This is a genomic window from Lentzea sp. NPDC036949 (assembly GCF_055608075.1).
Window position 1 is genome coordinate 566593 of the sequence record NZ_JBVJRA010000003.1, and the last position, 56732, is coordinate 623324.

A 56732-nucleotide genomic window follows, 5' to 3' on the forward strand; every position below is an offset into this window, starting at 1 on the left:
ACGCCCGCGCCGCGCGTGCCGGCGACTGAGTCGTCCACCACCACGCGGATCGCGCCGGCCGGGGGAGTGGGTCCGGCCAGGTCGGGCGTGCCCGGCACGAGGTCCACCACGAGCTTGCCGCGGGGACCCGCCGCCGACGTCACCACCGCGACACGCCCGAGCTCGCCGGCGTCTTCGAGCACCAGCGGTGACCGCGCCCGCAGGACCGCCGTGCCCTCGCCGCACGGCATGTCGACCACGAGCCGGCCCGAGCCCAGCGAGGGGTTCACGCAGCCGCGCTGGCCGCTGAGGTGGAAGTGCCGCTCCACCCGCGGGTCGTCGAACTCCTCCAGGAACCCGGACACCCGCTGCCGCCACGCCCCGTCGTCCCCCGCGCGTTCCTCGGCGCGGACCGGCGCCGACCGCCGGCCGTGCGCGTCGACCGCCCGCACCTCCGGTGTGCCACCGCCGGCGACCTCGGGTGACGCGACCAGCCTGCCCGACACCTCGTAGCCCGCGGCGCCCGCCACGGGAGACCATTGCACCCGCCCGTCGTTGCTCCAGACGGAGGACGGTGCCGAAATCGAGCCTGAACGGGGCGGTGGCTTGACATAGTCGGCCGTGTAGCTCGTCAGCTGCACAGGTTCCGAGCTGGGGTTTTGCGGGTCCGGGCCGGGGTCGCGCAGCACCAGGACCGCCGAGGTCAGCACCCCGGCGGCAGCGATGACTGCGACCAAACGACGACGCGGAGTCATACGCCCAGGCTATGGCAGCAGTCCAAAGAGTGAACGAAGGTTACTGACGGTGACTTTCCTTAAACAAAACATAACGCCGAGTTGCGTTATGGTCACGAGCCCATTGGCGTTGATGACTGGGGTCACAATCAGCGCCTAGGGTCCGGCCATCCCTCAGCAGAGGGGCGTGGAGCGGTGCGCGGAGATCTCGCCATCGCAGTGAGCACGGATAGAGGAGGGACTCACGTGCGTAAGCACCTTGTGAAGTCCGCAGCGATCGTCGGCGCCACGCTGCTCGTCGTCGCGGCCTGTGGCACGAATGACAAGACCGAAGCGGGCGGCACCGGGGGCAGCTGCGACACGTCGAAGGGCACGCTGACCGTCGGCGTTGTCGCTCCGCTGTCCGGAAACCTGTCGGCGCTCGGCATCGGCATCAAGCAGTCCGCTGAGCTCGCCGTGGACGAGGCCAACAAGAAGTGCACCGTCAAGGGCTACAAGCTCCAGGTGTCGGCCCAGGACGACGAGGCGAACCCGGCCAAGGGCGCCCAGGCGGCCACCAAGCTGTCGACCGACCCGAACGTCGTCGGCGTCGTCGGCACGCTGAACTCGTCGGTCGCCCAGACGGTGCAGCCGATCCTGCGCGACAAGAAGATCCCGCAGGTGTCGCCCGCGAACACCAACCCGTCGCTGACCAGGGGCAACGACTTCCTGACGGCGCCGAAGCGGCAGTTCGACAACTACTTCCGCGTCTGCGCGACCGACGACCTGCAGGGCCCGTTCGCGGCCAACTACATGGTCGAGAAGGCCGGCAAGAAGAAGATCGCGATCATCACGGACGGCAAGACCTACGGCAAGGGTCTGGCGGACGAGTTCGCGAAGCAGGTCGCCAAGAAGGGCGGCACGATCGTCGGCACCGAGACCGTCGGTGAGAAGGACACGGACTTCTCCGGCGTCGTGTCGAAGATCAAGGGCCTCGCGCCCGAGGCCGTCTACTACGGCGGTGAGTACCCGGCCGCCGGTCCGCTGTCCAAGCAGATGAAGGACAACGGCCTGAACGTCCCGCTCATGGGCGGCGACGGCATCTACGACCAGAAGTTCATCGACCTCGGCGGCAAGGAGGGCGACCTCGCCACCTCCGTCGGTGCGCCGACCGAGTCGCTGGAGACCGCCAAGGCCTTCGTGACCGCGTACAAGGAGAAGTTCGGCAAGGAGGACTTCGCCGCCTACGGTGCGTTCTCCTACGACGCCGCGAACGCGATCATCGGTGGTCTGGCCAAGACCGTCGAGGGCGGCGAGTGGGGCGACGCCAAGCGCGACGCCATGCTGACCAACGTCGGTGCCTACAGCGGTTCCGGCGCCACCGGTGAGGTCAAGTTCGACCAGTACGGCGACAGCACCAACAAGGTCCTGACCGTCTACCAGGTCACCGGCACCAAGTGGGATGACGTGCAGACCGGCGAGTACACGGGCTGACCGACTGCTGATCGTTAAATGAAGCTGCGGCGGGGGCGGGCGAAGTTTGCTCGCCCCCGCCGTCTACGGAGGTAGTCGTGTCAGTCCTGCTCCAACAGCTGGCGAACGGGGTCGTGCAGGGCGCTTTGATCGCCCTGATCGCCCTCGGGTACACGATGGTGTACGGCATCATCCAGCTGATCAACTTCGCCCACGGTGAAGTCTTCATGGTGTCCTCGTACGGAGGACTCGCCACGTTCACGCTTCTTCCTGACGACCTCAAGAAGTCGCCTGCCGTGGCTCTGCCGCTGATGTTCCTGGGCGGCATCCTCGTCGCGGTCGTCGTGGCCGTGGTCATGGAACGCTTCGCCTACCGGCCGCTGCGCAACGCGCCCCGGCTCGCGCCGCTCATCACGGCGCTCGGCGTCTCGGTGTTCCTCCAGGAGGCCGTGCGCGTCTGGTACCCCGACGCCACGTCCAACCTGCCCTACCCGAAGGTCTTCCCGACGGGAAGCCTCGCCCTCGGCCCCATCAGCGTGCCGTGGACCGGCGTGCTGCTCGTGGTGCTGTCGGTCGGTCTGTCGATCCTGCTGCAGACCTACATCAACCGGTCGCGGATGGGCCGTGCGATGCGGGCCACCGCGCAGGACCCCGACACCGCGAAGCTGATGGGCATCAACCCCGACCGCGTGATCGTGCTGACGTTCGTGTTCGGTGCCGTGCTCGCCGGTGTCGCCGGCGTCATGTTCGGCGGATACCTGAACAACATCAACATCGACATGGGCTTCCAGAACGGCATCTTCGCCTTCACGGCGGCCGTGCTGGGCGGCGTCGGCAGCATCCGCGGTGCGGTCATCGGCGCGTTCATCATCGGTCTGATCAAGACCCTGGCCGGCCAGTACATGCCGGGCGGTACCCAGTACGACTACGTCTGGATCTTCGTCGTGCTGATCCTCGTGCTCGTCTTCCGCCCGCAGGGTCTGTTCGGCGAGCCGGAAAGGGTGCGCGCATGACCACGACCGCTGCTGAGAAGCGCTCCGCTCTCGCGCCACTGGGCAAGCCGTTCGCGGCCGTCGGCGGCGTGCTGTCGATCGTCGCGGCCATGCTGCCGTGGGTCACGTTCCCGCTCAACGACGGGAACTGGCCGGACAAGTCGACGCTGTCGTTCTTCGACGCGCCGTTCGCGCTCACCGGCTTCCGCTGGCACATGCTGGTGCTCGGTGTGCTCGTGCTCGTCGCCGCCTTCGCGCCGACCCCGTCCAAGGGCCGCGTCGTGCGCGCTCTGGGCTGGGGCGTCCTGTCGGTGGCCGCCATCAACGGCATCTACCTCGTCGTCAAGGGCGGCGGGTTCGGTGCCATCACCGCGTACAAGGACGTAGTGGCGTTCGGCAGCATCGCCGGCGTCGTCGCCGGTGTGCTGGTGATCCTCGCCGGCTACGGCATCGGCATCGAGCCGCCCGGCAACTGGCGGATCAAGCTCAGCACGCCGGTGGCGTACCTGGTGCTGCTGGTGTCGTTCGGCGCGGTGCTCTACGCCGTCTCCGCGATGCTGACCACCGGCGGTGTCGGTGCCGGCAACCCGTACGCGGGCGCCATCTTCCTGTCGTTCCTCGGCTTCGCCGGCGGACTGCTGGCGGCGCTCAACGGCATCGGCTACACCAAGTGGATCTCGCACCTGTCCGAGGAACACCGCGTGTTCAGCGTGATCGTGCTCCTGGCGTGCGCGCTGCTGCTGCCGTTCACCGACGCCGGCAACGAGTACTGGATGACGGTCGCGGCGAACATCGGCATCTACGCCGCCACCGCGATCGGCCTGAACATCGTCGTCGGCCTCGCCGGTCTGCTCGACCTCGGGTACGTGGCGTTCATGGGCATCGGCGCGCTCGTCGCGGCGAACTTCTCCGGTGCCGCCGCCGCGAACTTCGGCATCGACCTGCCGTTCCCGGTGGCCGCGGTCATCGCGGCGGTCGTGGCCGGCATCTTCGGCGCCATCGTCGGTTCGCCGACGCTGCGCGTGCGCGGTGACTACCTGGCGATCGTGACGCTGGCGTTCGGTGAGATCTTCACCCGCTCCGCGCAGAACAACATCGGCGGCATGACCAACGGCTCCAACGCCATCCCGGGCGTCCCGCAGCTGTCGCTGTTCGGCACTGAGTTCAACAAGCAGCTGACCCTCGGCTCGGTGAAGCTGCCGGCCGGTGTCCTCTACTACGTGCTCATCGTGCTGCTGGTCGCGGCGACGATGACGGTGTTCGCGAACCTCAAGTTCAGCCGCATCGGCCGTGCCTGGATCGCGATCCGCGAGGACGAGGACGCGGCCCGCGCGATGGGCATCCGCACCGGCAAGATGAAGATCCTCGCGTTCCTCATCGGCGCCATGCTGGCCGGTCTCGCGGGTGCGGTGTTCGCGCACAAGAACGGCACCGTGTCCTACGAGTCGTTCAAGTTCCTCGAGTCGATCACGCTGCTCGCGGCGGTCATCCTCGGCGGCATGGGCTCGATCCCCGGCGCCGTGCTCGGTGCCGCGCTGCTGTTCGTGCTGCCCGAGAAGCTGCGCGACTTCGAGGACTACCGCCTGATGATCTTCGGCCTCGCGCTGGTGCTCATCATGCGGTTCCGCCCGCAGGGCCTGATCCCCGACGCGCACCGGCGCGCGGAGCTGGCCGATGAGAACGTCGACGGCACCCACGTCGACGAGCTGCCGAAGGAGGCGAAGGCGTGACGCCGGTGTTGGAGGCGCGTGACGTCTCGATGGTCTTCGGTGGCCTCAAGGCGCTGAAGAACGTGACGTTGTCGCTCGACGAAGGCAAGATCGTCGGCCTGATCGGCCCGAACGGCGCGGGGAAGACCACGTTCTTCAACTGCCTCACGGGTCTGTACACGCCGACCACCGGCCAGGTGCTGCTCAAGGGCAACGTCCTGCCCGGCGACCCGGCCAAGGTGACCGACGCGGGTCTCGCCCGCACGTTCCAGAACATCCGGCTGTTCCCCAGCATGACCGTGCTGGAGAACGTCATGGTGGGCAGGCACGTGCGGATGAAGCAGGGTCCGCTGGCGTCGCTGTTCCACGGCCCGGCCTACCACCGCGGCGAGAAGGCGGCCCGCGAGCGCTCCCGCGAGCTGCTCGAGTTCGTCGGCCTGCGCGGACCGGACGACGAGCTCGCGCGCAACCTCCCGTACGGCGACCAGCGCCGTCTTGAGATCGCGCGCGCGTTGGCCACCGACCCGTCGGTGCTGCTGCTCGACGAGCCCACCGCGGGCATGAACCCGCAGGAGACGGAAGCGACGCAGCAGCTGATCTTCCGCATCCGCGAGACGGGTGTGTCCGTGGTCGTCATCGAGCACGACATCAAGTTCATCTTCGGGCTGTGCGACTCGGTCTCCGTGCTCGTGCAGGGCGAGCTGCTCGTCGAGGGCAGCCCCGAGGTCGTGCGCGCTGACCCGCGGGTCATCGAGGCCTACCTCGGCAAGCCGCCGGAGGAAGTCGAGCACGACATCGAGGCCGCGAAGGGGGAGCAGGCATGAGCCCGCTGCTCGAAGTCCGCAACCTCTCGGTCGCCTACGGCGCGATCGAGGCCGTCCGCGACATCTCGTTCACCGTCGAGGCCGGTCAGATCGTGTCGCTGATCGGCTCGAACGGTGCGGGCAAGACCACGACCCTGCGCACCATCTCGGGTCTGCTGCGCCCGGTGTCCGGCGAGATCCTGTTCCAGGGCAAGCCGATCCACAGCGAGCCGGCCCACGCCATCCTCGGCATGGGCATCTCGCACTCACCGGAGGGCAGGCGGCTCTTCCCGCGGATGACCGTGGAGGAGAACCTCCAGCTCGGCGCCTACGTCCGCAAGGACGACGGCGTGCAGGCCGACATGGACCGGGTCTACGAGCTGTTCCCCGTCCTGGGCGAGCGCCGGCACAACAAGGCCGGCCTCTTCTCCGGCGGTGAGCAGCAGATGCTCGCCATCGGCCGCGCGATGATGTCCAAGCCGCGCCTGCTCATGCTCGACGAGCCCTCCATGGGCCTCTCGCCGATCATGACCCAGCGCATCTTCGACACCATCAAGGAGCTGCAGTCGCTCGGCACCACCATCCTCCTGGTGGAGCAGAACGCACTGGCCGCCCTCGCGTTGTCGCACCACGGCTACGTGATCGACCTCGGCCGGACCACGCTGAACGGTCCCGGGCACCAGCTGCTGGCCGACCAGCGGGTGCGCGACGCGTACCTGGGCGAGTCGCACTGAGCCGGTAGCACGGCGAACGGGGCGGAGGAACCTTCCTCCGCCCCGTTTCGCTGTTCAGCCCGGCCGTGGTCCACGTTCGGGCGTGACGAGTCGAAAGCGCAGGTGGCTCCCGGCCAGCGCCGCATCCACTGTGGACACCGGGTGGGACCTGCCCCGGTGCTCAGGCCCCCGGTGCCTTGGGGCGGATGATGCACGTGAGGCGCGCGGTGCAGGTCCGCTTGCCCTCCTCGTCGGAGATGGCGATCTCGAACGTCGCCGTGGACCGTCCCAGGTGGAGCGGGCGGCACACGCCCGTCACGATCCCCTCGCGCGCCGCGCGGTGGTGCGTGCAGGACAGCTCCAGCCCGAGGGCGATGGAGCCGAACGACGCCGCGTGCATGGTGGCCGCGACCGAGCCCAGCAGCTCGGCGAGCACCGCGTTCGCGCCGCCGTGCAACAGCCCGAACGGCTGGCGGTTGCCCTTGACCGGCATGGTGCCGACCATCTCCTGGACATCCCATCGGGTGATTTCTATGCCCATGCGGGTGTGCAACTGCTCGTCTGCGTACTCGGTGGGCAGGTCGCCGATCACGTGCGCTCCAGGGCTCAAGCGAAACTGTCAGACCACCACCCTAGACTCGGGCTCGTGACTCCCTCAGACGTGAAGCGGCTCCTGCTCATCGACGGTCACTCGATGGCCTATCGAGCGTTCTACGCCCTGCCCGCCGAGAACTTCCGGACGGCCACCGGGCAGGTCACGAACGCCGTGTACGGGTTCACGTCCATGCTCATCAACATCCTGCGCGACGAGCAGCCCACGCACGTGGCGGTGGCGTTCGACGTCTCCCGCAAGACGTTCCGCTCCGAGCAGTACCCCGAGTACAAGGCCGGTCGCTCCAAGACGCCGGACGAGTTCCGCAGCCAGGTCTCGCTGATCGGCGAGGTCCTCGACGCGCTCCAGATCTGCAAGATGGAGAAGGAGGGCTTCGAGGCCGACGACGTCATCGCCACGCTGACCACGCAGGCGGTGGAGCAGGGCTTCGAGGTGGAGATCGTCACCGGCGACCGGGACGCGTTCCAGCTCGTCAACGACAAGGTGACGGTGCTGTACCCGGTCAAGGGCGTGTCCGAGATGGGCCGGTTCACCCCGGCCTACGTCGAGGAGAAGCACGGCGTGAAGCCCGAGCAGTACGCCGACTACGCGGCGGTGCGCGGCGACTCGTCGGACAACCTGCCGAACACGCCCGGAGTGGGCCCCAAGACGATCATCAAGCTGCTCAACCAGTTCGGCGGGCTCGACGGGCTGGTCGACCGCGTGGACGAGGTGCCGGGCAAGGTCGGCGAGGCGCTGCGCGGCAACCTGAGCAACATCATCATGAACCGCCAGCTCACCGAGCTGGTGCGCGACCTGGAACTGCCGTACCAGATCGACGGTCTGGCGGTGAGGCAGTGGGACCGCGACGCGGTGCACCGGCTGTTCGACGAGCTGGAGTTCCGCGTCCTGCGCGACCGGCTGTTCCAGACCCTGTCGACCGCGGAGCCCGAGGCCGAGGAGGGCTTCGAGGTCTCCGGCGGCGCGATCCCGGCCGGCACGCTGGCCACATGGCTCGACGAGCACGCCCGTGGCGCCCGCGTCGGCGTGGCGCTGCGGATCTCGGGCCAGGACGTCGAGGGCGTCGCCCTGTGCACCGCCTCCGGTGAGGGCGGCTACGTCGCCGTCGAAGGCCTCGACGAGGCCGACGAGCAGGCGCTCGCCGCGTGGCTGGCGGACGAGGGCGTCACCAAGGCGGGCCACGACCTGAAGCTGCCACTGCGCCGGGTCCGCGCCCGCGGCTGGAAGCTGCGCGGCCTGACCTCGGACACGGCGCTCGCGGCGTACCTGGTGCGTCCCGGCCAGCGCTCGTTCGCCCTCGACGACCTGGCGCTGCGCTACCTCAAGCGCGAGCTGCGGGCCGAGGAGTCCGGTGACGGCCAGCTGTCGCTGCTGTCGGACGAGTCGGAGGAGGCCGCCAAGGTCGCCACCGGCGCGATCCTGCGCGCCCGCGCCGTGGCCGAGCTCGCCGACCGCCTCGACGCCGAGCTGGTGACGATCGGCGGCGCCGACCTGCTGGCGAACCTCGAGCTGCCGCTGATGAACGTGCTGGACGAGGTCGAGGCCGTCGGCATCGCGATCGACGTCGACCACCTGTCCGAGCTGGAGGCGCACTTCGCGGCCGGCGTGAAGCAGGCGGCGCAGGACGCGTACTCGGTGATCGGCAAGGAGATCAACCTCGGCAGCCCCAAGCAGCTGCAGGCGGTCCTCTTCGACGAGCTGAACATGCCGAAGACGAAGAAGACCAAGACCGGCTACACCACGGACGCCGACGCGCTGCAGAACCTGTTCGAGCAGACCGAGCACCCGTTCCTGCAGCACCTGCTGTCGCACCGCGACGTCACCCGACTCAAGTCCACTGTGGACGGCCTGCTGAAGTCGGTGGCCGACGACGGCCGCATCCACACGACGTTCCACCAGACGATCGCGGCGACCGGCCGGCTGTCCTCGACGGACCCGAACCTGCAGAACATCCCGATCCGCACCGACGAGGGCCGCCGCATCCGGCAGGCGTTCGTCGTCGGCGAGGGCTATGCCGAGCTGATGACCGCCGACTACAGCCAGATCGAGATGCGGATCATGGCGACGCTGTCCGGCGACGAGGGCCTGATCGCGGCCTTCAACTCCGGCGAGGACCTGCACACCTACGTTGCCTCGCAGGCGTTCTCGATCCCCACCTCCGAGGTGACCGGCGAGATGCGCCGCCGCATCAAGGCCATGTCGTACGGCCTCGCCTACGGCCTGTCCGTCTTCGGCCTGTCGCAGCAGCTGCGCATTCCCACCGAAGAGGCCCGCGAGCAGATGGAGGCGTACTTCTCCCGCTTCGGCGGCGTGCGCGACTACCTCAACGAGATCGTGGAGAAGGCCCGCAAGGACGGCTACACCGAGACCGTGCTGGGCCGCCGCCGCTACCTGCCCGACCTCAACTCGGACAACCGCCAGCGCCGCGAGATGGCCGAGCGCATGGCGCTGAACGCCCCGATCCAGGGCAGCGCCGCGGACATCATCAAGGTCGCGATGCTCGGTGTCTTCCGCGCCCTGGAGTCCTCCGGCCTGCGTTCCCGCATGCTGCTCCAGGTCCACGACGAACTGGTGCTGGAGATCGCCGACGGCGAGCGCGAGGCGGTCGAGGCCCTGGTCCGCGACCAGATGGGCAACGCTTACCAGCTCCAGGTGCCGCTGGAGGTCTCGGTGGGCGTCGGCCGTTCGTGGGACGACGCGGCGCACTAGCGCGACCGATCCGTTCCGCCGCACTGGAAAACTTGCCGTAGAACCTGAACTCTTCCCCTCAATTTGTTGCTCGTCAACGAGTTGAGGGGAAGAGTTCGGCTGTGGCCCCGCTCCCACGCCAGTCGGTGGGAACGCTCCAATGGTGTGTCCGCGCACGTCCGGCCCGCTCATGGCGTACCGAGTCGGCCTTGACATCGGCACCGCGCGCGTAGACCGCGGTCATCGGCCGTGATGCCACCACCCGCGCCCGCCGGCCGGTCAGCCACCGGGCAGGGTGGCCCTGGCGCACCGGCGTCCTGTTCGTGCCGGGGCCGCACGAGGCCGGACAACTCGAACCCGATGTGGTTGAACCGCCGCCGACGTGGGTAGCCCCGGTGCGCGAAGAGGACCGGCCCCGCAGGCGGATCGGCGTTGCGCCGTTCGCCGCCGCCGGGTTGGTCGCGCTCGCAGCGGTCGGAGGGTGCACGGCCCACGAGGTGACGCGGGAACCACCGCGTGTCGTGGCCGAGGGCGCCGAGGTCCCGCCGCCCGGAACGGCACCGCCGCCCGCGCTGCAGCCATAACGGACGTTGATCCCGCCCATTCCGGCATCGAACCACCCCGGTTAACCGCCGTTGACACCGGCTGAACAAAACCAGCAGGCTGTCGGGGCGTCACATTAGGGGCCGATTTCAGTGGGGGATTTTTTCGGCTGCAAACGACCGACCGGGGAGACGGAATTGTCCATCGTCACTTCACTGGATTCGTCCATCGAGGAGCACGTTCACCGCGAGGTGGACAACGAGCAGCTGTGGGCTTCGCGCAAGTCGTTCTACGAAACGGGCTTCGCGCTCGTGTCCTACCTGTTGCCGGCCGACGTGAAAGCCATGGTGGCCGCAGAGGTGAACGACCTGCTCGCCGAGCAGTCGATCCGCAGGGACCTGCACCTCGCGGAGACCAGCAACAGCCCGCGGTACATGCGCAACGTCACGGCGGCCGACATCCGGGCCCACGCGGGTGCGACCGTCGACCTCTACAGCAGCCCCGCCTTCATCAGGGCGCTGAGCAACGTCGCAGGTGAGCAGGTTCTGGAGTGCCCGTACGAGCCGGAGCACTACGTCATCACCCACCTCGAGCGCCCTGGGGACACGCACGGGTGGCACTGGGACGACTACAGCTTCGGGGTCATCTACGTGGTGGACTGCCCGGACGTCGAGTTCGGCGGGTTCGTGCAGACGGTGCCCGGTACGTCCTGGGACAAGAAGAACCCGCAGGTCTTCAAGCAGCTGGTGAACAACCCCATCTATTCGTACGAGCTGCGGCCCGGCGACATCTACCTGCTGCGCACCGACACCACGTTGCACCGCGTGCACCCGGTCGAGGAAGGCGCCACGCGCACGATCATCAACATGGCTTACGCGGCCGAGCGGGATCTGAGCAAGGAAATCTCGCACGAAACCATGGAAGACCTTTTCCGCGTCTGAAATAAAGTATGAGGAGCGTCGTGGTCAACAAAGTGGTTCTTGCCTATTCCGGCGGTTTGGACACCTCGGTCATCCTGGCGTGGTTGAAGGAGACCTACGAGTGCGAGGTGGTCGCGTTCATCGCGGACCTCGGACAAGGTGAGGAGCTGGACAGGGCGAGGGACAAGGCGTACGCCATCGGTGCGGCGGAGGTGTTCGTCGAGGACCTGCGCGAGGAGTTCGCACGGGACTACGTCTTCCCGATGCTGCGGGCCAACGCCGTCTACGAGGACGGTTACCTGCTCGGCTCGGCGATCGGGCGGCCGTTGATCGCGGCCAAGCAGATCGAGATCGCGAAGACCGTCGGCGCGGACGCCGTGGCGCACGGCGCGACCGGCAAGGGCAACGACCAGGTGCGGTTCGAGCTCGCGTACCAGACGCTCAACCCGGACATCAAGATCATCTCACCGTGGCGGGAGTGGGACCTCAACACCCGCTCGCAGCTGCTCAAGTACGCCGCCGACCACGGCATCCAGATCGACAGCACCGGTGCGGCCGAGCGGCCGTACTCGGTCGACCAGAACCTGATGAACACCACCTACGAGGGCGAGGTGCTGGAAGACCCCGGCGCACTGCCCCCGCACGGCGTGTTCTTCCGGGTGCGCGACCTCGCGGAGGCACCGGACGAGCCGGAGCGCGTCACGATCACGTTCGAGGGCGGCGACCCGGTCGCGGTCGACGGCGTTCCGCTGAGCGCGACCGACACGTTCGGCAAGCTCAACGAGCTCGCGACGAAGCACGCGGTCGGCCGGGTCGACATGGTCGAGAACCGGATCATCGGCATCAAGACGCGTGGCGTGTACGAGACCCCCGGCGGTACGGTCCTGCTGACCGCGCGGCGCGCGCTGGAGGCGTTGACGCTCGACGGCGAGGTGGCGCTGCTCAAGGAGGAGCTGATGCCGCGCTACGCCAGGCTCGTCTACCGCGGTCTGTGGTTCGCCCCCGAGCGGGAGATGCTGCAGGCGGCGATCGACCACAGCCAGCAGAACATGTCCGGCGACGTCGAGGTGGCGCTGTACAAGGGGAACGTGAGCGTGCTGCGGCGCACCTCGCCGTTCTCCCGGCACAGCCGCAAGCGCGTGTCGTTCGAGGCGGGCGTGGGCGCGGCCGCCTACGAGCGGCACCACCCGGAGGGCTTCATCCGGATGAACGCGCTGCGCTTCGCGTCGGTCGCCGCGGCGGCCGACCCAGCGCCTGAGGGAGTTTCATGAGGATCGTCTTCTTCGGCTACGGCGAACTCGGCGCGGTGGTGCTCAGCGCGCTCGTCGAACACCACGACGTCGTGCTGGTGCTGACCCACCGCACCGAGTTCACCGGGCTCGGTGAGCCCCACGTGGCCGACCTGGTCGAGCAGCACGGGCTGCGGTCCGTGATCTCGTCGAACGGGCGCGAGCCCGAGCTCCCGGCACAGCTGCGGGAGCTAAGCGCGGACGTGATCGTGTCCACGAACTGGCGCACCCGGCTGCCCGGCGAGCTGCTGACCACCTCGCGGCTGGGCGCGTTGAACGTGCACGACGCGCTGCTGCCGAAGTTCTCCGGGTTCGGTGCCGTCAACTGGGCGGTGCGGGAGCACGAGAGCGAGACCGGCGTGACGGTGCACCTGATGGAACCCGAGCTCGACACGGGGCCCGTCGTGGTGCAGCGGGTCGTGCCGATCGGCGACCACGACACGGCCACTGAGGTCTACGAGCAGGTGACCGCGCAGTACGTGCCGGCGACGCTGGAGGCGCTGCAGAAGCTGGCCGCGGGCGACCGGGGCACCGCGCAGGACGCGTCGAAGCGCACGTTCTGGCACCGGATCACCGAGGACGACACCAGGATCGACTGGACGAGGAGCACCAGGGAGATCTACGACCTGGTCCGCGGCCAGTCCGACCCGTACGTGAACGCCTGGACGATGCTCGACGGCCGCAAGGTCGCGGTGAAGAGGGCCGCGCCGCCGTCGATGGGCTTCTGCGGCACGCCCGGCCGGGTCGTGCGGCAGGCGGACGGCGGTGTCGCGGTCGTGACGGGCACCGAGGGGATCATCCTGCTGGAGGTCCAGGTCGACGGCGAAGAAGCACGTCCGGCGGCTGAGGTGTTCAAGAAGATGGGCGGCCGGCTCACCTGATCGTGGCCATGCGGGAGGATGCGGTGCGTGCGTACCGCATCCTTCACGCCGATCAACACGGCGATCCCCAGTCCCGGTTACGTCCAGGCGGCCAGCGTGCCCGGCGGCAGCAAGCTGCTGTTCGTGAGCGGTCAGATCCCGGTCGACGCCGACGGCAACGTGCCCGACAACTTCGACGACCAGTGCCGCCAGGCGTGGGCGAACGTGTTCGCCGCGCTCGAAGCGGCCGGCATGGACCGCACGAACATCGTCAAGGCGACGACGTTCCTGTCCGACCGCAAGTACCGCGGCGCCAACTCCCGCGTGCGCCAAGAGGTCCTCGGTGACCACGAGCCGGCGGTCACGGTGATCGCCTGCGACATCTACGAGGAGGAGTGGCTCCTGGAGATCGAGGTCGTCGCGGCCACCAGCGGGTGAGCGACCGGATCTCCGCGAGCGTCCGGTCCACCTCCTCCGGTGTGTTCGTGATGGCGGCGCCGATCCGCGCATGGGGCCGCCGGTAGGGCGCGGTGGTGATCTGGATCCGTTTCCGCTCAAGTCGGGCGACGAGCTGGTCACCGGTCTGCCCGGTGACGTCGAAGCACACGAGCCCCGCGGACAGGTCCTGGTCGCGGGGCGTGTGCACGGTGACGCCGGGCAGCTCGGCAAGTCCTTCCTTGAACCGCGTGGCCAGCTCGGTGATCCGGGCGGCCACGCGGTCCCGGCCGAGCCGCCGGTGGAACTCGACCGCGGCCTTCACTGCGTAGAAGTGCTCGAACGCGTGGAACCCGCCCGGTCCCAGCAGGGCTGTGCCGCCGCGGCCGCCCAGGCTCGGCAGCAGTGGCACCACCTGGTCGCTCACCTGCGGGTTCACCCACGTCATGCCGGTGCCGCGCGGCCCGGACAACCACTTGTGCGTGCCCGCGACGAACACGTCCGTGCCGGTCCGCGCGGGGTCCTCGTCCACGGCGGCCAGCCCGTGCACGCCGTCGACGACCAGCAGGCAGCGGTCCTCCTGCGCGCGTCCCCTGTTCGCCTCGGCGACCACTTCGGCGCACGTGCGCACGGGCATGCGCAGGCCCGTGCCGGACTGCACCCGGGTGATGCCGACGGCACGGGTCCGCGGGGTGATCGCGCCGTGGAGCCTGGTCGTGATCTCGTCCTCGCGTCGAGCTTCCGCTTGAACGACTCGACCGCGTCGCGCACCTCGCGCGGGTTCGACGCCAGGTAGAACTGGCCGAAGTTCACCAGATCGGGGTCCAGCCGGAACTCGCGCCGCACGGCGCCCCAGTCCAGTTCCCGCGCGGCCGACGCTGCGCCGGTGCGACGGCGAGCAGTCCGGCCCCGACGAGGAAGTCACGACGATCCACGCCTGTCATGGAACCTCGCGAGCGGGCCCCGTGTCTCCTCCCGCGCGAACGGAACACCGGTGCTGAGCGCTTTCGCACCGATCGCGCACAGCTCGCCGAGCATGCTCACGCCGATCGACAGCTGCGTGGGCGCGTGCCCGCCGATCAGGAACCCCAGCCCGGTGCTCACGCCGATCGACGCCACCCACACGAGCAACGTCCACGGCGTGTACCGCTGCCACAGGTGCCCGTCGCGTTCGTAGAGCCTGGTCGTGATGCCCCGGAGCACGCCGAACGCGAACCCCGCCGCGAGCGGCAACAGGTAGCTCGCGTGGAAGTCCGTCGTCGCCCTGATCCCGAAGAACAGCAGGAACACGGGTGGCGCGAGGAGGTCCCTGGCGTTGAGCGGTTCACCCAGGAACCGGCGCACGAGCACGTACAGGACACCCGCTGCTATCAGCAGATACGTCATGGCTTCCCCCTAAGTAGCATGACCCTGCTACTTAAACTAGCAGGGTCGTGCTACAAAGTGGCCGTGTCTCCCCGAGTCGTCGATCCCGCCGCCCGCCGCAAGCACGTCGCCGAGGCGGTGTTCCGCGTCGTCGTGCGCGACGGCGTCGAGGGCGCCTCGCTGCGCACCGTCGCCCTGGAGGCGGGCCTCGCCATCGGCTCGGTCCGCCACTACTTCGACAGCCACGACGCGATGATCGTCTTCGCGGTCGAGGCGCTGGTGGACTCGATCGGCGCCCGCGTGCTGGCCCACGTCGAGCGGCTGGGCGAGGCCGAGGGCAGGCCGGGTGTGCTCGTCCTGTCGGAGGTGCTGCCGCTGGACGACCGCCGCCGCGACGAAGCCGTCCTGTGGCTGGCCTTCGCGACGGCGGCGCGCACCAGGCCGGCCCTGCTCCCGCACGCCGAACGGCTGTACGACGGGCTGCGGTTCCTCTGCGGGGAGGTCGTGCGGCGGATGGTCGCGGAGGGCACCGCCGCCGCGGACCTCGACGTGCGGGTGGAGGTCGAGCGGCTGGCGGCACTGGTGGACGGGCTCACCGTGGGCGGGGTGCTGCACCCCGATCGGATGACACCGGAACTGGCGGTGGCGTTGCTGCGCCGGCACCTGGAGTCGCTGCGGTAGCACCGGTCGTGGCCCGGAACGCCGAAACGCGTTGCCCCGAACGCCGAGTAGTGCATCCTCGTAGACGCACACGCGTGCTCATCTACTGGGGGATGGGGGTGTGGGCGTGAAAGCGCTCGTACTGGGGCCAGTCGAAGTGTGGGTCGGCGACAGACAGGTGAACCTCGGCGGACCGAAGCCGAGAACCCTGCTCGCCGCGTTGTTGTTGCAACCGAGGCAGGTCGTGCCGGTGGAACGGCTGATCGACCTCATCTGGGACGACCAGCCGCCGCAGACCGCGGTCGCGCTGGTGCACACCTACGTGTCGTCGTTGCGCAGGGCGCTCGACAAAGCGCTGATCACGCGCGCACCGGGGTACGTGCTCGACGTCGACAGCGATGCCGAGATGTTCGCCGGGCACGTCGCCACGGCGCGGCAGGCGGAGCGGGCAGGGGACCTGAGCACCGCCGTCGCGCACTACCGGCAGGCGCTGGCGCTGTGGCGCGGACCGGCGTTGCACGGGGTCGAGGCGCAGTTCGCACGGGGGCACGCGCTCGCACTCGGCGAGCAGCGGCTCAGCGCCGAGGAAGGCCTCGGCAGGTGTGAGCTGCACCAGGGCCGGGAGCAGGACGCGATCAGCAGACTCACTGCGTTGGCCAATGCGCACCCGGCGCGTGAGGAGACACGTGAGCTGCTCATGCGGGCGTATCACCGTGCGGGGCGCACAGCGGACGCGCTCGCGGTGTACCGGGAAGCCCGCGAGTACCTGCTGGACGAGCTGGGGATCGAGCCGGGCGAGAAGCTCAGGGACCTGCAGACCGCGATCCTGAACGGCACGATCGAGGAGTCGCCCGCCAGGGCGGTGCCGGCACCGGTCGTGGTCCGGCCGCAGGTGGTCCCGCACCACCTGCCGCCGGACATCAGCGACTTCACCGGCCGCGAGGAGGCGCTCAAGCAGGTCATGGCGCTGTGCGAGGCGCCGGCGGACAGCACCGCGACGCCGACGGTCGTGGTCTCCGGGTTCGGCGGGGCCGGCAAGTCGGCGCTGGCCGTGCACGCCGCGCACCTGTTGCGCCGCACCTACCCCGACGGTCAGCTGTTCGCCGACCTGCGCGGGGCCGGGCGCGACCTCGAACCGCAGGAGGTGCTCGGGCGGTTCCTCGGCCTGCTCGGCATCCCCGGCAACGACCAGCCGGCCGCACCGGACGAGCGCGTCGAGCTGTACCGGCGCATGGTCGCGGATCGCAGGCTGGTGGTCGTGCTCGACAACGCCAGGAGCGAGGCGCAGGTGAGGCCGCTGCTGCCGGGCAACGCCAACTGCTTCGTGATCATCACCAGCCGCAGCCGGCTCACCGGCCTGGAGGGCGCGGAACCGATCGAGCTGGGGTTCCTCGGCGAGGAGGTCTCCGCGGAGATGCTGAGCCGCATCGTCGGCACCGAGCGCGTCGGCGGTGAACCCGAGGCCGCGCAGCAGATCACGAGGCTGTGCGGCGGGGTTCCGCTGGCGCTGCGGGCAGCGGGCGCGAAGCTGCTCGCCCGGCCGCACTGGCCGCTGCGGACGCTGGCCAGGCGGCTGTCCGACGAACGGCGCCGGCTCGACGAGCTGGAGACGGGCGACCTGGCGATCCGCTCGTCGCTGCGGCTCAACTACGCCGAGCTGGACGCCCGGCACCGCAGGGCCTTCCACCTGCTGTCGCTGCTCGACCTGCCGGACTTCGGCGCGTGGGTCGCGGCGCCGTTGCTGGACATCCCGCCCTACGACGCCGAGGACGTCGTCGAGCACCTGGTGGACCTGCGGCTGGTGGACGTCGCGGGCGTCGACCAGCTCGGCCGGGTGCGCTACCGGTTCCACGACCTGGTGCAGCTCTTCGGCGCCGAGCAGGCGGCGGCGGAACCGGCGGAGGAGGTCGCGGCGGCCGTCGCGCGCACGCTCGCGACGTGGCTCGCGCTCGTGGAGACCGCGGTGCGGGCCTTGCCGCGCGTGACGCTCGGCCTGCGCCCTCCGCTCGCCCCGCCGGTCGAGGTGGACCCGCGGCTGGCCGAGGACGTCGAGGAGGACCCGACCGGCTGGCTGCACGCGGAGACCGGTGCGGTGGTGCGGGTCGTGGAACGCGCGCACGACCTCGGTGTCGACGAGCTGACCACGACCGTCATCGCGTCGCTGCTGTCGTCGCCCTTCGCTGCCCGCAACGAGTTCGGCAACTGGCAGCGCACCCACGAGGTCGCGCTGCGGGCCGCCCGCGACCGCGGCAACCGGCGTGCGGAGGCGGTGCTGCTGGCCGGGCTCGGGCAGCTGCGCTACGAGCAGGACGACTTCGTCGAGGCGTTGCGGAACTTCGAGCAGGCCGCGGAGATCGCGCGGGACATCGGCGAGACCGCGACGCTCGCCGTCGCGTGCGTGGGCATGGGCACGGTCCTGCGCGACCTCGCGGAGTTCGAACCGGCCCGCGAGCTGCTCGGCCAGGCGATCGCGCTGGGGGACGAGGGGGTCGTCGCCGCCGCGAGCTACGGCGTCGGTGCGATCCACCGCGACCACGGCGACCTCACCGAGGCGGTCGCGGCGTTCGAGCGGTGCGTCGAGCTCTACCGGCGGCTCGGCGACCAGCGCGGTGAGGCGCTGGCGTTGCGCGGGCTGAGCCTGTGCCACCGCGCGGAGGGGACGTACGTGCGGGCGGTGGAGCTCAGCCGGGACGCGGAGCGCGTCCTGCGCGCCGCCGGGGACGAGCTCGGTGCCACGTACGCGGTCCAGTCGCTCGCCAAGGCGGCGCTGCGGGCGGGTGAGGCCGCCGGTGTCACCGACGTCGAGGACCTGCTGGCCGGGTGCCTGGAGGTCTGCACCCGCCAGCACGACCGGTTCGGCGTGGCGCTCGTGACGAGGACGCTCGGCGAGGCCGCGCTGGCGCGGGGCAGCGACGACGAGGCCGCCGGCCTGTTGCGGGACGCGCTGGACCGGTGGACCGCGCTGGGGCTGCCGATCTGGCGGGCCCGCACGATGCGCGACCTCGCCGCCGCGACCGGGGACGAGGAGGCCTGGGCCGAGGCCAAGGCGCTCTTCACCGGGCTGCGCGCACGGGAGGCGGGGGAGCTGGCGGGGCTCAGCGCCGTCGAGTGGCGGGCGGCGCACCTGCCCGAGTGAACCACGGCCTCGCCCGGCGCCACCCGCCGGGCGAGGTCACCCGCGCGCCGTCACGTGCACGTCCCGCGCGGTCAGCTCGGCCCCGCAGTCCGCGCACTCGACCTTCGCCCGCACGCCACCGCCGCAGTCGCGGTGCTCCAGCGTGAACGACTCGTCCTCCTGCTCGGTCAACATCCACTTCTCGCCCCACGTCCGCAGCGCCATCAGCACCGGGTAGAGGTCCTTGCCCTTCTCCGTGAGGCGGTACTCGTGCCGTGTGCGCCCATCGGCCTGGTACGGCACGCGCTTGAGCACGCCCTCGTCGAGCAACATGCTCAGCCGGTCGGTCAGCACGCTGCGGGAGATCTCCATCGTCGTCTGGAAGTCCTCGAACCGCCGGGTGCCCAGGAATATTTGGCGGAGCAGCAACAACGTCCAGCGCTCGCCCAGCAGTGCGGCCGGGCGGCCCAGCGTGCACGGCAGGCTGGCGAAGCTCGCGTACGACATGCCCCCAGGATATCCCTTGCGTTCGTTTTTCGAACTCAGCTACAGTTCGGATTCCGAACTCAGGGGGTCTCATGCGCGTCGCCGAACTCGACCGGACCACGGCGCCGGCGGCGGTGGACGCCGTGTTCGCCGGTCTGTCGGCACGAAGCCGCTTCCAGCGCTTCCACTCGCCGACACCGCGCCTCACCGCCGCCGCGCGCCGGGTGCTGGTGGACGTCGACGGCACCCGGCATGCCGCCGTGTGCGCCCGCGTCGGCGATGACCCGATCGGCATCGCCCGCGTCATCCGCACCGGCGAGCGCGGCGCGGAGATCGCCGTCGCCGTCGTCGACCGCTGGCAGCGCCGCGGCGCCGGCCGGCGGTTGCTGGAGGCGCTGACCGAGGTGGCCGCCCGGCTGGGGTTCGCGGAGCTGCACGGCGACGTGCTGCCCGGCAACCACGCGATGCTCGCGCTGGTCCGCAAGGTGCTGCCCGGTGTGCAACTGAGCGAGGAGATCGACACGATCCGGCTGAGCTACCCGCTCGCCTGGGCCACCGCCGAGGTCACCGACGCGGACCTTATAGCGAGTTTGCAGGGCATTTAGAGGTCGGTGCTCGACCATGGCCCCGTGACAACTGCACGCACCGCCGGACGCAGGATCGGCCGCGCCGAGATCGTGGAACGCGCGTGCACGTGGCTGCGCGACTCGGTCCCGTACGGGCAGGCGAAGTACCACGCGAACGAGCACGGCATCTACCGCGCCGACTGCTCCGGGTTCGTGTCGATGGCCTGGGGCCTGCCCGGCAAGCCGGACGACCGCCACGGCGGCCTCGACACCCCCGGTCTCGCCGGTGTCAGCGCGGCGGTCGAGCGCACCGAGCTGCGCGCGGGCGACATCGTCCTGCGCACCGACGGCACCAACCTGACCCGGCACGTCGTGATCTTCGCGGCGTGGGCGGAGGAACGAGACCGGTACTGGGCGTACGAACAGGCGGGCGGGCACCGCACGCGGCTGCGGGTGGTCCGGTACCCGTACGACAGCGCGGAGGAGCTGTACGTGCCGCGGCGGTACCGCGGCGTCCTCGACTGACCGCCGACCGGCCGTTCACGGTTGACCGGCCGGCCGAACTCGGGCCGTTCGACCGGACCAAAACTTCACACCGCCTTGCTACGGTGACCGGCATGAGATCGCTGGGGATGTTGGCGGTCGCCGCGGCGGCCATCACGTTCGGCTCGTCGCTGGCCATGCCCGACGTCGCGGTCGCGGCCGCTGAGGGTGGCGCGCACTGCGGGACGTACGCGGCGAACTCGAAGATCACGCGCAGCGAGGTCCTCGCGCGGTCGCGGACGTGGATCAGCGCGCGGGTGCCCTACAGCCAGAGCGACTGCTTCGGCAACAAGTACGGCGCCTACCGCACCGACTGCTCCGGCTACGTGTCGATGGCGTGGGGCCTGCGCATCTCCTACACCACCCACATCCTCGAACAGGTCGCGCACCGCATCGACTGGGAGGACCTGCGCCCCGGCGACGCGTTGAACGACCGCCTCAACCACGTGGCGCTGTTCATCGGCTGGGCGGACGCCGCCAAGACCCGGCCGATCGTGCGCGAGCAGGCAGGCCCGGACGGGTCCCGTCCCGTGCAGCGGGTGTGGAGCGCCGCGACCGCGAGCCGGTACGTGCCGTTGCGCTACAACGGCCTGGTCGAGTCCGGCGGCGCCGGCGCGGTCACCGGCGACACCCCGGTCACCGACGCGCCGGCCGTGAGCAGCGGCCCGCAGATCTCCAACACCGCCGCGCAGTCGCTCGAGGTCTACGCGCGCGCCGCGGACGGCACGATCATCACGAACTTCCACAAGACGAGCCGCTGGGCCGGCTGGCAGCAGCTGGGCCCCGAGCTCTTCGCCGGCGACCCGGTCGCGCTGCTCAACCCGGCGACGAAGATCGTCGAGCTGTACGCGCGCGGCACCGACGGCCGGGTCTACCACCGCGCCGACGGCAAGTGGCTCGCGCTCGGCGACACGGCCGTGGCCGGCAACCCCGTGCTGCGCTGGAACGACAAGGACAAGGCCGTCGAGGTGCTCGCCCGCGGCGTGGACGGCGCGCTGCTGCGGTTCGCGGCCGGCCGCTGGGACGCGCTGGGTGACCGCAAGGTCGCCGGCGACCCCGCCGTGCTCGACAAGGACGTCTACGCCCGCAGCGACGACGGCAAGCTCGTGAAGTTCGACGGCGAGAAGTGGCAGGACCAGGGCGACGTGCAGATCGTCAGCGACCCGAGCGTCGCCGTCGACCAGGTCTTCGTCCGCAGCGCAGCCGGCAGCGTCGAGCAGTACGCGGCGGGCGTGTGGAAGACCCTCGGCGGCAAGGGCGTCGGTGCCCCGTCGGCGGTCTACAACACGACGACGGGCTCGATCGACGTGCTGCAGCTCGGCGCGGAGGGCCAGGTCGAGCACTCGCGTGCCACCGACAGCGGCTGGACCGCGTGGACCAAGCTCGGCACGACCAAGGTCTCCGGGGCGCCGACCGCGATGTACCACGCGCAGACCAAGACCATCGAGGTCTTCGCCCGCACCGACGACGGCAAGCCGATCCGCCGCTTCTACAAGGAGAAGGCGGGCTGGAGCCAGTGGGCGCTGCTCGGCGACCGCACGGTCGGCTGAGCCGCCGCAGCGGAGAAGGGGTCACGGCGAACCGCCGTGGCCCCTTTCGCGTTCGCGGGTCAGCAGGTCCTGGAGGGCACCCGAACGCACGGGCCGGGCGCCAAGGCGAGGACGGGTGCCTGGCCAACCGCTCGCGCACGCCCTGCTGCCCGCCCGCCGCGACGGTGACCGGATCGTGCTCGACGGAATCGACCGGGAGGTGGTGCGCGCCGCCGAGAAGATCGCTACGTTCGCGGAACTCGGTTGCGGTTTCGGAAGGTAGCCCGTGGACACCTACATCGACCTCAGGGACGTCCGGCTCACCGGTTTCGCGAGCCAGGGCCTGATCGCCCTCGTCGCCGCGGAGTCGGTGTGGGGCGCGGTGAACGACTGGTCCGGCGGCTCGTCGACGTGGAGCTTCCTGGCGCAGGTGCTCTACCTGCCCGCCGCCGTCGCGTTCGTGCTGTGGTTCCGCAACGCCACCCACAACGCCGAGGCCATCGCGCTGCGCGGGGTCCGGACGATCACCGACGTGTGGCGGGCCAGCGACCCGTCGCAGCGCAGCAAGCCGTTCGCCGAGCGCACCACCAGTCCGTTGATCAAGCCGTGGCAGTGCGCGTTCCTCGCGATGGTGCTGACCGACCTGCTGGAGACACTGCTGCTCGACACCGGGGCGTACCTGGTGTTCTCGACGCTGTCCACGGTGGCGGCCGTGGTCGCAGCGGGACTCGCGTGCTTCCTCGTCTGGCGCATCTCGTGGATGCAGCTGCAGTTCGCGGTGCCGCGGCCCCAGCGCCGCTGACCGTGTTGTGATCACGGGGTTCCCGTTAGCCTGACCCGATGCCGTTGCTCGGACCAGCAGACCCGCTGCCGCACGTGCCCCGGCGCATCCTGGTCGCCGGGAACGCCGGCTCCGGCAAGTCGACGCTGTGCCGGCGCATCGCCGCACTGCGCGGTGTCCGCTACGTCGAGCTCGACCGGCTGTACTGGGGTCCACAGTGGACACCGCGGCCGGAGTTCGCCGGCGAGGTCGCCGAGTTCGCGCACCAGGACCGGTGGGTGACGGAGTACCAGTACAAGGAGGTGCGCCGCGAGCTGGCCGCGCGCGCCGACACGGTCGTCTGGCTCGACCACCCGTTCGCGACGGTGATGACCCGGCTCGTGCGCCGGACGGTCCGGCGGCGGGCGGGGCGGGTGGAGTTGTGGAACGGTAACCAGGAGTCGTCGCTGTGGTCGGTGTTCACGGACCCCGAGCACATCCTGCGGTGGGGCTGGAAGTCCTACAGGCGCAACCGGGCCAGGGTGCGGGCGCTGGTGGGCCAGGTCGTCGTGGTGCGGTTGAGCGGGCAGGGGCAGGTGGAGCGGTGGCTGACCGGGCCGCTGGCCGCCGTCGGTGAGGAGCGTGCGCGGTGAGGACGGCACTGGTGCTCGGCGGCAGCGGGATGCTGGCCGGCTGCGCGGGACGGCTGGTGGCACGCGGGTGGCAGGTGGTGCTGCCGTGCCGCACCCGGCCGCTGGCCGCCGACGACGGTCCCGGCCGCGCCGCGCGGGCGTCGGTGTCGCGCGGGCACCGGCCGACCTGGGTCAAGGCGGACTGGGCCAAACCGGCGGAGCTGGCCTCCGAGGTCGGGTACGAGCTGGCCGGCCGCCCGGTGAACCTGCTGGTGGCGTGGGTGCACGCGAGCTACCGGACCGCCGTGCTCACCGCCGTCGCACCGCTGTTGGCCGAGCACGCGCCGGTCGTGGAGGTGCACACGTCCGCACCGGTGCCCGACGCCGTGCTGAGCGCGCACCCCACCCAGCAGGTCCTGCTCGGCCGCTTCGCGCACGACGCCGCCCGGCACGTCGGCCAGGCCGTGCTGGATGCCGTCGTGCGAGCGCTGGAGGGCAAGCCGCCCTCGCTGCACCAGGCCGGTTCCTGAGCGCGGTCAGGGACGGCGGGCCTGTCCCAGCCCCCGCACCAGGAGCATGACCGACTCCCGCACCTCCGCCCGCGACCGCTCCGGCTGGAACACCTGCCAGTCCAGGGCGATCACGAGCAGCGTGCCGAACAACGCCGCCGACGCGGTGCCGACCTCCACGCCCTCCGGCAGACGGCCCGCGTCGGCCAGGCGCTTCATCTGACCGCGCACGATCGACACGATGTCGTCGCGCAGCAACGACAACGTCCCGTGCCACTGGCCCGGCGTCCGCCACAGCTCCGACACCAGCAGCTGGCCGAACGCCGGGTACTCGGCCCAGAAGCCGAGCATCTGGTCGACCAGCGCCTCCAGGGAGTCCTCGGACGACCCGGCCGCCTCCGCCGACCGCAGCCGGCCGGCGAGGATCTCCACCCCGTGGTGCAGCAGCGCCTCGACCAGTGCGTCCTTCGAGGCGAAGTTGTAGTAGATCGTGCCCTTGGCGACACCCGCCTCGGCGGCGATCTCGTCGACCGTCACCGAGGCCGCACCCCGTTCGCCGACCAGCTTCAACGCCGCGTCGAAGAGCTTCTGCTTCGTCGCCGTCGTCCGCGCGCTCACAGCACGAGCTCCGGCTTCAGCTTCGAGGGTGTCCACACCCGCTGCTTGTAGGCCGCCACGGACGACAAGGCTAGGGCCCCGACCAGCCAGGCGAGAAGGATCAGCGCGTCCTGTCCGACGCTGCCCAGGTCACCGCCGTACATCAGGTGCCGCAGGCCGTCGACCGCGTAACCCATCGGCAGGCCGTAGTGCAGCGGGTAGAGCGGCACCGGGATCGTCTGCCACGGGAACGTGCCGCCCGCGCTGACCAGCTGCAGGATCAGCAGGATCAGGCCGAGGAACTTGCCCACGGCGCCGAACGCGGCGTTGAGGGCGTGCAGGATCGCGACGAACGTGAGTGACATCAGCACGAGGAACGCGAACGTGCCGAAGGGGTTCGACGGCTCGATGTCGACCACGAACCGCACGACCGAGAACATCACGAGCACCTGCACGACACCGAGCAACGCACCGGGCAACCATCCGCCCAACGCGACCCGCAACGCCGACTGGCCGGCGGCCAGCGCACGGCGTGACAGCGGGCGCAGCAGCAGGAAGAGCACGAACGCGCCGATCCACGTCGCAAGGCCGAGGAAGAACGGGGCCAGACCGGCGCCGTAGGTGGCCGCCTTCGTCTGGGACAGGCCCTTCACCGCCACCGGGTCGCCGATGGCCTTCGCGATCGCCTCGCGCGTGGGGTCGTCGGTGTCGGGGATCTTGCCCACGCCGCCGGTCAGGCCGTCGCGCAGCTGGGCGGAACCGTCCGCGAGCTGCGCGGCGCCGTCCCTGAGCTGCGGGGTGCCGGTGGCCGCCTTCTGCAGGCCGTCGCGGAGCTGGGCGTTGCCGTCGGCGAGCTTGGTGGCGCCGTCGTCGAGCCGGCCGACACCGCTGACGAGCCCCGGCATCTTCGACGAGAGCTGGGCGGCGCCGTCGGCGACCTGGTCCGCGCCGGTCGCGAGCTTGCGCAGGTTGCCCGCGGCGCCCTGGACCTTGCCGTTGGCGTTGTCGAGGGGCTGGCGGGCCTGGGTGAGGGCGGTCATGACCCGCTGCACCTGCTCCTCGGTGAACCCGAGTGCGCGCAACCGGGTCGCGACGTCGCCGTTGGCCTGGTCGAGCGCGCCGACGAGGGACTGGGCCAGCCGCGCGTACGCCTCGGCCTCGGTCGCGGCGGTCTCGTTGCCGTCCGCGACCTGGCGCGCGCCGTCGGCGATCTTCTGCGCGCCCGCGGGCAGGGCCTGGGTCTGCGACCGGAGCTCGTGCAGGCCGTCGCGCAGCTGGACGGCGCCGGCCGCGGCGGTCACCGAGCCGGTGGACAGCTGCTGCACACCGCCGTCGAGCTCGGTGAGCTTGTCGCGCAGGGTGGCGCTGCCGTCGGCGAGCTTCGCCGCGCCGTCCGCCGCCTTCGTGGTCTCCTGGCGGATCGTGGAGAAGCCCAGCAGCAGCCGGTCGGCGGCCTCGGTGGAGACCTTCTCGGTGACGGCGCGGCGCACCTCGGTGACGACCTGGGTCGCGATCGTGCTGCCGAGGTAGTTGTTGGCGTCGTTGGTCGTGAGCGTCAGCACGCCCTGGCGCGGCTTCATGTCCGCGGGCGAGGTGAGCGCCTCGGAGAAGTCCTCAGGCAGCGTGAGCGCGAAGATGTACTTGCCCTTGCGCACGCCCTCGTCGGCCTCCTCGCCGCTGCCGACGACCTGCCACTTGAACTTCCTGCCGTTGAGCAGCTCGTCGGCGACGTCCTTGCCGGCGTTGAGGTCCTTCGTCCCGCGGTCCTGCACGACGAGCGCGGCCGGGACGTTGTTCAGGTTCGAGTACGGGTCCTTGTTGGCGTACAGGTAGAGCGACGCGTACAGCAGCGGCACCAGTGCCAGTGCGAGGACGGCGAGCCGGGGGAGCGTGCCGGAGGTGATCCGGCGCAGCTCGTTGAAGGCCATGCGAAGGGCGCTCATGCGGAGGTCTCCATCTTGGTGTCGTTGTCCTCACCAAGGCGCGCGTGCGGGAGGTCGAGGATCTGGGCGGAGGAGTTCGAGCACAGGACGACGACGGACCGCTCGGGGGTCACGTGGTCGTGGGCCAGTGCGAACCACTCGCGCGGGTCGGGGTGGTAGCGGTCGGGGCAGTCGAGGACCAGCGCCGTCACGCCGGGGCGGGCGGCGGCCAGGTCGAGCAGCACCGCGCAGCGCGTCCGCGGCGGCACGTGCTCGAAGCGGCTGGCCGCGTGCTCGTCGGCCGCGTGCTCGACGAGCCAGTCGTGCACCGCCTTCTTCCCGGAGGCCATGCCGTTCATCGCGAGCTCCTCGCCGACGACGGCGGCCAGCGTCAGCGCCTCCTCCGGCTCGTTCACCTCGGGGGCGTCGACCAGGACGACGTGCTTGCGCAGCGTCTTCAGCTCGGGCGACACCGTGCCGGTGGAGGGCTTCATGCGACCGGACAGCAGCAGGCCCAGCGCCGTGTGGCCGGTGCCGGGGTCGCCGGCGACGAGGGTCAGCTCGCCCGGCCGCACGGTCAGCGAGGTCGGCCGGAGCAGGGGACCATGGGCCCCGGTGACGCCGGCGCGCTGGGCGTGGATCTCCACGGCTTTACCTTCCGTTTAAACTGACCGGTCAGTGCAAATTCTCGCGCAGACCGGTGCGCGTGGCAACTCGGACATAGGTCACCTGAGGGCGGACGCGGGGCGTACTTCCCAGACGGTCCACAGCGGCCGGTAGCCCTGACGCGGCCAGAAGACGCTGCTCAGCGGGTTCGGCGGGTTGTAGTAGAGGTAGGTGCCGACCGTGCCCAGGCGGTGCAGCTCCTGGTGGACGTGGGCGACGAGCTGCTGGCCGATGCCCGTTCCGCGGGCGCCGGGCAGCACCGAAACGCAGTTCACGTAGCCCCAGCGGCCGCGGGGCAGGCGCTGGGCCGCGGCCGTGCCCGGTTCGGACGCCACGACCGCGCACTCGGCGAGCGCCACCGCGACGCCGTCGCGTTCGGCGAGCCAGATCGGGCTCGCGTTGTTCAGGCGTTCGGCGAGTGCGCGGCGCTTGAGGGCCGGTGCCTCCGGTCGCACGATCGTGGAGCCCACCAGCGACGAGTACCGCAGCTCCGCGAGCGACAGCTCCACGACGCCGTCGAGGTCGCCCGGGGTGGCGCGGCGGATCGCGACCGTGCGCGGGAAGTGCGGGTGCGGGGTGCGCAGCCGGACGCCGAGGACGGACAGCGGCACCATGCCGTGGTCGAGGAACGCGCGCGCCGCGACCGTGTCCCGGCTCGGCCAGTGCACCACGCACGCCGTGTCCTCGCCGATGTCGACCTCGTCGAGGTACCGGCGGAACCGGGTGAGCAGCGCGTCCATCCCCTGCGCGGTGCCGACGAGCGGCACCAGCTCCCAGACCTCGGCCGCCGACCACAGCCGGGTCGTGGAGTGCGGCTCGAACGAGTCGTGGCAGACCACGCCGGCCACGCGGGTGCCGTCGGGCAGCGCGGCGGTGAGGACGTGGCCGTCGCGGGGGAGCTCGGCGGCAGGGGGCAGCAGCGGGTCCAGTGCGGCGAAGCGGGCTGACTGGGCCGCCACGAGTCCGCGTGCCGAGCTCATGGACCGGAGACTACGACGTGAGCCGGGTCCGGAAGATCGCGGTGCCGGGGAAGAGCCTGCCCCGCAGCGGGCTCCACTGCCCCCAGTTGCGGGTGTGCCCCTTCGGCCACTCCGGTTCGACCAGGTCCTCCAGGGCGAAGCCGGTCGCCGTGAGCGCGCGGACGTAGTCGCCGAGCGTGCGGTGGTGCTCGACGTAGGTGGCCCGGCCCTCGGCGTCCACCTCCACGTACGGGGTGCGGTCGAAGTACGACTGGGTGACGGTGAGTCCCATCGGGCCGGGGTCGTCGGGGAAGATCCACCTCATCGGGTGGTTCACCGCGAACACCCACCTCGCGCCGGGCTTGAGGACGCGGGCGACCTCGCTGAAGACCTGCTCGACGTCGGCCACGAACGGCACCGCGCCGAACGCCGAGCAGGCCGCGTCGAAGGTGCCGGACCGGAACGGCAGCTGGTCCGCGCTGGCCTGCACCAGCGGCACGTCGACACCGGTCTCGGCGTTGTGCTCACGCGCGTGGCGGAGCATGCCCTCGGAGATGTCGAGCGCGGTCACGTCGGCACCCCGCACCTTCAGCCAACGAGCGCACGGGGCACTGCCGCTGCCGACCTCCAGGATGCGTTGACCTGCGACTTCACCCAGGAAACCGGCGTCCTCCTCGCGCAGGCCCTCCGGGCACCAGACGAAGTCGGCCGCGCCCAGGAAGTCGCCGTGCGCGTCGTGGTAGGAGTCCGCATCGGCGTCCCACCAGATGCGGTTCGCCACGCGCGACTCGGCGGCGTCCGCCCCGCGCTTGACGATGCCGGCCGTGCCGAGCGCGTGCTCCGCGCTCGTGTGCTGGTTGGACACACTGCTCCTTCACGTGGGGGCTGGTTTGCTTGCGCGTCTGGCAGCCGCGTACGATATCGCGTGCGTAGTGGGTTAGTGCTGCCCATGATCCAGACGGTCGGGGATTCCAGGTCGCTGCGATGCTGCGCGCGCACCACTACCACTCATTAATGCCAATCCGTACCGGAGCCACCTACCTAATGTCCACCGACACCACCACCGCCCCCGTTGCCGCTGCGCCCAAGCAGGTCGCGATCAACGACATCGGGACGGAGGAGGACTTCCTCGCAGCTATCGACGCGACGATCAAGTACTTCAACGATGGCGACATCGTTGAAGGCACGATCGTCAAGGTCGACCGGGACGAGGTCCTGCTCGACATCGGCTACAAGACCGAGGGTGTCATCCCCTCGCGCGAACTGTCGATCAAGCACGACGTCGACCCCAACGAGGTCGTCAAGGTCGGTGACGAGGTCGAGGCGCTTGTTCTCCAGAAGGAGGACAAGGAAGGCCGTCTGATCCTCTCCAAGAAGCGCGCCCAGTACGAGCGCGCGTGGGGCACCATCGAGGCCCTCAAGGAGAAGGACGAGCCCGTCAAGGGCACGGTCATCGAGGTCGTCAAGGGTGGTCTCATCCTCGACATCGGTCTCCGCGGCTTCCTCCCCGCCTCCCTCGTCGAGATGCGTCGCGTCCGCGACCTGCAGCCGTACGTCGGCCGCGAGCTCGAAGCGAAGATCATCGAGCTGGACAAGAACCGCAACAACGTGGTCCTGTCCCGCCGCGCGTGGCTGGAGCAGACCCAGTCCGAGGTCCGCAGCGAGTTCCTCAACCAGCTGCAGAAGGGCCAGGTCCGCAAGGGCGTCGTGTCCTCGATCGTCAACTTCGGTGCCTTCGTGGACCTGGGTGGCGTCGACGGTCTCGTCCACGTCTCGGAGCTGTCCTGGAAGCACATCGACCACCCGTCCGAGGTCGTCGAGGTCGGCCAGGAGGTCACGGTTGAGGTCCTCGACGTCGACATGGAGCGCGAGCGCGTCTCCCTGTCGCTGAAGGCGACCCAGGAAGACCCGTGGCGCCAGTTCGCCCGCACCCACGCGATCGGCCAGATCGTGCCGGGCAAGGTCACGAAGCTGGTTCCGTTCGGTGCGTTCGTCCGCGTGGACGAGGGCATCGAGGGCCTGGTCCACATCTCCGAGCTGGCCGAGCGCCACGTCGAGATCCCGGAGCAGGTCGTGCAGGTCGGCGACGACGTCATGGTCAAGGTCATCGACATCGACCTGGACCGCCGCCGCATCTCGCTGTCGCTCAAGCAGGCCAACGAGGGCTTCACGGTCGACACCGAGTTCGACCCGACCCAGTACGGCATGGCCGCCGAGTACGACGACCAGGGCAACTACATCTACCCCGAGGGCTTCGACCCGGAGACCCAGGAGTGGCAGGACGGCTTCGACAAGCAGCGTGAGGAGTGGGAGCGCCAGTACGCCGAGGCGCACACTCGTTACGAGGCCCACATGAAGCAGATCCGCAAGGCCGCCGAGGCCGAGGAAGAGGCTTCGGCCGAGGGTGCGGGCAACTACACCTCCGGTGGCGACGCCCCGTCCACCTCCGTCGGCGCGCCGGCCCAGTCCGGCGGCACGCTGGCCTCCGACGAGCAGCTCGCGGCGCTCCGCGAGAAGCTGTCGGGCGGCATGTGAGCCACCCCGGCACCTTCGGGTAGCTGACTGACGAAGGCCCCCGCACCTCACGGTGCGGGGGCCTTCGCCGTTGTTGCCGCCGGCATCTGCAAGTACTGCCAACTCAAGATCAACAGGCACCTGACTGCAACCAACTGCTCGACTTGTCCACAGATGGGCGCGGGCGCCTCCGCGACACGGCTCACCTGTGCAGGCTGAGGTCCATGGACGAGTGGATCGACGAGGTCATCGAGCACGACGGTTTGGACGCTGTGTGGGCGGCGGACGACGCGATCCGCCGCGAGCTCGTGACCAGGGAGGAGATCGCGGAATCGTTGGCATCGCGCCCAGGCGGTCGTGGCGATGGCGTTGCGAAGCTGCGGCTGGCGGAAGCGGATGGTCGTGCCGAGTCGATGCTGGAGACCGCCGGGCGGCTCGCGTTGAACGACGGCGGCGTTCCGTTGCCGGTTCTGCTGTGCGGCGTGGCCTCAGGGGGACGGACCGGTTGGGTGCAGTTGGAGGCGGGTCGAGGGCGAGTTGGTAGTACTCGCAGATGCCACAAAGACGGACGGGGCGCCACTCGTTCACTCTGTGGTGAAGGGCTGAGTCCGTTGTGTAGGTTGAGAAACCTATGCGTGGGATACGTTTCTTCATGGCACTCGGCGCGGCGGCGCTCACCGCCGCCTGCTCGTCCGCGGCCCCGCAGTCCTCGGCGCCGCCGCCGCAGATCCCGAAGATCACCCCGCCGACCACGCAGTCGAAGGCACTGGCGATGGTCGACCGGCCCGCGCTGCCCGACGACTGCGACCTCGTGGTCGACGTGGACACGATGAACGCGATCCTCGGCCAGGAGCTGCCGGGGGAGCCGCAGATCATCATCGGCGTCAAGGAGCCGGGCATCGGCCGCACCGGCAAGATCGACTGCTACTACGGCATCCCGCCCAAGCAGGGGCTGCCGGCCGCGAAGATCATCATCGGCCTGTCGACCTACACCGACGAGCTCACCGCCCGCACCCGCGTCGCGGAGAGCGTCGAGGCGGAGCGGCAGGACGGGGCGAAGATCACCGAGGTCGACGTCGGCAAGCAGAAGGGCACGCTCATCGAGGGCAAGGACGAGCAGCTGCTCATCGGGTCGCTGGGCAAGTCGACGTTCGTGGTGCGCTCGCGCAACGGCTTCGTGCCGCCGCAGAACCTCACGAAGATCCTGCCGCCGCTGGCGCAGCAGGCGATGACACCGCCGGTCTAGCGTCGCGGTCCTGCTCGCCCTCGCCGCCCGGCTAACCTGACCGGCATGCTCAGGGTGGGATTGACCGGCGGGATCGGGTCGGGCAAGTCGACGGTCGCGCGGCTGCTCGAAGAACGCGGCGCGACGATCATCGACGCCGACAAGCTGGCGCGCGAGGTGCTGGAACCGGGCACCGACGGCCTCGCGGAGGTCGTGCAGGCGTTCGGTGACGACGTGCTCAACGCCGACGGCACGCTGAACCGGGCCGCGCTGGCGGCCAAGGCGTTCGCGACCGAGGAGGCGCGGCAGACGCTCAACGGCATCACGCACCCCCGCATCGGGCAGCTCACCGCGGAGCGGATGGCGGCGGCGGACGGCATCGTGGTGCACGACATCCCGTTGCTCGTGGAGCGCGATCTGGCTGCCGCCTACCACCTGGTCATCGTCGTGCACGCGGACGCGCAGACCCGGCTGCACCGCCTCGTCACCAGCCGCGGGATGGCCGAGGACGACGCGCGGAACCGGATCGCCGCGCAGGCCACCGAGGAGCAGCGCCGGGCGGCCGCGGACGTGTGGCTCGACAACTCCGGCGAGGTCCCGGACGTGACGGGGCTGTGGGACCGGCTCGTCCGGTTCGAGGAGAACGTGCGGACGCGGACGTACGCGTCGGGGCAGCCGGTCGTGGTGCCCTACGACGAGACGTGGCCGGCGCAGGCCGCGCGGGTCGCGCGGCGGATCGCCCTGGCCGCGGGCGGGCGGCACGTCGAGCACATCGGGTCGACGAGCGTTCCCGGGCTCGCGGCGAAGGACGTGCTGGACTTCCAGCTCGCCGTCGAGGACATGGAGACCGCCGACGGGCTGCGGGAAGTGCTGGCGCAGGCCGGTTTCCCGTACGTGGGACCGTACGAGGACACGCCACGCGGTGAGGACGGCGACTGGGACAAGCGGCTGCACGCGGGTGCGGATCCGGGGCGGCGGGTGAACCTGCACCTGCGGGTCGAGGGCGCGGCCAACTGGCGGTGGGCGGTCGACTTCCGCGACTGGCTGCGGCACGACGCGCAGGCGCGAGAGGAGTACGAGAACGTGAAACTCGAACTGTCACAACGGTTTGCGGGCCACGACAGCGGGTTCGCCTACGGTGACGCGAAGGAGCCGTTCATGGTCGCCGCGGTGGAGCGGATCAAGGCCTACAGGGGCGGCCAGGCGTCGTAGATGCCGTGCCACGTCAGCCACGAGGTGAGGTTGTGGTTGACGTTGCTGAGCTCTTCGAGGGTGCGGTGGACCGTGCGCAGCGCCTGGTCGGCGTCGCCCGGCTGCAGCACGCGGCCCGCGACGGCGGCGGCGAACTCCTCGCTGCGCACGATGCGGGCCGTGGTGCCGCCGGGAACGGCCAGGCCCAGCAGCAGGTCCGTGGTCTGCCAGTGGCGGTGGTCGCGCTCGACGCGCACGGCCGTCAGCACGCTCGGGCCGCTGCGCGCGTGCCGCGACCGCGGGTGGAACGTGGTGAGCCGCACGCCGACGTCGGGCAGCAGCCACGTCACCTCGGAGTCGGAGAACGGGTCCTCCGGTGTGGGGTGCTCGATCCGCAGACCCCAGCGCTCCACGTGGCACGAGCTGAGGTGCCGCATGCCCCCGGATGAATAGCTCCGGACGCCCGAAATGGTGTCGACGGTGTCGACCAGCTGAGGTGTAGTGACCGCTCCCACGACGCCGAGGGTAGTCAAATATGTGCTCGCAGTTACACGGCGGATCGATTTGTTACGTCACGGTCAGATGACGACCACACTCTGTGTATCAACGCCAGGTCGTAGGACAACCCGAATAGGTGAGCCACCGAACCACGTCGTGACCGTGTGCTGAAATTCCGGACAGCGCCGCATAGGTGGTTTCCAATGCCCATTGCGCGCGTTCCGCGGTGATGAAGTTGTGCTGGAGCGCGCTCAGCAGCTCGTCGGTGTCGAGGACCGTGGTGCTGCGGCCCGTCCGGACGAGGAGGTCGAGGTAGAGGTCGGTCGTGCGCCACACGCTGCCGATCGCCGAGATCTCCACGACGTCGACGTAGAAGTCGAAGTCCTGCTCGTGGCCGCGGTGCCAGGACTGGCGGGTGACCCGCAGGTTCAGCTTGGGCAGGAACCAGCTCTCGAAGTGGCTGATCCTCGGGTGCCCGGAGAGCGGGCGGAACATGTAGAGCCCGGCCGGGGTGAGGCGGTACTCGTCGACGCTCCTCAGCTGCCCCTTGGGATCGGTGTTGCTCTTGGCGTCCAGGTCGAAGTACTCGATCTTCGGCGGATGGATGTGTGCCACGTCAGCGATACTGCCATCAGATTCGTCAGCGGCCACTTAGGATCGCGCGCATGTTCGGGATCATCCGCCCCTGCCGCAACAGGTTGGGCGCTGAGCTGCGGTCCGCGTGGCTCGCGCACCTGTGCGGGATGTGCCTCTCGCTGCGCGACGAGCACGGTCATCTGTCACGTCTCGTCACCAACTACGACGGGTTGATGATCTCAGCCGCGGTCGAGGCGCAGACCGGTCTGTCGCGCCGGTCCGCCGGGCCGTGCGCGTTGCGCGGCATGAAGTCCGCGGACGTGGCCGTGGGTGCGGGCGCGCGGCTGGCGGCATCGGTGTCGCTGGTGCTGGCCTCGTTGAAGGTCCACGACCACGTCGACGACGGTGACGGGCTGGCCGGCCGGGTCGGCTGGGCCGGGCGCGCGGTCGCCCAGCGGTGGGCGGCCAAGGGCATCGGAACGGCCGCTGACCTCGGGTTCGACGCGTCGGTGATGATCGACTCGGTGCGCCGGCAGACGCTCGTCGAGGCAGCGGCGGGGCTGGGCAGCTCGGTGCTGGCCGTGACCGAGCCGACGGAGACCGCCACCGGGTTCGCGGTGGCGCAGACGGCGATCATCGCGGGGCGGCCGGCGAACGCGGAGCCGTTGCGCGAGGTCGGGCGGCTGTTCGGGCGGGTCGCGCACCTGATCGACGCGGCGGAGGACCTGGAGGAGGACCGCGCCTCGGGCTCGTGGAACCCGTTGCTGGCCACTGGGACGTCGGTGCAGGAGGCGCACCGGCTGTGCCTGGACGCGGTGGCGGGCATCCGGCTCGCGCTGGCCGAGGTCGAGTTCGTGGACGGGCGGCTGGTGCACAAGCTGCTGGTGCACGAGCTGGAGGAGTCGATCGTCCGGGTGTTCGGCAAGCGGAAGCGCCACCAGCACCCGCCGGACAAGCCGCGCTGGTCGGATCCGGGCAGCGGGCTGTGGGCGTACCCGAAGCTGAACTGGCAGCGGCAGCCGCGCGGGTGCTTCGAGGGCTGCGGGGCGTTCCTCTACATGTGCGGCACGTGCCAGTTCTGCTGCCGCGACCCGTTCCCGGGACCGTGGAGCGACAAGCGGCGCGACGGGTGCGACCCGGGGCCGGACTGCGGCCCGAACTGCGACTGCGACTGCAACTGCTGTCCGTGCGATTAGAGGGCTCTGACCAGGCACAATCTGAAATTGTCAGACCCCCGGCGTAACGTGCTTCCCGTGGCATTCGCAACCGAGCTCCCGCAAGAGGAGAGCACCGTCAAGGCGCACTCCGAGCACCGTCCCGTCGGCGAGATCACCCGCACCGGCGGGCAGTTCCGCGTGGTCAGCGAGTACCAGCCGGCGGGCGACCAGCCGGCGGCCATCGCCGACCTGGAGCGGCGCGTGCGCTCGGGCGAGCGGGACGTGGTGCTGCTCGGCGCCACCGGTACCGGCAAGTCGGCGACGACGGCGTGGCTGGTCGAGCGGTTGCAGCGGCCGACGCTGGTCATGGCGCCGAACAAGACGCTGGCGGCGCAGCTGGCGAACGAGCTGAAGGAGCTCTTCCCGCAGAACGCGGTGGAGTACTTCGTCAGCTACTACGACTACTACCAGCCAGAGGCGTACATCCCGCAGACGGACACGTACATCGAGAAGGACTCCTCGATCAACGAGGACGTCGAGCGGCTGCGGCACTCCGCCACCATGTCGCTGCTGACCCGGCGCGACGTCATCGTGGTCGCGTCCGTCTCGTGCATCTACGGCCTCGGCACGCCGCAGTCGTACCTCGACCGCTCGATCCCGCTGGCCACCGGGGCCGAGGTCGACCGCGACCAGTTCCTGCGCGCCCTGGTGGACGTGCAGTACACGCGCAACGACATGTCGTTCACCCGCGGCACCTTCCGCGTGCGCGGCGACACGGTCGAGATCATCCCGTCCTACGAGGAGCTCGCGGTGCGCGTCGAGTTCTTCGGCGACGAGATCGACAAGCTCTACTACCTGCACCCGCTGACCGGTGACGTGGTCCGCGAGGTGGAGGACCTGCGGATCTTCCCGGCCACCCACTACGTCGCGGGCCCCGAGCGCATGGAGCGCGCCATCCGGGACATCGAGGCGGAGCTGGAGACGACGCTCGCGCAGATGGAGCGCCAGGGCAAGCTGCTGGAGGCCCAGCGCCTGCGCATGCGCACCCAGTACGACATCGAGATGATGCGCCAGGTCGGCTTCTGCAACGGCATCGAGAACTACTCCCGCCACATCGACGGCCGCGCCGCCGGCACCGCCCCCGCCACGCTGCTCGACTACTTCCCCGACGACTTCCTGATGGTCATCGACGAGTCGCACGTGACCGTCCCGCAGATCGGCGGCATGTACGAGGGCGACGCCTCCCGCAAGCGCAACCTCGTGGAGCACGGCTTCCGCCTGCCGTCCGCCCTCGACAACCGCCCGCTCACGTGGGAGGAGTTCGCGGACCGCATCGGCCAGGTCGTGTACCTGTCGGCGACCCCGGGCCCGTACGAGATGGGCCAGGCGGGCGGCGAGTTCGTCGAGCAGGTCATCCGCCCGACCGGCCTGGTCGACCCCGAGGTCGTCGTGAAGCCGACCGAGGGCCAGATCGACGACCTGGTCCACTCGATCCGCGAGCGGGCCGAGCGCGACGAGCGCGTCCTGGTCACCACGCTGACCAAGAAGATGGCCGAGGACCTCACGGACTACCTGCTGGAGCTCGGCATCCGGGTCCGCTACCTGCACTCCGAGGTCGACACCCTGCGCCGCGTCGAGCTGCTGCGCCAGCTGCGCCTCGGCGAGTACGACGTGCTGATCGGCATCAACCTGCTGCGCGAGGGCCTCGACCTGCCCGAGGTGTCCCTGGTCGCGATCCTCGACGCGGACAAGGAGGGCTTCCTGCGCTCGGGCACCTCCCTGGTGCAGACGATCGGCCGCGCTGCCCGCAACGTGTCCGGCGAGGTCCACATGTACGCGGACAAGATCACCGACTCGATGCGGCACGCGATCGACGAGACGAACCGCCGCCGCGTCAAGCAGATCGCCTACAACGAGGAACGCGGCATCGACCCGCAGCCGCTGCGCAAGAAGATCACCGACATCCTCGAGACGGTGTACTCCGAAGCCGACGACGAGGTGCCGGTCGGCGGATCGGGCCGCAACCAGTCCCGCGGCAAGCGCGCCACCGGCGAAGGCGGCCGCTCCGCCGGCGTCCTGCAATCCCACGAACGCGCGGGCATGGCCCGCTCCGAGCTCGCCGACCTCGTGCAGCAGCTGACCGACCAGATGATGAACGCGGCCCGCGACCTGCAGTTCGAGCTGGCCGCGCGCCTGCGCGACGAGGTCCAGGACCTGAAGAAGGAGCTGCGGGGCATGGACGCAGCCGGCGTGAAGTAGTCCCACGGCGGGGGCGCCACAACGCAAGCGCCCCCGCTCCTCGCTTCGGCACGCGGCTGGCGCGGAGTAACCCCGCAGCGGAGGCTGCCCACAACGCAAGCGCGCCTGCTTTGCCCTGGCACGCGGCCGGCGTGGAGTACCCCCGTGGCGGGTGCCGTCCGCTACGCAGGTGCCCCGCTCCTTGCTTCGGCACGCGGCCGGTGTGACGTAGCCCGCGCGGCGCGGGCCGCCCACAACGCAAGCGCCCCCGCTTCATGCCTCGGCACGCGGCCGCCTGGTCTCCCCGGCCGATCGCCACGCTTCCAGACTGCCTCGGTGCCGGGTTGCCTCGGCTTTGGTTCGCGTCGGCTCGCGCGTCCAGCGGACATCGCCGTTCCGCGACGACAGCAACCGCCGCTATACCACCGCCCGCAAGGCCAACCCCATCGTCTCGATTCGCCACAACGGCGCCACCGTCGTCCCGCAACGCCCGCCGCTCCCGCCCCGCCCTCACCTCCACCGCGCACAACGCAGGTCCCACCGCACCCGCCCAGTCCACAATGGACGACCGGTCGCTCACCGTGAAGCCGGCAACTGCGGCGCGTAAATCGCCCTCTGGGGTGAGATGTCGGCTGACAACACCCATTCGAGCGTGATGCGGCCATGATCTCCCGGTGGACGTCGACACCCACCTCGCCGCGGTGGAGCAGGCGCTGATCGCGATGCGGCGCAGCCAGTCACGCAGGGCGCTCGCCGAGCTGGCCGTACCGGCCTTCGACGTGCTCGACGTGATCGAAGCGGCCGAGCGGGGCGGGGTGCAGGCCACGGTTTCCGGGGTTGCGGCGGCTTTGCACGTCGATCAGCCGCGGGCCAGCAAACTCGTCACCAGCGCCGTGGACGCCGGTCTGGTCGCGCGCGTTGCCGACAAGGCGGACGGGCGGCGGGTGCTGCTCGTGCGCACGCCGCGGGGGCGGGCCACCAGTGCCGAGCTGCACCGGGCGCGGCAGGCGGCCTGTGCGGCGGCGATGGCGGAGTGGAGCGAGGACGAGCGGGCGACGTTCGCGGAGCTGCTCACTCGTTTCGTCGCGGGCTTCGGCGGGCGATAATCGCGTTGTGACGATGGACGAGCTGATCGCCTATTGCGCCGCCAAACCCGGCGCGGAGGAGACGTACCCGTGGGGTGAGGCCGAGCTCGTCTGCAAGGTGGGAGGGAAGGCCTTCGCCTTCGTCGGGCTGGACGTGCACACCGTCGGGCTCAAGTGCGGAGCCGACGGGGAGGCCGCTGCGGTGTGGAGAGAGCGCTTTCCCGCGGACATCACGGTGAGCGGGTACATCGGGCGTTACGGGTGGAACACCATCGCGCTCAAGGGTTCGGTGCCCGACGACGACCTGCTGGAGCTGGTGGACGGGTCCTACGACGCCGTCGTCGCGCGGCTGCCGAAGCGGAAGCGGCCGGTCTAGCCCGGTTTCCGATCTTCCACCACTCCGGACAGTGGTTGTCCGCATTCGGTCTTACCGTTGCGCCATGGCAACCGAAATCCAGGTGACGATGGACGCGGCGGACCCGGCGAAGCTGGCCGCCTTCTGGGCGGAGGCGCTCGGGTACGTGGTGCAGCCGCCGCCCGGCGGGTTCGCGACCTGGGAGGAGTTCGCTCAGGCGAACAACATCCCGCGGGAGCGGTGGAACGACTACTCGGCGATCATCGACCCGGACGGCGCGGGGCCGCGGTTCTTCTTCCAGCGCGTGCCGGAGGGCAAGACGGCCAAGAACCGCGTCCACCTCGACGTGAACGCGGGTCTTGAGGCCGTCGACCGGCTCGTCGCCCTCGGTGCGACGAAGGTCGAGGAGTTCGACCAGGGCCGGACGGGGCACTGGGTCGTCATGCTCGACCCCGAGGGCAACGAGTTCTGCGTGCAGGGCAAGCACTAGCTAGCTGGTGATGTCCTTCGTGATGAACCGGCGTGCCGCGAGCAGCGTGAAGATGCCGCCGTAGACGAGCGCGGAGAACACCCCGCGCGTCATCTCCGACCAGTCCACGTCGGTCGAGAGCAGGTCGGCCCACGCCATCGAGTAGTGCGTCGGCAGGTAGTTGCGCAGGTCCCCGAGCGGTTCGATCTGGTCGAGGATCTGCGACAGGATTGACACGAGCACCGTGCCGCCGACCGCGCCGAGCGGCGCGTCGGTGGACACGGACAGGAACAGCGCCAGGCCCGCCACCCAGAACAGGTTGATCGCGATGTAGCAGACGGCGAGCCCCATGCCGAGCACGCCGTCCGCGAACGGTGCCGCCTCACCGGTCGGGCTCACGACCTCGCCCGCGCCGTACCACAGCACGCCGACGCCGAGCGCGACCGCGGGCAGCAGTGCGAGGGCGAAGAAGCTGAGGAGGCCGCTGCTGATCGCCTTCTGGCGCAGCAGGCGGTGGCGCGGGATCGGTGCGGCCAGCAGGTACTTGAGGCTCGACCACGACGCCTCGGACGCGATCGTGTCGCCGAAGAACAGCGCCACGATCATCGGCAGCAGGAAGCTGCCGCTCACGAACAGCGTCAGCACCACGAAGTTGATGCCGCTGGCCGTGGCGAGGTCGACGAAACCGCCGGAGCGGCGGTTCTGGCTCTCGCCCAACTCGAAGCTCAGGGCCAGGATGAACGGCAGCAGCACCAGGAAGCCCAGCACGAGCTGGGTGCGGCGGCGCTTGACCTGGCGCTGCAGCTCGACGCTGATCCGCAGGGTCCTGCGGGCCCGGTAACCCTGCGAGGAGCCGTCCTCGGCCACCTCGGTCTGCTGGTGGGCGGCGGCCTCGGTGAGGTCGCTGATCGCTCCGGGGTCGGTGTGGACGCCGTTCTCGCTCACCGGTCCACCTCCTCGTGCCGGCCGACCTCGTCGGTGGCGGTCGTGACGCGCGCGCCGGCAACGCCGGTGCTCGTCGTGATCTGCCCGCCGACGCCGTCGGCCGGGTCGTGCTCGCCGTGACCGGCCGGGCTGTGCTCGCCCGGCGCGTCGGCACCCACCGGGGTGTTCGCCATGTCGGCGCCCACCGATGTGCCCGGCACATCGGTGCCCGCCACGTCAGCGGTCGCTGGGGCGCTCGCCGTGCCGGCGCTCACCAAGGTGCTCACCTCAGCGGCAACGCCAGCGCCGTGCGCGCTGCGGTCAACGGCCTCCGCCGCGTCCGGTGCGCCGAAATTGTCGGTGCTGCCTGGGATAATTGAGTCAAGGGGACCCCCTTCGCGCGCGAGCGACGTGCGCTCGCAGGAGGAGGGGACGCCTGCGGGAGCGTGCCTGCCGGCGCTCAGGCGGATGCGGTTGGCGTTCGCCAGAGGGCGCGCGGGAGGCACCGAGCGGGTGGAGGTCATGCGGTGGCCTCCCGCTGCTCTTCGTCGTCAGAGGCCGCCACGTCGAGGCCCGCCTCCGCCAGCGCCTCCAGCGACACCGGGTCCGGGGCGTCCGCCGTGGCGGACGCCGCTGCCATCAGGAAGTCATTCACCGACCAGCTCCAAGAACGCGTCTTCCAGCCTGCGTCGCGGGCCCGCCTGGTCCACGGCCACACCGGCGGCCACGAGGGCCGATAGTGCGGCAGCGCGCGGGACGCCGTTCATCGAGGCGTGCACTGCGTCCTCGTCTTCGTGCACGTCATGCACGCCTTCGAGGTTGCGCAGCACCTCCGCTGCCTTCGACGGGGAGTCGACGCGGAACGTCGCCTCGCCACCGCCTGCCGCGATGTCGGCCACCTCGCCCGCGGCGACGAGCTGGCCCTTGTGCATCACGACCACGTGCGAACAGGTCTGCTCGACCTCGGCCAGCAGGTGCGACGACACCAGGACGGTGCGGCCGGCTGCGGCGTACCGGCGCAGGACCTCGCGCATCTGGTGGATCTGGGGCGGGTCGAGACCGTTGGTCGGTTCGTCCAGGATCAGCAGGTCCGGCAGACCCAGCATCGCCTGGGCGATGGCGAGGCGCTGCCGCATGCCCTGGCTGTAGGTGCGGGTGCGGCGGTTCACGGCGTTGCCGAGGCCCGCGATCTCCAGCGCCTCCTCGACGTGCGCCTCCTCCAGCGGGCGACCGGTCGCCGCCCAGTACAGGCGCAGGTTCTCGGCACCGGAGAGGTGCGGCAGGAAACCGGAGCCCTCCACGAACGACCCGATCCGCGACAGCACGGGCGCACCCGGCGTCACCTTGTGCCCGAAGACCCGGATGTGTCCCCCGGACGGGTGGATCAGGCCCATCACCATGCGCAGCGTCGTGGTCTTGCCGGCACCGTTGGGACCCAGCAGGCCCAGCACCTGGCCGTGCTCCACGCGGAACGACAGGTCCTTCACCGCGGTCAGGCCGCCGGGGTAGGACTTGGTGAGGTTCGAGATCACCAGCGGTACCCCGGACAGCTCCGGGTCCGAGTCGTGCGCCAGGCGGCGGCGGAACATCGCGATGACACCGGCGCCGATCAGCACCAGCAGCGTGATCACGATGCCCCACAGCGCGGCCACCGGGAAACCGGTCGTCACGTTGCGGCCCGACACGACCGGCACCGAGATGGTGTCGTCGGCCAGCGAGATGCGGTACGCGGCGGGCTGCTCGGCGTTCGCGAACGCCTGGTCCGTCGTCGAGACCACCAGCGCCAGCCGGTGCTCGCTCTCGACCGGGCGGACGGCGGGCGGCAGCGTCACGGTCACCTCGGCGGCGGAACCGTCCGGCGGCAGCGCCACGCGGAACGGGGCCACGGCCGAGCCGGGCAGCACCCGCGTGCCGTCCTTCGACACGTCGTAGAGCTTCGCGAACAGGATCGCCTCGCCGCTGTTCTGGTCACCGCGCGCCACCCGCAGCCGGACCGTCGAGGAACCCGTCAGCAGCAGCTGCGAGGTCAGGGCGTCGGACTGGAACACCGCCGCCTGACCGGGCAGGTCGAGCGAGAGCCGCGACGAGATCGACGACGACCGCGCCAGCGCCGAGCCGAGACCGGGCAGGTTCGAGATCGCCGCCGGGTTGCCGCCGGCGGGGTTCACGGCCACCTGCTCGCGGCCGCTGAGCTTCACCGAACGGCGCTCGCTCGTGGAACCGGACGCCAGACCGGGGTAGGAGGGGGCGACGACCGTGCGCAGCGACGGCGTTCCGGACGAGCGGAACGCGCCCTGCACCTGGTACTCGAAGCCGGTACCGGGGTCGGTGCCCTTGCCCATCAGGTGGAAGACCATCCAGTCGGCGATCTGCCCGCGCAGCGTGGCGCCGGGGTTGCCGCCGTCGTGACCACCCGCGTACCAGACCGTCTTCACCTTGCCGCCCGCCGCGGCGATCTGCCGTGCGGTGGCGTCGGACTGGTCGAGGCCGAAGAGCGTGTCCTGCTCGCCCTGCACCAGCATCGTCGGCTGGGTGATCTTGTCGGTGACCTCGACCGGTGACGAGCGGCGCAGCAGGTCGAGCGTCTGCTGCGAGGCCTTGCCCGTCGTCGCGACCTCCGTGTAGGCGGTGCACACGGCGGGCGTGAACCGGCCGCAGGCGCCCAGCGCCGGCGTGGGCGGCTGTGCGGCCGCGCCCGAACCGCCACCCGGCTGCTGCTGCGGCTGCTGCTGCGGCTGCTGTGCCGGCGCCTGGTTGTTCGACTCGGTGTCACCCACCTCGGGCGCCTCACCCGTGGGCGAGGCGAGGTCGATCGACGTCATGCCGGCCGAGAAGAAGATGCCCGCCCACGACCGCTTGAAGACGCCGTCCTCACCGAACGCGGTCGCCCCCGGCGTGGCGTCGGAACGCGGCTCGGCCGAAGCGGAGTTCGGCAGCAGCGCCTGCGCGAGGTCGTTGTAGGTGATGACCGGGACGAGCGTGTCGACCCGCTTGTCGGTGCCGGCGAGCAGCAACGACAGCGCACCGCCGTAGGAGGCACCGGTCACGCCCACGCGCGGGTCGCCACCGGAGTCCTTCTGCACCTCGTCGCGGGTCGCGAGGAAGTCGACGAGCTTCTGCGCGTCGCGGACCTCGCGGTCGAGGGAGTTGAGCGCGATCTGGCCGGTGCTGCGGCCGAAACCGCGTGCGGACCACGTCAGGACGACGAAACCGCGCCGGGCGAACTCCTCCGCCTGCGTGTGCACGCTGCGCAGGCTGCCGCCGAAGCCGTGCGCGAGCATGATCGCGGGCGCGGGCGTCTGCTGGGGGAGGTAAAGACGCGTCTCGATCGTCACCGTCTGAGCGCTGTCGGGGCTCTCGGGCGCGTCGATGTTCGCTTCTTTGTACTGCACGGGCGCGGGGTCGTCGCCTGATCTGGTGAAGTAGAAGCCACCGGCCACGAGGGCCGCGACCACTATCAGAGCGGGGATCGACCACCTGCCGCGAATGCGGGAGAGGCGGGACACAGCGATGACGATATGCGAGTTTCGCTGAGAGCGACCTGTCGGGACCCGGTGCCGGTCTCAGCAAGAGTCGATCTTCAGCCGGGCTTCAGGTTCGGTCGGGTACTGCTCAGGAGACCACGCAACGTATTCCCATCGCACCTGGTTGCGTGGGTCTGCTCACCCTGTGTGGCGCTAACCGGTCGTCGTGGAGCACAATATTCACGCAGGATGGAGGGGAGTACTCCCTAAGCGGCGGTGTCGTCAGTACGGAGTCCAGCGTCGGGCTTCCGGTGCCGTCGGTCGTGCGGGTGGTCTTCACAGGACCGGCCGGGCGGCGGAGGAGACCTCCGGGTTGTTTGGCGTGCGCTGAGGAATCCCGGAGGTTGGGTTGTGAACGTCCCCGCATGGATGTGGATCGCGACGATCGTTGGTCTGCTCGTCCTGCTCGCCGTGGACCTCGTGATCGTCGATCGAAAACCCCATGAGGTGACGATCGGTGAGGCCGCCCGGTGGGTTGTGTTCTACGTGGCCATGGCCGCCCTGTTCGGGGCAGGCATCTGGTACTTCTCCGGTGGGCAGTACGCGACGGAGTTCTTCGCCGGGTACATCACCGAGTACTCGCTGAGCGTCGACAACCTGTTCATCTTCTTGATCATCATGACGACGTTCAAGGTGCCCGCGATCCACCAGCACAAGGTGCTGCTGATCGGCATCCTGCTCGCGCTCGTCATGCGCGGCATCTTCATCGCGCTCGGCGCGGCGCTCATCGCCGAGTTCAGCTGGGTCTTCTTCATCTTCGGCGCGTTCCTCATCTACACCGGCTGGCAGCTGGCGAGGGAGAACCACGACGAGGAGGAGGAGTACAAGGAGAACCTGATGCTCCGCGTGGTGCGGAAGGTCTTCCCGGTCACCAACGAGTTCCACGGCGCCAAGTCGTTCATCAAGATCGACGGCAAGCGCTTCGTGACCCCGATGTTCATCGTGATGGTCGCGATCGGCTCCACCGACCTGCTCTTCGCGCTCGACTCGATCCCCGCGATCTTCGGCCTCACCAAGGAGCCGTTCCTGGTGTTCACGGCCAACGCGTTCGCGCTGATGGGTCTGCGCCAGCTGTACTTCCTGCTCGGTGGCCTGCTCGCGAAGCTCGTCTACCTGTCGATCGGCCTCTCGGTGATCCTCGGCTTCATCGGCGTGAAGCTGATCCTGGAGGCGCTCCACACGAACAACCTGCCGTTCCTCAACGGCGGCGAGCCCTTCCACGTGCCGACCATCGGCATCGAGGTCTCGCTGTCGGTGATCGTCGGCGTGCTGGCGATCACGACGATCGCCAGCCTGCTCAAGGTGAAGCGCCACCCGGAAGCCGCCAAGCACATCGGCGCCGACCACTAGCTACCCGACGGGGACGCCGTTCTGGTAGACGGCGCGGACGGCCTGCCTCAGCGTTCCGGCCTTCACGTGCTGCTCGGCGTCCCCCTCGACCAGAACCAGATCGGCGAGCTTGCCCGGTGCGAGCTCGCCGAGCTCGTTCTCCAGGCGCAGCAACGCCGCCGCGGACCGCGTGGTGGCGTGCAGCGCCTCCGCGGGCGTCATGCCGTACTCGGTCATCAGGGTGAGCTCGGTGAGGTTGTCGCCGTGCGGTCCCACGCCCGAGTCGGTCCCCATGGCGATCTTCACGCCCGCCTGGTGCGCCTTCTGGAACGACTGGAAGTGCTGCGCCACCACCATCTTCGCCTTGTCCAGGACCACGTCGGAGATCGCGACACCCCGGGCGGCCTGGTCGAGCACCATGCGCGGCGCCATCAGCGTGGGCACGAGCCAGGTGCCGTTCCGCAGCATCTCCTCGACGCCCTCGTCGGTGAGGAACACGCCGTGCTCGATGGACCGCACGCCGTTGCGCACGGCGGTGAGGATGCCGTCACCGCTCATCGCGTGCGACATGACCGCGATGCCGGCCGCGGTGGCCTCCTGCACGATCATCGCGATCTCGTCGTCGCGGAAGTGCGCGTGCCGCGGGTTGCTGCGCGGTGACATCACGCCGCCGCTGGACGCGATCTTGATGATGTCCGCGCCGTGGCGGACCAGCGTGCGGATGACCTTGCGCAGCTCCTCGGGGCCGTCCGCGACGGTGTCGGGCAGGCCGGGGTGCAGCGGCGGGCTGACGTGCGCGCCGCACTGCATCCAGTCGTCGTTGTGGCCGCCGGTCTGCGACACCATGTTGATCGCGATCTGCATGCGCGGCCCCTGGACGAGCCCGCGCCGGACCGCCTCCGCGACCCCGAGGTCGGCGCCGAGCGCGTCGCGGACGGTCGTGATGCCGCAGTCGAGCGTCGCGCGCATGTTGCCGATGGCCTGGTAGAAGAGCAGCGAGAACGGCGTGTTCAGGTCGCGGACCAGGTCGGCACCGCTGAACATGAAGTGCACGTGGCAGTCGAACAGCCCCGGCAGCAGGGTGTGGCCGGTGGCGTCGACCCTGGTGTCGCCGTCGAGGTCGGTGCCCACGTCGACGATGCGGTCACCCTCGACCACCACGTCGCCTGGCTCGGTCGTTGTGCCGGTGAAGACCCGTCCACCGGAGAACACGATGCGCGTCATACGCGGAAATCTATGTGGCGAGTCAATTTTTGTGATCGGTCAACAAAACGTTGTGAGCGTTGCTAAAGAAACCTGTTACCGTCCGTGCCGTGCGCCCCGAAGACCTGGAGCTGCTCACCACGCCCGGCACCGTCGCGGTGTCCGGAGACCTGGTGCTGGTCAGCCTCGCCACGCCCGACTTCGCCACCAACACCTACCGGGGTGGCCTGCACCGGGTCCACCCCGACGGCAGCACGACACCGTGGACACACGGTGACCGTGATCATGCACAGCGTATTTCTCCTGATGGCACCCAGGTGGCATTCCTGCGCGTTTCGGGCAAAACGAAACCGCAGCTTTATGTCATGCCGACCGCGGGCGGTGAACCGCGCAAGCTGACCGATCTGCCGCTGGGCGCGGGCGCCCCGGTGTGGTCGCCGGACTCGACGCGGATCGCGTTCGTGGCGCGCGTCCCGGAGGAGGGCCGCTACGGCACCGGTGACGACGGCCCCGAGGCCGAGGCGCCGCGCCGCATCACGCGGCTCGACTACCGCGTCGACGACGTCGGCTTCCTGCTCGACCGCCGGCCGCGACTGCACGTGACCGACCTGTCCGGCGAGGTCACCGAGGTCACCGACGGCTCCTTCGACGTGGCCGACCCGGCGTGGCTGTCCCCGGAGGAGCTGGTGTTCGCCGCACCACGTGACTTCGGCGCGGCCGAGACGCTGGTCAGCGACCTGTACACGGTGCCGGCCTCCGGTGGCCCGGCGTCCGTGCTGGTCCGCAGCCGGGGCGAGGCGTCGATGCCGTTCGTCGCTGAGGGGTTCGTCCACTGGCTGGGCACGGAGTTCACCGGGATCGACGCGGTGGCGCGCAACACCGGCCTGTGGCGGGCGCCGCTGGACGGCTCCGGTGGCCCGGAGCGGCTCACCGACGAGGAATCCGTCGACGTCGAACGGCTGTCCGGCCCGCCCGTGGTGGTCGGTCCGGACGTGCTGGTGGCGGTCCGCAACCGCGGTGCCGTGGAGCTGCGGCGAATCCCGCTGTCCGGCGGCGGCACCGGCGAGGTGCTCGCGGGCGAGTCCGCGGTGGTGAAGTCGTTCGCCTCCGACGGGTCCACCGTCGTCGCCGTCGTGTCCACTCCGGACAACGCCGGTGAGGTCGAGTTCGTCGGAACCGGCACGCGCACGTCGTTCTCGAAGGTGCCGGCCCGCCGCGTGGTGGAGCTGACCGGCTCCGCCTCCGACGGCTACCCCGTCCACGGCTGGCTCGTGCTGCCCGACGGCGACGGCCCGCACCCGGTCGTGCTGGCCGTGCACGGCGGCCCGTTCATGTACCACAGCTGGGGTTTCTTCGACGAGGCCCAGGTCTACGCCACCGCCGGCTACGCCGTCGTGCTGCCCAACCCGCGCGGCTCCGCGGGCTACGGTCAGGCCCACGGCCAGGCCGTGGTCGCCAAGTTCGGCACCGTCGACGTCGACGACGTGCTGTCCCTGCTCGACGTGGCGCTGGAACGCCCCGACTGCGACGCCGGCCGCGTCGGCGTCATGGGCGGCTCCTACGGCGGCTTCATGGCCTCCTGGCTGTCCGCGCACCACGGCGAACGCTTCCGCGCGGCCTGGAGCGAACGCGCCGTCAACGCCTGGGACTCCTTCTCCGGCTCCTCCGACATCGGCTACTACTTCCCCGACGCCTACTGCGGCCCTGACCCCGAGGCCCAGCGCGCAATGAGCCCGCTGACCTACGCGGAGAAGATCACCATCCCGTTCGCGGTCGTGCACTCCGAGCAGGACTGGCGCTGCCCGCTCGAACAGGCCCAGCGCATGTTCGTGGCCCTGCGCCGGCGCGGCGTCGAGGCGGAGATGCTGATCTTCCCCGGCGAGGGGCACGAGCTGACCCGCTCCGGGCAGCCGCGGCACCGCAGGCAGCGGTTCGCGGCGGTGCTGGAGTGGTGGGGGCGCTACCTGTGAGGAACTGACCCGTTCGGCCGCTGTGCCGTGCCCCGTTCCGGCGGATGGTGTTCCGGTGGAGAACACGGTGTCCGGGACGGTGCACGGCGCGGTGGTGCAGGCGCGGGACGTGTACGGGGATGTCCACGTGCGGGTCGCGCCTGAGCCGGAGGTGCCGAAGCAGCTCATCGCCGGTGTCGGCAAGTTCAGCGGACGGCTGGCGGAGCTCGGCCTGCTGGACCGGTTCGAGTCTGCGGTGAGGTCGGACGCCGTGGTCATCTCCGCGGTCAACGGTACGGCCGGTGTCGGCAAGACCGCGCTGGCGTTGCACTGGGCGCATCGGGCGGCCGAGCGGTTCCCGGACGGGCAGCTGTACGTGAACATGCGGGGATTCGACCCGGACCAGGAGCCGATGTCTCCGGCTGAAGCGGTCCGCGTGTTCCTCGACGCGCTCGGGGTGCCGAGCGACGCTGTTCCGGTCAGCCTCGATGCGCAAACCGCGTTGTTCCGCAGCAAGGTCGCCGGTCGGCGGGTGCTCGTGGTGCTCGACAACGTGCGCGAAGCAGCTCAGGTCCGCCCTCTGCTCCCCGGTGGTTCCGGCTGCCTCGTGCTGATCACCAGCCGCAACCGACTGGACAGCCTCGTCGCCCTGCACAACGCCGCCCAGTTGCGGCTGGACCTCCTTCCGAAGGAGGAGGCCGCAGCTCTGCTGCTGGACCGGCTCGGTGACGTCGCCCCGGAGCCACTGGCCGATCTGGTCGAGCTGTGCGCGGGTCTGCCGCTCGCGCTCAGCATCGTGGCCGCGCGGATCGCGGGGCGCGGCACGACACCGGTCGAAGAGCAGGTCGAGGAGCTGCGGGCAGAACGGCTGCAATCACTCGAACTCGACGGGCACCACAACTGCAGAGCTGTCTTCTCCTGGTCGGTGCGCGCGCTGACCGAGCCCGCTGCGCGTCTGTTCCGCCTGCTCGGCCTGCACCCCGGGCCCGACATCGATGCTCGCGCGGCTGCGGCTCTCGCCGGGCTGCCGGTCACCGAGTGCCGCGAGCTGCTGGACGAGCTGGTCCGCGCCACTCTCGTGGACGAGTACCTGTACCGCCGGTACCGCTTCCACGACCTGCTCAGGGCGTTCGCGCGAGAGCTGGCCGGAACGGAAGACGATGCGCAGCACCGGATGCTCGGGTTCTACCTGCACTCGGCATGGGCGGGTGATCGGGCGTTGGTGCGCAAACGCGTCGGCGTCGAGCTGCCTGGGCTCGACCCGCTCGTCGAACCGGTCACCTTCACCGGACCTGCCGATGCCGGGCAGTGGTTCGCGGCCGAGCACGCCGTGCTGACCGCCATGGTCGACCACGCGGCCGCCATCGAGTCCGACGAGCACGCCTGGCTGCTCGCGTTGGCGATGCGGAGCTACCTGGACACCCGCGGCCATTGGCGCGACTACGAGGCGGTTTACCGCACGGCGATCGGTCCGGTGAACAGGCTGGGCGACCCCCTCGCGCAAACCCGGATCCACAGAGGACTCGGCAGGGCTCTCAGCAGGTTGTCCGACTGGGACGAGGCAGAACAGGTGTTGGTGCGGTCGCTGGACTTCGCCCGCCGGACCGGTGACCACCGGCAGGAGGCGCACAGCCACGAGGCGCTGTCGTGGCTGTACTCCGAGCGCAAGCTGCACGATCGCGCGCTGGAACACGTCACCGCGGCGCTCGCCCTGCACCCGCCCGGTGACAACCCGGTGTGGCGGGCGTTCGCGCTCAACGTGGCCGGCCGCTGTTACGCGGCGCTGCACCGGTTCGACGAGGCCTTGGAGCATTCGCGGGCGGCGTTGAAGGCGCACCGCGGCCTGTCGCGGCGCGACGACGAGACCGGCGAGGCCGAGGCGCTGAACACCATCAGCCTCATCGAGCTGGGCAGGAGCGAGTTCGAGCCAGCGATGCGGGCCGCTGCCGAAGCACTCGACCTGCATCGGCACCTCGGCAACCGGCCGGGCATCGCCGAGGCGGTGGAGCGCATCGGAGACGTGCACCGCGCTCTCGGAAGGCCTGACGATGCCCGCGCCGCGTGGGAGGAAGCGCTGGTGATCTTGAACGAGCTGCAGCGCGCGACTTTGGCCGAGGTGAAGCAGAAGCTCGCCGAGCTGGACCACCTGACGACCGAGTAGCCGGACACGACCCGTTCGGACGCTGCGCCGCACCTCGCATGGCGTGATGGTGTTCCGGTGAAGAACACGGTGCCAGGGAGGGTGCACGGCGCGGTGGTGCAGGCCGGGGCCGTGTACGGCGGCGTGCACGTCCACCCGCAGGCCGCGGAGGTCGTGCCGCGGCAGTTGCCGTTGGAGGTGGCCACCTTCAGCGGGCGGAGCGCGGAGCTTGACCAGCTGGAGTCGGCGCTGAGCTCGGGTGCCGTGGTGATCTCGGCGGTCAACGGCATGGCCGGGGTCGGCAAGACCGCGCTGGCGTTGCACTGGGCGCACCGGGTGGCCGGCCGGTTTCCCGACGGGCAGCTGTACGTGAACATGCGCGGGTTCGAGCCGGATCGCGAGCCGATGGCGGCGGCGGAAGCGGTGCGCGGGTTCCTTGACGCGTTCGGGGTTTCGAGTGATGCGATTCCGGTCGGGTTGGACGCGCAGGCGGCGTTGTTCCGCAGCAAGGTCGCGGGGCGGCGGGTGTTGCTCGTGCTGGACAACGTGCGCACCGTCGAGCAGGTGCGGCCGTTGTTGCCGGGCAGCGCCAGCTGTTTCGTCGTGGTCACCAGCCGACGGCGGTTGCCGGGGTTGGTGGCGGAGCACGGGGCACGGCCGCTGCGGCTCGACCGGTTGTCCGCCGACGAGGCCGTGGTGTTGTTGAAGGTGCGGCTGGGTGGCGTGGACACCGCGGAGCTGGCCGAGGTCGCGGAACTGTGCGCCGGGTTGCCGCTGGCGCTCGCGATCGTGGCGGCGCGGATCGTGGCGCAACCCCACCTGCCGGTCGGTGAGGTGGTCGCCGAGTTGCGCCGCGGCCGGTTGGAAGCGCTCGACCTCGGCGAGGACGAACTGAGTGCGCGGGCGGTGTTCTCGTGGTCCGTGCGGGCGTTGCGGGAGCCGGCCGCGCGGCTGTTTCGGTTGCTGGGGCTGCATCCCGGACCGGACGTCGACGTGCATGCGGCCGCGGCGCTCGCGGGGATGGGGGACTGCAGAGCGTTGTTGCGGGAACTGGTCGCGGCGAGCTTGCTGGACGAGTACCTGCCCGGGCGGTTCCGGTTCCACGACCTGCTGCGGTTGTTCGCGATGGAGCTGGCCGGGAGCGATGACGAGGCGCAGCGGCGGATGCTCGGGTTTTACCTGCACACGGCGTGGGCGGGAGATCGGGCGTTGGTGTCTCAGCGGATCGGGATCGAGCTGCCGCCACTGGACCCGGTGGTGGCGCCGCTGACGTTCGACGGGCTGACTGAGGCAGCGGAGTGGTTCACGAACGAACATGCGGTGTTGACGGGCATGGTTGGTCATGCGGCTGCGATGGGGCACGACAGATATGCCTGGCAGCTTGCGCTGACGCTGCACAGCTACCTCAATTCACGAGGTCATTGGCGCGATCAAGTCACGGTGTATCGGGAAGCGATCGATCCCGTGAATCGAGCCGGCGACCAGATCGAGCGGACCCGTGTCCACAGAGGACTTGGGCGAGCACTGTGCAGGCTGTCTGACTGGCAGGAGGCGACGCATGTCCTCAAGCTCGCGCTTTCTCTTGCGATGGAAGCTGGTGATCGCATACAGCAAGCGCACTGCCAGGAAGCCTTGGCAGCCATGTTCCTGACACGAGGTATGGACGAACTTGCACTGACTCACGCCACCATCTCGAGGAGCTTGCACCCAGGCGACGACGACGCGTGGCTCGCGGCCTCGTACACCTTGAAGGCGCGATGTCTTCAAGGGCTGGGGCAGCTCCACGAGGCGCTGGCTGCCATCTCAACCGCACTGGAGCTGCACCACGGGCTGGAGCCGAAGGACGAGCCGGGTGAAGCGGAGACGCTGAACATCGCCAGTGTGATCCATTTCTGGTCGCGGAGGTTCGCTCCCGCCTTGGTGAGCGCACGACAGGCGCTTGCCTTGCACCGGCGCCTGGGCAATCGGGTGGGTACAGCGGAGGCGTTGCGCAACCTGGCTGGCGTGTACGCGGTGCTCGGCAATGATGAAGACGCCAAGGCCGCGAGTGGAGAAGCGGATGCGATCTTGCTCCAGTTGGCGGAAGGAACTCAGCCCAGGAGCGTGTAGTTCAGCTCCTCGCACACCCGCGCCAACGGCAGGTCCAGTCCCGGGTGGTCCAACGGCAACAACACGTCCGGAGCCGCCGGCAGCCCCGAAGCTCCCGGCGGGTCCCACAGGCACACGGCCGGGTCGCCCGAGTCCATCGACGACCGGTACCACAGCCCGTCGAGCTCCGGGTAGGCCGCGCGGATCGCGCGGGCCCACGCCTGCGTCACGGCCTTCGGGCCCGTCGAGATCTCCTGCGAGGCGCCCACCCGCGTCGGCCACAGGCCGCCCAGGTCCAGCAGGCGCAGCGTGCGGCGCGGGCGCAGGACCACCAGGAACGGGGAGCGGGTGCGGCGGTCGACCATCGAGGTGGCCTGGAAGACCTCGGCGACGGAGGTGCGGACGGACAGGCCGAAGTACAGGACGCCGTTCTCGTGGTCCGGGGCCGGTTTGCCGTCGGGGGTCGGGGCCTGCGCGTCGAAGCGGGCGTGCGGGAGGGGGCCCGCGTAGCGGAACGAGTTCCAGCGCTGCGGGTGGGAGCCCTTGGCCGTGAAGACGCGCACCAGCCGGGTCGCGCGGTGGACGGCCACCACGTCCTCTGTGCGGCGCAGGTGTGCCTGGAGCACGGCAGGGGCAGGCGGCTGCGGAAGCCGTGACATTCGGGTCCTGTCGGGTGTTCGGGAACGGCTCAGGCGGGGGTGCCGAGCGCGGAGGCCAGGTCGGCGACGAGGCGCGGGTCTCCTCCTGCGAGGAGCCAGTCGCGGGGTGTCGCGGGCTTGCCGTCGACCAGCAGGTCCTCCTGGGCGGTGGTCATGAACGCGGCGACGACGAGCGCCGGCTGGTCGGTGGGCACGGCCGTGAGCACGGCTTCGAGGCCGGGCAGGACGCCGGTGCCGGCGAACTGCCAGGCTGGCAGGCGCCAGCTGCCGCGGTCCTTCCAGCCGACGAGCCTGCCCACGCCGAGGCGGTGGCGGACGCGGCTCGTGTCGATCTGCAGCTGACGTGCGGCGTCGGCGACGGTCAGCGCGGAGTCGCGCAGGACCGCGTGCGCCACGACGGTGCGGGTGCGCGGCTTGGCGTCGGACGGGCCGGCCGGGGACAGGTCGAGGCCCACGTCGGCGAGCGCCGTCTGCTGTTCGGGGGTGAAGTAGCTGACCGGCTCCGGATGTGGCGGCGCGAGCCTGCGCGCCGCGTCGGTCACGAGCGCGAGGAACTCGTCGGGCGTCACCTGCAGGCCGGCCTTGGCCAGCACCGTCTCCAGTGCGGGGCTCATGCGCACAGGATAGCCCGAGCGTGCGCATTTGTGCGCTCCACCAACAGAGTTCCACGTTCCGCGGTCACGCGACGACGCTACGTGAGAAATTCGGCCCGGTGTCCGTGACGTGGGCCTCAGCACCCCCATCGCTAGGATTTCCCGATGCAGCTGGACCGGGGAGCCAAGCGCGTCGTCGTGGCGTGGGCCGTCGTCATGATCGGCACGCTCGCGTACGTCATGCTCCGCCCGCCGGGGTGGTCGCTCGACCTGCGCGTCTACCGCAACGGTGGTGACGCGCTGCTGCAGGGCCTCCCGCTCTACGTCGAGGGGTTCGCGAAGCCGCTCGGCGGCCCCGACCTGCCCTTCACCTACCCGCCGGCCGCCGCCGCGCTGTTCAGCCTGCTCGCGCTCGTGCCGCTGGTGGTCGCCATCCTCGCGGTCGCGGTGGCGAACCTGGCGCTGCTCACGACGTTGTGCCTGGTCGCGGCCTCGCGCGTGCTCGGGTGGGGGCCGGAGGCGGTCAAGTGGGGACTCGGCGCGGCCGCCGTGTCGTCGATCTTCGACCCGCTGCGTGAGACGCTCTGGTTCGGGCAGGTCAACCTGCTGCTCGGCGTGCTGGTCATGGCCGACTGCCTGCTCGAACGCACCCGCTGGTGGCCGCGCGGCGCCCTGATCGGGCTCGCGGCGGCGATCAAGCTGACGCCCGCGTTCTTCGCGTTGTTCTTCGTGGCCCGGCGCCAGTGGAAGCCGGTGCTCGTGTCGATCGCGTCGTTCTTCGCGTTCGGCCTGCTCGGGTTCCTGATCGCGTTCGGCGACGCGCGCGAGTACTGGACGCACGCGCTGCTCGACCCCGCTCGCGTCGGACGCCTGACCTACGCGTCGAACCAGTCGTTGCGCGGCCTGCTCGCCCGCCTCGGGCTGGAGAGCGGCCCGCAGGTGCTCACCTGGGTCGTGCTGTCGTTGCTGGTCGTGGCGCTGACGTGGTGGGTGGCGGCACGTGTCGGCGAGGTCGAGGCGTTCTTCGCCGTGGCCCTCGGCGGGCTGCTGATCTCGCCGGTCTCGTGGGGGCACCACTGGATCTGGATCGCGCCCGCGCTGGTGCTGCTGTCGCGGCCCGCGCTGCGGCGGCACTGGGCGTCGTGGCTGGTCGTGGCGGTGTTCGCGGTGGGGCCGCACTGGCTGTTCCCGCGTGACAACGACGTGGAGCAGCAGTGGGCGTGGTGGCAGCAGGTGATCGGCAACCTCTACGTGGTCGCCGGGGTCGCCGTGCTGGTCACGCTCGCCGTGCGGGCACGCCGCCCCGTCGTCGCGACCGCGGGCTGAGAACGTGGAGAAGGGGGCCCGGCCGCAGCCGAGCCCCCTTCAGCGCTTCTCGCTCACTGACCGGTGATCAGGGAGACCGCGCGGTCCTGCGCCGCCTCGCTCACCTCACCGATGCGGAACCCGCGCGACACCGCGTGCGCCACCAGCTCGGGCTCCGGCGGCAGGCCGTACTTGCGCAGGTAGTGCGGCACCGCACCGGCCCAGACCCAGGTGCCGTCGGTGCGGAAGTTCAGCGGCACGTCCTGCTCGCCGTTGGCGGAGAACTCGTCCACGTCGTAGCTGCGCGCGGCCAGCACGACCGGCGCCGTCTCGAGGTAGGTGAGCAGGTTGTCCACCAGCTGCGGGTCGACCGGCTGGCGGTTCACCACGATGCGGCCGTCGTCGTTCTTGCCGTCGTAGACCTTCGCGGTGCGCAGGTCGGCCGACGGCTGCTGCTCGGGCTGCTGCGGCGGGACCTGGAACTCCTGCTGCGGCTCCGGTTCCGGCTGGGGCAGCGGCGGCAGTCCGACGCGCTGCCGCCACCAGTCCGGGATCAGCTGGTCCGGCCGCGGGAACGTCTGCAGCTCGTCGCGGAACCCGATCGGCGGCGGCGTGTTGCGCCAGCGCGGCTCGTCCTCGGCGTTGAAGTCGACCGTGAACGCCGCCGGCGCCTCGATCTCGTAGGTCGCGCTCAGCCACGTGCCGCGGTCCGGCTGGTACATCCCGGCGCGCAGCTGGCCGAACATCTGCACCACGTCCATCGGCGGCCGCACCGGCCGCAACTGCCCGTCGGGCCCGGCGAACGCGAGGTCGACCTCGATGTGCCTGCCCGCCGCGCGGTACTCGGCACGGATGCGCTGCCAGCCCTGCGGCATCGCCGGCAGCATGGCACGGCCGATCTGCCGCACGAGCTGCTGCTGTTCCTGCTCGCTCAGCGGTGTCGCTGGCTGGCCCATGTGCTCCTCGCCCCTCTCCCCGTCACAACGCGCTGATCTTATCGGGCTGCCCGTGCACGTGCGGGCGGGTCGGTGGCTTCGACCCGTTCACACTGGTTCCGAGGGTGTTGATCTCCCGGTGGTTCCCCGGCGGGGCCACTCGCGGTGGGTCTTCCGGTTCGCGGCCGGGAGACGCGGTCAGCGCCAGACGCCTGCGGGCGTTCGGGTACCGGAGCGTCTACGGGCCGTGAGTGATGCCCTGCCAGCAGGTGACCAGGGCGATGACGTTGCCGTCGGCGTCCTTGGCCTCGTCCAGGTACGACTCACCGCTGTCGATGCGCACCGTCAGAGCCCCCGCGTGATGCCGGACCTCACGTCGACGAGGAGCGTGCCGTGCTCGTCCCACCGCCGCCGTTCGACCAGTTCGCCGAAGACGTTGAACAGGTCGTGCTCGGCGAGCTTCCCGTTGCGGTGCCACTCCCGCCATTCGCCGACCGGTGATCCCCGATGGCACCGGCCCTCGGCCTGCTTCTCACCGCTCGGGTACCACTCGGTCTGCGGGCCGTGCTCGATGCCGTCGACGTAGGAGGAGAGCGCGATGACGTTGCCCTCGGCGTCGGTGTCCTCGAGCTCGCCGGTGAACGGTTCACCGTCGTGCAGGAGGATCGCCGCCGGGGTGTCGACCGTCTTGCTCCTGTTGACGCGCAACGGGATCGCTCAGGCGCTGTGCTCGTAG

Annotated in this window: 54 protein-coding genes (2 of these 54 only partly in view); 32 read left to right on the top strand and 22 right to left on the bottom strand. The window is 70.2% G+C overall.

Features of this window, described 5'->3' with window-relative positions:
• Nucleotides 1-509: the 5' portion of a hypothetical protein gene (locus tag ACZ7CD_RS12165; RefSeq protein WP_470378884.1), read on the bottom strand. It extends 898 nt beyond the left edge of the window; only the first 509 of its 1407 coding nucleotides appear in the window; it begins with the start codon at nucleotides 507-509; its stop codon lies beyond the left edge, outside the window.
• 450 nt (nucleotides 510-959) lie between these two features.
• On the opposite strand from ACZ7CD_RS12165, the gene ACZ7CD_RS12170 reads away from it, so the two are divergent.
• The 5 genes from ACZ7CD_RS12170 to ACZ7CD_RS12190 all read left to right on the top strand — a co-directional run bounded on the left by ACZ7CD_RS12170 (nucleotide 960) and on the right by ACZ7CD_RS12190 (nucleotide 6403).
• Entirely contained in the window at nucleotides 960-2186 is a 1227-nt protein-coding gene (locus tag ACZ7CD_RS12170; protein WP_360390081.1) for a branched-chain amino acid ABC transporter substrate-binding protein, read from the top strand.
• Nucleotides 2187-2263: 77 nt separating this feature from the next.
• A complete protein-coding gene (locus ACZ7CD_RS12175; RefSeq protein WP_360390078.1) occupies nucleotides 2264-3178 on the top strand; it encodes a branched-chain amino acid ABC transporter permease in 915 nt (304 codons plus the stop codon).
• Entirely contained in the window at nucleotides 3175-4887 is a 1713-nt protein-coding gene (locus tag ACZ7CD_RS12180) for a branched-chain amino acid ABC transporter permease (RefSeq protein ID WP_360390075.1), read from the top strand. Before ACZ7CD_RS12175 ends, ACZ7CD_RS12180 begins: the two co-directional genes overlap by 4 nt.
• Entirely contained in the window at nucleotides 4884-5690 is an 807-nt protein-coding gene (locus ACZ7CD_RS12185; RefSeq protein ID WP_360390072.1) for an ABC transporter ATP-binding protein, read from the top strand. The genes ACZ7CD_RS12180 and ACZ7CD_RS12185 overlap by 4 nt, the downstream gene beginning before the upstream one ends.
• Nucleotides 5687-6403 carry an ABC transporter ATP-binding protein gene (locus ACZ7CD_RS12190; protein WP_360390069.1) on the top strand — a complete coding sequence of 239 codons (717 nt, stop codon included), beginning with the start codon at nucleotides 5687-5689 and terminating at the stop codon, nucleotides 6401-6403. Before ACZ7CD_RS12185 ends, ACZ7CD_RS12190 begins: the two co-directional genes overlap by 4 nt.
• A gap of 160 nt (nucleotides 6404-6563) precedes the next feature.
• Here the strand turns inward: ACZ7CD_RS12190 and ACZ7CD_RS12195 are convergent, their stop codons facing one another.
• Nucleotides 6564-6923, bottom strand: a complete 360-nt coding sequence (locus ACZ7CD_RS12195; RefSeq protein WP_360391443.1) for a hotdog fold thioesterase — start codon at nucleotides 6921-6923, stop codon at nucleotides 6564-6566.
• A gap of 153 nt (nucleotides 6924-7076) precedes the next feature.
• Here ACZ7CD_RS12195 and polA point away from each other — a divergent pair, with 153 nt between their 5' ends.
• From polA to ACZ7CD_RS12220, 5 genes are all read left to right on the top strand, one after another.
• On the top strand, nucleotides 7077-9704 hold the full coding sequence (polA, locus tag ACZ7CD_RS12200; protein WP_470370845.1) for a DNA polymerase I: 2628 nt from the start codon (nucleotides 7077-7079) through the stop codon (nucleotides 9702-9704).
• A gap of 719 nt (nucleotides 9705-10423) precedes the next feature.
• Entirely contained in the window at nucleotides 10424-11167 is a 744-nt protein-coding gene (locus ACZ7CD_RS12205; protein WP_360390064.1) for a HalD/BesD family halogenase, read from the top strand.
• 20 nt (nucleotides 11168-11187) lie between these two features.
• Nucleotides 11188-12417 carry an argininosuccinate synthase gene (locus ACZ7CD_RS12210; RefSeq protein WP_360390061.1) on the top strand — a complete coding sequence of 410 codons (1230 nt, stop codon included), beginning with the start codon at nucleotides 11188-11190 and terminating at the stop codon, nucleotides 12415-12417.
• Nucleotides 12414-13316, top strand: coding sequence for a methionyl-tRNA formyltransferase (locus ACZ7CD_RS12215; protein ID WP_470378885.1), 903 nt, complete (start codon nucleotides 12414-12416; stop codon nucleotides 13314-13316). The genes ACZ7CD_RS12210 and ACZ7CD_RS12215 overlap by 4 nt, the downstream gene beginning before the upstream one ends.
• A 27-nt stretch (nucleotides 13317-13343) precedes the next feature.
• Complete coding sequence (locus tag ACZ7CD_RS12220) at nucleotides 13344-13733, top strand: RidA family protein (protein WP_360390054.1); 390 nt, start codon at nucleotides 13344-13346, stop codon at nucleotides 13731-13733.
• Here ACZ7CD_RS12220 and ACZ7CD_RS12225 read toward each other — a convergent pair.
• Together ACZ7CD_RS12225 and ACZ7CD_RS12230 are read right to left on the bottom strand one after the other, a co-directional pair.
• Nucleotides 13657-14655: an aminotransferase class V-fold PLP-dependent enzyme gene (locus ACZ7CD_RS12225; RefSeq protein WP_470378886.1), complete on the bottom strand. Its 999-nt coding sequence runs from the start codon at nucleotides 14653-14655 to the stop codon at nucleotides 13657-13659. The two genes, ACZ7CD_RS12220 and ACZ7CD_RS12225, sit on opposite strands and share 77 nt — an antisense overlap.
• The gene (locus ACZ7CD_RS12230; RefSeq protein WP_470378887.1) at nucleotides 14652-15116 is read right to left on the bottom strand and encodes a DUF1453 domain-containing protein; all 465 of its coding nucleotides are present in this window, start codon (nucleotides 15114-15116) and stop codon (nucleotides 14652-14654) included. Before ACZ7CD_RS12230 ends, ACZ7CD_RS12225 begins: the two co-directional genes overlap by 4 nt.
• 63 nt (nucleotides 15117-15179) lie before the next feature.
• Here ACZ7CD_RS12230 and ACZ7CD_RS12235 point away from each other — a divergent pair, with 63 nt between their 5' ends.
• On the top strand, nucleotides 15180-15776 hold the full coding sequence (locus ACZ7CD_RS12235) for a TetR/AcrR family transcriptional regulator (protein ID WP_470378888.1): 597 nt from the start codon (nucleotides 15180-15182) through the stop codon (nucleotides 15774-15776).
• A gap of 106 nt (nucleotides 15777-15882) precedes the next feature.
• A complete protein-coding gene (locus ACZ7CD_RS12240; RefSeq protein ID WP_470378889.1) occupies nucleotides 15883-18891 on the top strand; it encodes an AfsR/SARP family transcriptional regulator in 3009 nt (1002 codons plus the stop codon).
• A 36-nt stretch (nucleotides 18892-18927) separates the two neighbouring features.
• Here the strand turns inward: ACZ7CD_RS12240 and ACZ7CD_RS12245 are convergent, their stop codons facing one another.
• Entirely contained in the window at nucleotides 18928-19377 is a 450-nt protein-coding gene (locus tag ACZ7CD_RS12245) for a winged helix-turn-helix transcriptional regulator (protein ID WP_360390039.1), read from the bottom strand.
• A gap of 71 nt (nucleotides 19378-19448) precedes the next feature.
• Here ACZ7CD_RS12245 and ACZ7CD_RS12250 point away from each other — a divergent pair, with 71 nt between their 5' ends.
• The 7 genes from ACZ7CD_RS12250 to ACZ7CD_RS12280 all read left to right on the top strand — a co-directional run bounded on the left by ACZ7CD_RS12250 (nucleotide 19449) and on the right by ACZ7CD_RS12280 (nucleotide 23916).
• Nucleotides 19449-19961: a GNAT family N-acetyltransferase gene (locus ACZ7CD_RS12250; protein ID WP_470378890.1), complete on the top strand. Its 513-nt coding sequence runs from the start codon at nucleotides 19449-19451 to the stop codon at nucleotides 19959-19961.
• Nucleotides 19962-19985: 24 nt separating this feature from the next.
• Entirely contained in the window at nucleotides 19986-20447 is a 462-nt protein-coding gene (locus ACZ7CD_RS12255; protein WP_360390033.1) for an NlpC/P60 family protein, read from the top strand.
• 92 nt (nucleotides 20448-20539) lie between these two features.
• Nucleotides 20540-22015: a DUF8189 domain-containing protein gene (locus ACZ7CD_RS12260; RefSeq protein WP_470378891.1), complete on the top strand. Its 1476-nt coding sequence runs from the start codon at nucleotides 20540-20542 to the stop codon at nucleotides 22013-22015.
• 115 nt (nucleotides 22016-22130) lie between these two features.
• Nucleotides 22131-22277: a hypothetical protein gene (locus tag ACZ7CD_RS12265; RefSeq protein WP_470375668.1), complete on the top strand. Its 147-nt coding sequence runs from the start codon at nucleotides 22131-22133 to the stop codon at nucleotides 22275-22277.
• A gap of 3 nt (nucleotides 22278-22280) precedes the next feature.
• A complete protein-coding gene (locus ACZ7CD_RS12270; protein WP_360390029.1) occupies nucleotides 22281-22796 on the top strand; it encodes a hypothetical protein in 516 nt (171 codons plus the stop codon).
• A gap of 38 nt (nucleotides 22797-22834) precedes the next feature.
• Nucleotides 22835-23407, top strand: coding sequence for a P-loop NTPase family protein (locus ACZ7CD_RS12275; RefSeq protein ID WP_470378892.1), 573 nt, complete (start codon nucleotides 22835-22837; stop codon nucleotides 23405-23407).
• Nucleotides 23404-23916, top strand: coding sequence for a hypothetical protein (locus tag ACZ7CD_RS12280; RefSeq protein ID WP_360397679.1), 513 nt, complete (start codon nucleotides 23404-23406; stop codon nucleotides 23914-23916). The genes ACZ7CD_RS12275 and ACZ7CD_RS12280 overlap by 4 nt, the downstream gene beginning before the upstream one ends.
• 6 nt (nucleotides 23917-23922) lie before the next feature.
• Here ACZ7CD_RS12280 and ACZ7CD_RS12285 read toward each other — a convergent pair whose 3' ends face one another.
• The 5 genes from ACZ7CD_RS12285 to ACZ7CD_RS12305 form a co-directional block, all read right to left on the bottom strand.
• A complete protein-coding gene (locus ACZ7CD_RS12285; RefSeq protein WP_458430829.1) occupies nucleotides 23923-24513 on the bottom strand; it encodes a TetR/AcrR family transcriptional regulator in 591 nt (196 codons plus the stop codon).
• On the bottom strand, nucleotides 24510-26435 hold the full coding sequence (locus ACZ7CD_RS12290) for a YhgE/Pip domain-containing protein (RefSeq protein WP_360397683.1): 1926 nt from the start codon (nucleotides 26433-26435) through the stop codon (nucleotides 24510-24512). Before ACZ7CD_RS12290 ends, ACZ7CD_RS12285 begins: the two co-directional genes overlap by 4 nt.
• Nucleotides 26432-27061: an ATP-binding cassette domain-containing protein gene (locus ACZ7CD_RS12295; RefSeq protein WP_360397685.1), complete on the bottom strand. Its 630-nt coding sequence runs from the start codon at nucleotides 27059-27061 to the stop codon at nucleotides 26432-26434. Before ACZ7CD_RS12295 ends, ACZ7CD_RS12290 begins: the two co-directional genes overlap by 4 nt.
• A gap of 78 nt (nucleotides 27062-27139) precedes the next feature.
• Nucleotides 27140-28060 (bottom strand): GNAT family N-acetyltransferase, encoded by a 921-nt coding sequence (locus ACZ7CD_RS12300; protein WP_360397687.1) that lies wholly within the window; start codon nucleotides 28058-28060, stop codon nucleotides 27140-27142.
• 10 nt (nucleotides 28061-28070) lie between these two features.
• On the bottom strand, nucleotides 28071-28904 hold the full coding sequence (locus ACZ7CD_RS12305; RefSeq protein WP_360397689.1) for a class I SAM-dependent methyltransferase: 834 nt from the start codon (nucleotides 28902-28904) through the stop codon (nucleotides 28071-28073).
• A gap of 179 nt (nucleotides 28905-29083) precedes the next feature.
• On the opposite strand from ACZ7CD_RS12305, the gene rpsA reads away from it, so the two are divergent.
• From rpsA to coaE, 3 genes are all read left to right on the top strand, one after another.
• On the top strand, nucleotides 29084-30574 hold the full coding sequence (gene rpsA, locus ACZ7CD_RS12310) for a 30S ribosomal protein S1 (RefSeq protein ID WP_360397691.1): 1491 nt from the start codon (nucleotides 29084-29086) through the stop codon (nucleotides 30572-30574).
• A gap of 610 nt (nucleotides 30575-31184) precedes the next feature.
• On the top strand, nucleotides 31185-31799 hold the full coding sequence (locus ACZ7CD_RS12315) for a hypothetical protein (protein ID WP_360397693.1): 615 nt from the start codon (nucleotides 31185-31187) through the stop codon (nucleotides 31797-31799).
• Between the two features lie 45 nt (nucleotides 31800-31844).
• Nucleotides 31845-32990, top strand: coding sequence for a dephospho-CoA kinase (coaE, locus tag ACZ7CD_RS12320; RefSeq protein ID WP_470378893.1), 1146 nt, complete (start codon nucleotides 31845-31847; stop codon nucleotides 32988-32990).
• Here coaE and ACZ7CD_RS12325 read toward each other — a convergent pair.
• Both ACZ7CD_RS12325 and ACZ7CD_RS12330 read right to left on the bottom strand, forming a co-directional pair.
• The gene (locus ACZ7CD_RS12325) at nucleotides 32966-33484 is read right to left on the bottom strand and encodes a ribonuclease FAU-1 family protein (protein ID WP_470375663.1); all 519 of its coding nucleotides are present in this window, start codon (nucleotides 33482-33484) and stop codon (nucleotides 32966-32968) included. The genes coaE and ACZ7CD_RS12325 overlap by 25 nt on opposite strands.
• 88 nt (nucleotides 33485-33572) lie before the next feature.
• Nucleotides 33573-34082: a ribonuclease FAU-1 family protein gene (locus ACZ7CD_RS12330; RefSeq protein ID WP_360397699.1), complete on the bottom strand. Its 510-nt coding sequence runs from the start codon at nucleotides 34080-34082 to the stop codon at nucleotides 33573-33575.
• Nucleotides 34083-34132: 50 nt separating this feature from the next.
• On the opposite strand from ACZ7CD_RS12330, the gene ACZ7CD_RS12335 reads away from it, so the two are divergent.
• The 5 genes from ACZ7CD_RS12335 to ACZ7CD_RS12355 all read left to right on the top strand — a co-directional run bounded on the left by ACZ7CD_RS12335 (nucleotide 34133) and on the right by ACZ7CD_RS12355 (nucleotide 39368).
• Nucleotides 34133-35239 carry a DUF5685 family protein gene (locus ACZ7CD_RS12335; RefSeq protein ID WP_360397701.1) on the top strand — a complete coding sequence of 369 codons (1107 nt, stop codon included), beginning with the start codon at nucleotides 34133-34135 and terminating at the stop codon, nucleotides 35237-35239.
• Between the two features lie 57 nt (nucleotides 35240-35296).
• Nucleotides 35297-37459, top strand: a complete 2163-nt coding sequence (uvrB, locus tag ACZ7CD_RS12340) for an excinuclease ABC subunit UvrB (protein WP_470375661.1) — start codon at nucleotides 35297-35299, stop codon at nucleotides 37457-37459.
• Nucleotides 37460-38112: 653 nt separating this feature from the next.
• Nucleotides 38113-38544 (top strand): MarR family winged helix-turn-helix transcriptional regulator, encoded by a 432-nt coding sequence (locus ACZ7CD_RS12345; RefSeq protein WP_360397705.1) that lies wholly within the window; start codon nucleotides 38113-38115, stop codon nucleotides 38542-38544.
• Between the two features lie 13 nt (nucleotides 38545-38557).
• Complete coding sequence (locus ACZ7CD_RS12350) at nucleotides 38558-38899, top strand: MmcQ/YjbR family DNA-binding protein (protein ID WP_360397707.1); 342 nt, start codon at nucleotides 38558-38560, stop codon at nucleotides 38897-38899.
• A gap of 64 nt (nucleotides 38900-38963) precedes the next feature.
• A complete protein-coding gene (locus tag ACZ7CD_RS12355; RefSeq protein ID WP_470378894.1) occupies nucleotides 38964-39368 on the top strand; it encodes a VOC family protein in 405 nt (134 codons plus the stop codon).
• On the opposite strand, the gene ACZ7CD_RS12360 is transcribed toward ACZ7CD_RS12355, so the two are convergent.
• From ACZ7CD_RS12360 to ACZ7CD_RS12375, 4 genes are all read right to left on the bottom strand, one after another.
• On the bottom strand, nucleotides 39369-40292 hold the full coding sequence (locus tag ACZ7CD_RS12360) for an ABC transporter permease (RefSeq protein WP_458430837.1): 924 nt from the start codon (nucleotides 40290-40292) through the stop codon (nucleotides 39369-39371).
• Complete coding sequence (locus ACZ7CD_RS12365; RefSeq protein ID WP_470378895.1) at nucleotides 40289-40546, bottom strand: hypothetical protein; 258 nt, start codon at nucleotides 40544-40546, stop codon at nucleotides 40289-40291. Before ACZ7CD_RS12365 ends, ACZ7CD_RS12360 begins: the two co-directional genes overlap by 4 nt.
• A 245-nt stretch (nucleotides 40547-40791) precedes the next feature.
• On the bottom strand, nucleotides 40792-40926 hold the full coding sequence (locus tag ACZ7CD_RS12370; RefSeq protein WP_360397715.1) for a hypothetical protein: 135 nt from the start codon (nucleotides 40924-40926) through the stop codon (nucleotides 40792-40794).
• Nucleotides 40919-43777, bottom strand: a complete 2859-nt coding sequence (locus tag ACZ7CD_RS12375; protein WP_470378896.1) for an alpha/beta fold hydrolase — start codon at nucleotides 43775-43777, stop codon at nucleotides 40919-40921. Before ACZ7CD_RS12375 ends, ACZ7CD_RS12370 begins: the two co-directional genes overlap by 8 nt.
• Before the next feature lie 369 nt (nucleotides 43778-44146).
• Between ACZ7CD_RS12375 and ACZ7CD_RS12380 the strand changes: the two genes are divergently transcribed.
• Nucleotides 44147-45145 carry a TerC family protein gene (locus tag ACZ7CD_RS12380; RefSeq protein WP_360397719.1) on the top strand — a complete coding sequence of 333 codons (999 nt, stop codon included), beginning with the start codon at nucleotides 44147-44149 and terminating at the stop codon, nucleotides 45143-45145.
• On the opposite strand, the gene ACZ7CD_RS12385 is transcribed toward ACZ7CD_RS12380, so the two are convergent.
• Nucleotides 45146-46348: a metal-dependent hydrolase family protein gene (locus ACZ7CD_RS12385; RefSeq protein WP_470378897.1), complete on the bottom strand. Its 1203-nt coding sequence runs from the start codon at nucleotides 46346-46348 to the stop codon at nucleotides 45146-45148.
• Between the two features lie 89 nt (nucleotides 46349-46437).
• Between ACZ7CD_RS12385 and ACZ7CD_RS12390 the strand changes: the two genes are divergently transcribed.
• The 3 genes from ACZ7CD_RS12390 to ACZ7CD_RS12400 are packed head-to-tail and all read left to right on the top strand — an operon-like array spanning nucleotide 46438 to nucleotide 52525.
• The gene (locus ACZ7CD_RS12390; RefSeq protein ID WP_470378898.1) at nucleotides 46438-48297 is read left to right on the top strand and encodes a S9 family peptidase; all 1860 of its coding nucleotides are present in this window, start codon (nucleotides 46438-46440) and stop codon (nucleotides 48295-48297) included.
• A 55-nt stretch (nucleotides 48298-48352) separates the two neighbouring features.
• Nucleotides 48353-50437 (top strand): ATP-binding protein, encoded by a 2085-nt coding sequence (locus ACZ7CD_RS12395; protein WP_470378899.1) that lies wholly within the window; start codon nucleotides 48353-48355, stop codon nucleotides 50435-50437.
• Nucleotides 50438-50494: 57 nt separating this feature from the next.
• Nucleotides 50495-52525 carry an ATP-binding protein gene (locus tag ACZ7CD_RS12400; RefSeq protein WP_470375654.1) on the top strand — a complete coding sequence of 677 codons (2031 nt, stop codon included), beginning with the start codon at nucleotides 50495-50497 and terminating at the stop codon, nucleotides 52523-52525.
• Here the strand turns inward: ACZ7CD_RS12400 and ACZ7CD_RS12405 are convergent.
• Entirely contained in the window at nucleotides 52507-53163 is a 657-nt protein-coding gene (locus ACZ7CD_RS12405; protein ID WP_360397725.1) for an RES family NAD+ phosphorylase, read from the bottom strand. The genes ACZ7CD_RS12400 and ACZ7CD_RS12405 overlap by 19 nt on opposite strands.
• Before the next feature lie 29 nt (nucleotides 53164-53192).
• Complete coding sequence (locus ACZ7CD_RS12410) at nucleotides 53193-53777, bottom strand: DNA-binding protein (protein ID WP_360397727.1); 585 nt, start codon at nucleotides 53775-53777, stop codon at nucleotides 53193-53195.
• A 144-nt stretch (nucleotides 53778-53921) separates the two neighbouring features.
• On the opposite strand from ACZ7CD_RS12410, the gene ACZ7CD_RS12415 reads away from it, so the two are divergent.
• Nucleotides 53922-55082: a glycosyltransferase 87 family protein gene (locus ACZ7CD_RS12415; protein WP_360397729.1), complete on the top strand. Its 1161-nt coding sequence runs from the start codon at nucleotides 53922-53924 to the stop codon at nucleotides 55080-55082.
• Nucleotides 55083-55135: 53 nt separating this feature from the next.
• Here ACZ7CD_RS12415 and ACZ7CD_RS12420 read toward each other — a convergent pair whose 3' ends face one another.
• The 3 genes from ACZ7CD_RS12420 to ACZ7CD_RS12430 form a co-directional block, all read right to left on the bottom strand.
• Nucleotides 55136-56017: a hypothetical protein gene (locus ACZ7CD_RS12420; RefSeq protein ID WP_470370619.1), complete on the bottom strand. Its 882-nt coding sequence runs from the start codon at nucleotides 56015-56017 to the stop codon at nucleotides 55136-55138.
• Nucleotides 56018-56341: 324 nt separating this feature from the next.
• Complete coding sequence (locus ACZ7CD_RS12425) at nucleotides 56342-56704, bottom strand: toxin-antitoxin system YwqK family antitoxin (protein WP_360397735.1); 363 nt, start codon at nucleotides 56702-56704, stop codon at nucleotides 56342-56344.
• A 9-nt stretch (nucleotides 56705-56713) separates the two neighbouring features.
• Nucleotides 56714-56732, bottom strand: the 3' portion of a protein-coding gene (locus ACZ7CD_RS12430; protein ID WP_360397737.1) for a toxin-antitoxin system YwqK family antitoxin. Its footprint extends 329 nt past the window's final position; the window shows 19 of its 348 coding nt (coding positions 330-348); its start codon lies off the right edge, out of view — the gene reads right to left on this strand; it ends in the stop codon at nucleotides 56714-56716.

Coding starts and splice junctions, on each gene's coding strand:
- ACZ7CD_RS12250 (WP_470378890.1), top strand. CDS start 19,449: ATGCGCGTCGCCGAACTCGACCGGACCACGGCGCCGGCGGCGGTGGAC.
- ACZ7CD_RS12405 (WP_360397725.1), bottom strand. CDS start 53,163: ATGTCACGGCTTCCGCAGCCGCCTGCCCCTGCCGTGCTCCAGGCACAC.
- ACZ7CD_RS12335 (WP_360397701.1), top strand. CDS start 34,133: ATGTTCGGGATCATCCGCCCCTGCCGCAACAGGTTGGGCGCTGAGCTG.
- ACZ7CD_RS12290 (WP_360397683.1), bottom strand. CDS start 26,435: ATGAGCGCCCTTCGCATGGCCTTCAACGAGCTGCGCCGGATCACCTCC.
- coaE (WP_470378893.1), top strand. CDS start 31,845: ATGCTCAGGGTGGGATTGACCGGCGGGATCGGGTCGGGCAAGTCGACG.
- polA (WP_470370845.1), top strand. CDS start 7,077: ATGGCCTATCGAGCGTTCTACGCCCTGCCCGCCGAGAACTTCCGGACG.
- ACZ7CD_RS12350 (WP_360397707.1), top strand. CDS start 38,558: ATGGACGAGCTGATCGCCTATTGCGCCGCCAAACCCGGCGCGGAGGAG.
- ACZ7CD_RS12275 (WP_470378892.1), top strand. CDS start 22,835: ATGCCGTTGCTCGGACCAGCAGACCCGCTGCCGCACGTGCCCCGGCGC.
- ACZ7CD_RS12410 (WP_360397727.1), bottom strand. CDS start 53,777: ATGAGCCCCGCACTGGAGACGGTGCTGGCCAAGGCCGGCCTGCAGGTG.
- ACZ7CD_RS12385 (WP_470378897.1), bottom strand. CDS start 46,348: ATGACGCGCATCGTGTTCTCCGGTGGACGGGTCTTCACCGGCACAACG.
- ACZ7CD_RS12420 (WP_470370619.1), bottom strand. CDS start 56,017: ATGGGCCAGCCAGCGACACCGCTGAGCGAGCAGGAACAGCAGCAGCTC.
- ACZ7CD_RS12215 (WP_470378885.1), top strand. CDS start 12,414: ATGAGGATCGTCTTCTTCGGCTACGGCGAACTCGGCGCGGTGGTGCTC.
- ACZ7CD_RS12300 (WP_360397687.1), bottom strand. CDS start 28,060: ATGAGCTCGGCACGCGGACTCGTGGCGGCCCAGTCAGCCCGCTTCGCC.
- rpsA (WP_360397691.1), top strand. CDS start 29,084: ATGTCCACCGACACCACCACCGCCCCCGTTGCCGCTGCGCCCAAGCAG.
- ACZ7CD_RS12195 (WP_360391443.1), bottom strand. CDS start 6,923: ATGGGCATAGAAATCACCCGATGGGATGTCCAGGAGATGGTCGGCACC.
- ACZ7CD_RS12355 (WP_470378894.1), top strand. CDS start 38,964: ATGGCAACCGAAATCCAGGTGACGATGGACGCGGCGGACCCGGCGAAG.
- ACZ7CD_RS12230 (WP_470378887.1), bottom strand. CDS start 15,116: ATGACGTATCTGCTGATAGCAGCGGGTGTCCTGTACGTGCTCGTGCGC.
- ACZ7CD_RS12415 (WP_360397729.1), top strand. CDS start 53,922: ATGCAGCTGGACCGGGGAGCCAAGCGCGTCGTCGTGGCGTGGGCCGTC.
- ACZ7CD_RS12245 (WP_360390039.1), bottom strand. CDS start 19,377: ATGTCGTACGCGAGCTTCGCCAGCCTGCCGTGCACGCTGGGCCGCCCG.
- ACZ7CD_RS12190 (WP_360390069.1), top strand. CDS start 5,687: ATGAGCCCGCTGCTCGAAGTCCGCAACCTCTCGGTCGCCTACGGCGCG.
- ACZ7CD_RS12315 (WP_360397693.1), top strand. CDS start 31,185: ATGCGTGGGATACGTTTCTTCATGGCACTCGGCGCGGCGGCGCTCACC.
- ACZ7CD_RS12260 (WP_470378891.1), top strand. CDS start 20,540: ATGAGATCGCTGGGGATGTTGGCGGTCGCCGCGGCGGCCATCACGTTC.
- ACZ7CD_RS12180 (WP_360390075.1), top strand. CDS start 3,175: ATGACCACGACCGCTGCTGAGAAGCGCTCCGCTCTCGCGCCACTGGGC.